At 41.6% G+C, this 57671-nt stretch carries 54 protein-coding genes (1 of these 54 running past the window's edge); 41 read left to right on the top strand and 13 right to left on the bottom strand.

What is annotated here, in order from left to right:
- The 3 genes in view from IIB39_06275 to IIB39_06265 are tightly spaced (each overlapping or abutting the next) and all read left to right on the top strand, a layout consistent with a single transcriptional unit that may run on beyond the window.
- Window positions 1-815, top strand: partial view of an NHL repeat-containing protein gene (locus IIB39_06275; protein ID MCH8928308.1) — the 3' portion only. Its footprint begins 112 nt before the window's first position; 815 of the gene's 927 nt are visible here — the last part of the coding sequence; the start codon falls outside the window, past its left edge; its stop codon occupies window positions 813-815.
- On the top strand, window positions 812-4282 hold the full coding sequence (locus IIB39_06270; protein ID MCH8928307.1) for a hypothetical protein: 3471 nt from the start codon (window positions 812-814) through the stop codon (window positions 4280-4282). Before IIB39_06275 ends, IIB39_06270 begins: the two co-directional genes overlap by 4 nt.
- Complete coding sequence (locus IIB39_06265; GenBank protein MCH8928306.1) at window positions 4273-5958, top strand: BamA/TamA family outer membrane protein; 1686 nt, start codon at window positions 4273-4275, stop codon at window positions 5956-5958. Before IIB39_06270 ends, IIB39_06265 begins: the two co-directional genes overlap by 10 nt.
- Here IIB39_06265 and IIB39_06260 read toward each other — a convergent pair.
- On the bottom strand, window positions 5955-7055 hold the full coding sequence (locus IIB39_06260; protein MCH8928305.1) for a DegT/DnrJ/EryC1/StrS family aminotransferase: 1101 nt from the start codon (window positions 7053-7055) through the stop codon (window positions 5955-5957). The genes IIB39_06265 and IIB39_06260 overlap by 4 nt on opposite strands.
- Window positions 7056-7222: 167 nt before the next feature.
- On the opposite strand from IIB39_06260, the gene IIB39_06255 reads away from it, so the two are divergent.
- A complete protein-coding gene (locus IIB39_06255) occupies window positions 7223-8173 on the top strand; it encodes a GDP-mannose 4,6-dehydratase (protein MCH8928304.1) in 951 nt (316 codons plus the stop codon).
- Between the two features lie 10 nt (window positions 8174-8183).
- Here the strand turns inward: IIB39_06255 and IIB39_06250 are convergent, their stop codons facing one another.
- The 7 genes from IIB39_06250 to IIB39_06220 all read right to left on the bottom strand — a co-directional run bounded on the left by IIB39_06250 (window position 8184) and on the right by IIB39_06220 (window position 15851).
- Window positions 8184-9179, bottom strand: coding sequence for an NAD-dependent isocitrate dehydrogenase (locus IIB39_06250; protein MCH8928303.1), 996 nt, complete (start codon window positions 9177-9179; stop codon window positions 8184-8186).
- Window positions 9176-10174: an isocitrate/isopropylmalate dehydrogenase family protein gene (locus tag IIB39_06245; GenBank protein ID MCH8928302.1), complete on the bottom strand. Its 999-nt coding sequence runs from the start codon at window positions 10172-10174 to the stop codon at window positions 9176-9178. Before IIB39_06245 ends, IIB39_06250 begins: the two co-directional genes overlap by 4 nt.
- Window positions 10171-10590, bottom strand: coding sequence for an acyl-CoA thioesterase (locus IIB39_06240; GenBank protein MCH8928301.1), 420 nt, complete (start codon window positions 10588-10590; stop codon window positions 10171-10173). Before IIB39_06240 ends, IIB39_06245 begins: the two co-directional genes overlap by 4 nt.
- A complete protein-coding gene (locus IIB39_06235) occupies window positions 10587-11333 on the bottom strand; it encodes a CPBP family intramembrane metalloprotease (GenBank protein MCH8928300.1) in 747 nt (248 codons plus the stop codon). Before IIB39_06235 ends, IIB39_06240 begins: the two co-directional genes overlap by 4 nt.
- Window positions 11334-11357: 24 nt before the next feature.
- Entirely contained in the window at window positions 11358-13157 is a 1800-nt protein-coding gene (gene lepA, locus IIB39_06230; protein MCH8928299.1) for an elongation factor 4, read from the bottom strand.
- A gap of 90 nt (window positions 13158-13247) precedes the next feature.
- Window positions 13248-14567, bottom strand: coding sequence for a ribosome biogenesis GTPase Der (gene der / locus IIB39_06225; protein MCH8928298.1), 1320 nt, complete (start codon window positions 14565-14567; stop codon window positions 13248-13250).
- A gap of 9 nt (window positions 14568-14576) precedes the next feature.
- A complete protein-coding gene (locus IIB39_06220; GenBank protein MCH8928297.1) occupies window positions 14577-15851 on the bottom strand; it encodes a DUF512 domain-containing protein in 1275 nt (424 codons plus the stop codon).
- Window positions 15852-16115: 264 nt separating this feature from the next.
- On the opposite strand from IIB39_06220, the gene IIB39_06215 reads away from it, so the two are divergent.
- The 4 genes from IIB39_06215 to IIB39_06200 are packed head-to-tail and all read left to right on the top strand — an operon-like array spanning window position 16116 to window position 20925.
- The gene (locus IIB39_06215) at window positions 16116-18044 is read left to right on the top strand and encodes an aconitate hydratase (GenBank protein ID MCH8928296.1); all 1929 of its coding nucleotides are present in this window, start codon (window positions 16116-16118) and stop codon (window positions 18042-18044) included.
- 12 nt (window positions 18045-18056) lie between these two features.
- The gene (locus IIB39_06210; protein MCH8928295.1) at window positions 18057-18578 is read left to right on the top strand and encodes a type 1 glutamine amidotransferase; all 522 of its coding nucleotides are present in this window, start codon (window positions 18057-18059) and stop codon (window positions 18576-18578) included.
- 6 nt (window positions 18579-18584) lie between these two features.
- Complete coding sequence (locus IIB39_06205; GenBank protein MCH8928294.1) at window positions 18585-19985, top strand: class II fumarate hydratase; 1401 nt, start codon at window positions 18585-18587, stop codon at window positions 19983-19985.
- Window positions 19986-20010: 25 nt separating this feature from the next.
- Window positions 20011-20925: a hypothetical protein gene (locus tag IIB39_06200; GenBank protein ID MCH8928293.1), complete on the top strand. Its 915-nt coding sequence runs from the start codon at window positions 20011-20013 to the stop codon at window positions 20923-20925.
- Window positions 20926-21137: 212 nt separating this feature from the next.
- Here IIB39_06200 and IIB39_06195 read toward each other — a convergent pair whose 3' ends face one another.
- Window positions 21138-21326 (bottom strand): type II toxin-antitoxin system HicA family toxin, encoded by a 189-nt coding sequence (locus IIB39_06195; GenBank protein ID MCH8928292.1) that lies wholly within the window; start codon window positions 21324-21326, stop codon window positions 21138-21140.
- A complete protein-coding gene (locus tag IIB39_06190; protein ID MCH8928291.1) occupies window positions 21323-21538 on the bottom strand; it encodes a type II toxin-antitoxin system HicB family antitoxin in 216 nt (71 codons plus the stop codon). Before IIB39_06190 ends, IIB39_06195 begins: the two co-directional genes overlap by 4 nt.
- Window positions 21539-21974: 436 nt before the next feature.
- On the opposite strand from IIB39_06190, the gene IIB39_06185 reads away from it, so the two are divergent.
- The 11 genes from IIB39_06185 (at window position 21975) to IIB39_06135 (ending at window position 32249) form a co-directional block, all read left to right on the top strand.
- Entirely contained in the window at window positions 21975-22382 is a 408-nt protein-coding gene (locus IIB39_06185; protein ID MCH8928290.1) for a DUF309 domain-containing protein, read from the top strand.
- Window positions 22383-22416: 34 nt separating this feature from the next.
- On the top strand, window positions 22417-23211 hold the full coding sequence (sufC, locus tag IIB39_06180) for a Fe-S cluster assembly ATPase SufC (protein MCH8928289.1): 795 nt from the start codon (window positions 22417-22419) through the stop codon (window positions 23209-23211).
- A complete protein-coding gene (gene sufB, locus IIB39_06175; protein ID MCH8928288.1) occupies window positions 23192-24595 on the top strand; it encodes a Fe-S cluster assembly protein SufB in 1404 nt (467 codons plus the stop codon). Before sufC ends, sufB begins: the two co-directional genes overlap by 20 nt.
- Before the next feature lie 37 nt (window positions 24596-24632).
- The gene (gene sufD / locus IIB39_06170; protein ID MCH8928287.1) at window positions 24633-25985 is read left to right on the top strand and encodes a Fe-S cluster assembly protein SufD; all 1353 of its coding nucleotides are present in this window, start codon (window positions 24633-24635) and stop codon (window positions 25983-25985) included.
- Window positions 25986-26300, top strand: coding sequence for a non-heme iron oxygenase ferredoxin subunit (locus IIB39_06165; GenBank protein ID MCH8928286.1), 315 nt, complete (start codon window positions 25986-25988; stop codon window positions 26298-26300).
- A 3-nt stretch (window positions 26301-26303) separates the two neighbouring features.
- Window positions 26304-27533 (top strand): cysteine desulfurase, encoded by a 1230-nt coding sequence (locus tag IIB39_06160; protein MCH8928285.1) that lies wholly within the window; start codon window positions 26304-26306, stop codon window positions 27531-27533.
- Entirely contained in the window at window positions 27530-27955 is a 426-nt protein-coding gene (locus IIB39_06155; protein MCH8928284.1) for an SUF system NifU family Fe-S cluster assembly protein, read from the top strand. The genes IIB39_06160 and IIB39_06155 overlap by 4 nt, the downstream gene beginning before the upstream one ends.
- Window positions 27956-28098: 143 nt before the next feature.
- Window positions 28099-28356: a ferredoxin family protein gene (locus IIB39_06150; GenBank protein ID MCH8928283.1), complete on the top strand. Its 258-nt coding sequence runs from the start codon at window positions 28099-28101 to the stop codon at window positions 28354-28356.
- A 112-nt stretch (window positions 28357-28468) separates the two neighbouring features.
- Window positions 28469-28810: a hypothetical protein gene (locus IIB39_06145; GenBank protein MCH8928282.1), complete on the top strand. Its 342-nt coding sequence runs from the start codon at window positions 28469-28471 to the stop codon at window positions 28808-28810.
- 17 nt (window positions 28811-28827) lie between these two features.
- Complete coding sequence (locus tag IIB39_06140) at window positions 28828-30180, top strand: class II fructose-bisphosphate aldolase (GenBank protein MCH8928281.1); 1353 nt, start codon at window positions 28828-28830, stop codon at window positions 30178-30180.
- 95 nt (window positions 30181-30275) lie between these two features.
- Window positions 30276-32249: a (Fe-S)-binding protein gene (locus IIB39_06135; protein ID MCH8928280.1), complete on the top strand. Its 1974-nt coding sequence runs from the start codon at window positions 30276-30278 to the stop codon at window positions 32247-32249.
- Window positions 32250-32466: 217 nt separating this feature from the next.
- On the opposite strand, the gene IIB39_06130 is transcribed toward IIB39_06135, so the two are convergent.
- Window positions 32467-32817 (bottom strand): carboxypeptidase-like regulatory domain-containing protein, encoded by a 351-nt coding sequence (locus IIB39_06130; GenBank protein MCH8928279.1) that lies wholly within the window; start codon window positions 32815-32817, stop codon window positions 32467-32469.
- Window positions 32818-33072: 255 nt separating this feature from the next.
- On the opposite strand from IIB39_06130, the gene ccsA reads away from it, so the two are divergent.
- Together ccsA and IIB39_06120 are read left to right on the top strand one after the other, a co-directional pair.
- The gene (gene ccsA, locus IIB39_06125) at window positions 33073-33894 is read left to right on the top strand and encodes a cytochrome c biogenesis protein CcsA (GenBank protein MCH8928278.1); all 822 of its coding nucleotides are present in this window, start codon (window positions 33073-33075) and stop codon (window positions 33892-33894) included.
- Window positions 33895-33910: 16 nt separating this feature from the next.
- Window positions 33911-35776, top strand: a complete 1866-nt coding sequence (locus IIB39_06120) for a sigma 54-interacting transcriptional regulator (GenBank protein MCH8928277.1) — start codon at window positions 33911-33913, stop codon at window positions 35774-35776.
- 342 nt (window positions 35777-36118) lie between these two features.
- On the opposite strand, the gene rsgA is transcribed toward IIB39_06120, so the two are convergent.
- Window positions 36119-37189, bottom strand: a complete 1071-nt coding sequence (gene rsgA / locus IIB39_06115) for a ribosome small subunit-dependent GTPase A (protein ID MCH8928276.1) — start codon at window positions 37187-37189, stop codon at window positions 36119-36121.
- 46 nt (window positions 37190-37235) lie between these two features.
- Entirely contained in the window at window positions 37236-37889 is a 654-nt protein-coding gene (locus tag IIB39_06110) for a thioredoxin family protein (protein MCH8928275.1), read from the bottom strand.
- 64 nt (window positions 37890-37953) lie between these two features.
- Here IIB39_06110 and IIB39_06105 point away from each other — a divergent pair, with 64 nt between their 5' ends.
- The 20 genes from IIB39_06105 to IIB39_06010 all read left to right on the top strand — a co-directional run.
- Window positions 37954-39012: an ABC transporter substrate-binding protein gene (locus IIB39_06105; protein ID MCH8928274.1), complete on the top strand. Its 1059-nt coding sequence runs from the start codon at window positions 37954-37956 to the stop codon at window positions 39010-39012.
- A 190-nt stretch (window positions 39013-39202) separates the two neighbouring features.
- Window positions 39203-41608, top strand: coding sequence for an endopeptidase La (lon, locus tag IIB39_06100; GenBank protein ID MCH8928273.1), 2406 nt, complete (start codon window positions 39203-39205; stop codon window positions 41606-41608).
- A 236-nt stretch (window positions 41609-41844) separates the two neighbouring features.
- A complete protein-coding gene (locus IIB39_06095) occupies window positions 41845-42597 on the top strand; it encodes a YebC/PmpR family DNA-binding transcriptional regulator (GenBank protein MCH8928272.1) in 753 nt (250 codons plus the stop codon).
- Window positions 42575-43087 carry a crossover junction endodeoxyribonuclease RuvC gene (ruvC, locus tag IIB39_06090; protein MCH8928271.1) on the top strand — a complete coding sequence of 171 codons (513 nt, stop codon included), beginning with the start codon at window positions 42575-42577 and terminating at the stop codon, window positions 43085-43087. Before IIB39_06095 ends, ruvC begins: the two co-directional genes overlap by 23 nt.
- Window positions 43084-43689, top strand: a complete 606-nt coding sequence (gene ruvA, locus IIB39_06085; protein MCH8928270.1) for a Holliday junction branch migration protein RuvA — start codon at window positions 43084-43086, stop codon at window positions 43687-43689. Before ruvC ends, ruvA begins: the two co-directional genes overlap by 4 nt.
- Window positions 43690-43699: 10 nt before the next feature.
- Complete coding sequence (locus tag IIB39_06080; GenBank protein ID MCH8928269.1) at window positions 43700-44854, top strand: pyridoxal phosphate-dependent aminotransferase; 1155 nt, start codon at window positions 43700-43702, stop codon at window positions 44852-44854.
- Window positions 44854-45942 carry a glycine cleavage system aminomethyltransferase GcvT gene (gene gcvT, locus IIB39_06075; protein MCH8928268.1) on the top strand — a complete coding sequence of 363 codons (1089 nt, stop codon included), beginning with the start codon at window positions 44854-44856 and terminating at the stop codon, window positions 45940-45942. The genes IIB39_06080 and gcvT overlap by 1 nt, the downstream gene beginning before the upstream one ends.
- A gap of 14 nt (window positions 45943-45956) precedes the next feature.
- On the top strand, window positions 45957-48320 hold the full coding sequence (locus tag IIB39_06070; GenBank protein MCH8928267.1) for a DNA translocase FtsK: 2364 nt from the start codon (window positions 45957-45959) through the stop codon (window positions 48318-48320).
- Window positions 48317-48967: an outer membrane lipoprotein carrier protein LolA gene (locus tag IIB39_06065; GenBank protein ID MCH8928266.1), complete on the top strand. Its 651-nt coding sequence runs from the start codon at window positions 48317-48319 to the stop codon at window positions 48965-48967. Before IIB39_06070 ends, IIB39_06065 begins: the two co-directional genes overlap by 4 nt.
- A gap of 16 nt (window positions 48968-48983) precedes the next feature.
- The gene (locus tag IIB39_06060; GenBank protein ID MCH8928265.1) at window positions 48984-49973 is read left to right on the top strand and encodes a flippase-like domain-containing protein; all 990 of its coding nucleotides are present in this window, start codon (window positions 48984-48986) and stop codon (window positions 49971-49973) included.
- Window positions 49974-50094: 121 nt separating this feature from the next.
- Window positions 50095-50466, top strand: a complete 372-nt coding sequence (gene folB, locus IIB39_06055) for a dihydroneopterin aldolase (GenBank protein MCH8928264.1) — start codon at window positions 50095-50097, stop codon at window positions 50464-50466.
- Between the two features lie 7 nt (window positions 50467-50473).
- Window positions 50474-50995 carry a 2-amino-4-hydroxy-6-hydroxymethyldihydropteridine diphosphokinase gene (gene folK / locus IIB39_06050; GenBank protein MCH8928263.1) on the top strand — a complete coding sequence of 174 codons (522 nt, stop codon included), beginning with the start codon at window positions 50474-50476 and terminating at the stop codon, window positions 50993-50995.
- Complete coding sequence (locus IIB39_06045; GenBank protein MCH8928262.1) at window positions 50992-51630, top strand: deoxynucleoside kinase; 639 nt, start codon at window positions 50992-50994, stop codon at window positions 51628-51630. Before folK ends, IIB39_06045 begins: the two co-directional genes overlap by 4 nt.
- A complete protein-coding gene (locus IIB39_06040) occupies window positions 51630-51812 on the top strand; it encodes a hypothetical protein (GenBank protein ID MCH8928261.1) in 183 nt (60 codons plus the stop codon). The genes IIB39_06045 and IIB39_06040 overlap by 1 nt, the downstream gene beginning before the upstream one ends.
- 25 nt (window positions 51813-51837) lie before the next feature.
- Window positions 51838-52935 carry a mechanosensitive ion channel family protein gene (locus IIB39_06035; GenBank protein ID MCH8928260.1) on the top strand — a complete coding sequence of 366 codons (1098 nt, stop codon included), beginning with the start codon at window positions 51838-51840 and terminating at the stop codon, window positions 52933-52935.
- 61 nt (window positions 52936-52996) lie between these two features.
- Window positions 52997-53422: an ATP-binding protein gene (locus IIB39_06030; protein MCH8928259.1), complete on the top strand. Its 426-nt coding sequence runs from the start codon at window positions 52997-52999 to the stop codon at window positions 53420-53422.
- A 15-nt stretch (window positions 53423-53437) separates the two neighbouring features.
- The gene (locus IIB39_06025; protein ID MCH8928258.1) at window positions 53438-54052 is read left to right on the top strand and encodes a hypothetical protein; all 615 of its coding nucleotides are present in this window, start codon (window positions 53438-53440) and stop codon (window positions 54050-54052) included.
- 10 nt (window positions 54053-54062) lie between these two features.
- Window positions 54063-54815: a 16S rRNA (uracil(1498)-N(3))-methyltransferase gene (locus IIB39_06020; protein ID MCH8928257.1), complete on the top strand. Its 753-nt coding sequence runs from the start codon at window positions 54063-54065 to the stop codon at window positions 54813-54815.
- On the top strand, window positions 54815-55171 hold the full coding sequence (locus IIB39_06015; GenBank protein ID MCH8928256.1) for a histidine triad nucleotide-binding protein: 357 nt from the start codon (window positions 54815-54817) through the stop codon (window positions 55169-55171). Before IIB39_06020 ends, IIB39_06015 begins: the two co-directional genes overlap by 1 nt.
- A gap of 9 nt (window positions 55172-55180) precedes the next feature.
- Window positions 55181-57671, top strand: a 2491-nt coding sequence (locus IIB39_06010; GenBank protein MCH8928255.1) for an AAA family ATPase, incomplete at its 3' end; no start/stop codon positions are given.

Genomic DNA, 57671 nt, shown 5'->3' with positions numbered 1-57671 from the left:
CCGGAGAACTGATAATTAAGGGGCTTGACTACGGAACAAAGCTATCCCGGATCGTTCATTCGTCTTCAGGCATTATATACGCTCTCGACAGTGAAGGTAACAGACTCCTTAAAATATCAAGCGATGGAGAACTGCAGAACTGGATTGGCGGATTTGGATGGAGCGATGAGCAATTCGACCTTCCTTCGGATATTTGGGTTACCGGGCTTGATATTTTTATAGCCGACCAGAATAATCACAGGATTCAGCGATACGATATCGAACTGAATTTTATCTCTTCACTTGAAGGCGTTTCGGAAGAAACAGGTATAATAGATTTTGAATATCCGACCGCTGTTGCTCAATCAAGCAGAGGTGACTTTTACGTTGCCGATCCGGTTAACGGGCAGCTGCTCAAATATTCAAGCGAAGGTGACTTTCTACTTAAATTCGGAGGATTGGGTTACAGCGAAGGCAGGTTGATTGAGCCTGTGAGCATCGGCATAACCGGCAATGAAACAGTCGTAGTCGCTGACAGGGAAAGAAACCTGATTATATTGTTCGACGAATTTGGCAATTACATCAATTCCGCGGGAGAAGGTTTGTTTTCGGATATTCTTGCCGTTGCAATTACTAAGGCAAATCAAATAGTCGTTCTTGACGGTGACAGTAAAATTATTTATCTGTTTTCAGAAAATATGAATGAATATTCTGTTATTGATATTTCAGAAGTGTCGGATAGGTTTGTCCAACCGGTCGATATCAGCGTGATAAATGAAAAAATCTTCATATTGGATTCGGATACTCAAACTCTATTACAATTCGAATTACGATGAGAAATCAGATCCGAATTATTAGTCTTTTGATATTCAGTTGGATTATTTCAACCGGATTTCAATCAACCATTCTCGCTCAATCAACTGATATAATTACCAATTATTCTCTTCTGAATAGAGTTTTCGACTTAACTATTTATCCGACTGTTAAAGTATTTCCTCTCCCGAATAAAAATATCGAACCTGAATCTGAATCAGTGATTTCAAAAAGCGATACGCTTCAAAGAGACCTGAATTATCAAATAGATTATGTTAAAGGGATAATCACATTCAGAGAGGTGTGGGCGGATACAACTCAGCTGACTATATCTTATACGATTCTGCAACCGTTTGAGACTATCAGTGAACGGTTATTTGACGGTCCCATTCTCCTTGATGAGGAAACTGATTCAACCCCGATAACGAAATCGAGGACTCTGTCAGGTGGAAAACGGTTTAGCCTTTTTGAAGAGGAAAAAATAAGATCACGAGGGTCATTGGTAAGAGGGCTGAAAATAGGGAGCAGCGAAGGTCTGTCACTGAACTCGGGGTTACGACTACAGCTCAATGGGGAAGTGGCGGAGGGTGTGATGCTCGTGGCATCTATGACGGATCAAAATACGCCCTTTCAACCTTCGGGAAATACACAATCGCTGAAGGAAATAGATAAAATATCTATCGGATTGAGCGGTAGTAATTTTAATATGATTCTTGGAGACATAGAGGTCGATTATCGAGAGACTAATTTCGCTAATTACCGAAGAAAATTGCAGGGAGGAAAAGGCAGCGCTAAAATCGGTTCGTCCGAAATCAGCTTTGCCGGGGCAGTCAGTCGCGGCAAGTTTCGCACGGCATCATTTATCGGAATAGAGGGCAATCAAGGGCCATATAGGCTCACAGGCGATGACGGGTCAATTAATGTGTTTGTTATAGCCGGTTCTGAAAAGGTATATATAGACGGTGAACGGATGGTGAGGGGTGAGACGAACGATTATGTTATTGATTACAGCAATTCAGAATTAAAATTTACTCCTTACAGGATAATCACTTCCGACTCGCGGATAACGGTGGATTATGAGTTCTCTGACCGCAGCTATAACAGGAGCGTGATAGCATCCTCCGTTTCGACCATATTGTCTGATGGAAAAGTTAAATTCGGTGGAAGATTCATCCGTGAATCAGATGATCGGAATCAGCCTATCGGAATTGATTTTAACTCAAATGAAATAAATGCGTTATCGTTGTCCGGAGACGGGAACGCCTTTGCTGACGGCGGAGTCCATGTCGGAGCGGGTATGGGAGCATATAATAAGGTATTCAATTCTGACAGTGGAGATTCGGTGTTTTCTTTTGTCGGAAAGGAAGCTGATGGTTCTTTCATCGGGGAATGGGCGGTACTTTTCACTCAAGTAGGAGAAGGAAAGGGGGATTACGATAATCGAATAGGTGATTCACTGTTTGTCACGGCTGACGGTAACTTATTTTTCGATTTCGTCGGAGCGGGAAATGGTTCATTCATCGCGAAGAAACTGTTAAAAACCCCGCTGTCTCAATCAATATTCAGTTTTGATATGTCACTGCATCCTACGAAAAACTTAAAGATCGAAACGGAAATCGGGTTGAGTGAGCAAGACAGAAATACATTTTCTTCAATTGGGGATGGAGATAACAGCGGTAGCGCATTTCTCGTGAAAAGTGAATACAGCTCAACTGAGAATAATAAAATCGGCATAATAGTTGATGGTTATTTCAGAAGAATTGAGAAAGATTTCAGTCGTATTGGCAGAATAGACGAAATTGAATTTGACAGAAAATGGAATATTCCGGGCGGGTTTAGTGGTACAGAGACGATTATGGAAACCGGAGCAAAATTATTAAGTAAAAACGGGGTAGAAGTATATGGCAAAGTCGGAAATCTTGAAATTAAAAACAGATGGAATTCGAATAGAATTGAATTAGGCTCAAAAGGAGATTTCTCCACATTTGGTAATTATTATCTTAATCAGGAAAGCCTTTCATCCAATAGTATTGGTGACTCCTCGAAAAGCGATTGGATAAGAAGAAAGGGCAGATTGGAAAAACGGATTAGCTCATTCTCTCCATATGCGGGATTTGAATTTGAAGACAAAAAAGATTCCGACAGTCTCATGACTGGTTTCAAATTCACCGAATCATTCGTAGGGATAAAAGCGGAAAAAATCGGTGCGCTGAATGCTTTCATCGAATATCGCGAGCGCAATGATGAATCGTTTTTAGATAATATTCTTCAGCCACGCTCCAATGCGATCTCAAAAACTCTCGGCTTTGAAATTCCGTCAAATAAAACATTCTCTTCATCGGTAAGATTTTCACGTCGGACGAGAAGTTTTAAAGGAGAATTCAAATCTATTCAGTCGGCTTCGAAATCTAATCTTATCGCCATACGAACCAATCTGCATCCGTTCAATGGGGCATTTAGACTAACTACGGATTATCGGGCTGCTAACGAATTAATATCCGGGCAGGAGAGAGTTTACTTGCGAGTGGAGGAAGGTAGGGGGAATTTCCGTTTCGATGAAGATGTGAATGAGTATGTACCTGACGAAACGGGAGATTTCGTATTAAGGACAAGACAAACGGACATCTATGAGCCTGTTACCGACCTGAGACTTAGCATTCGAATGATGATTTCCCCGAAAAGAATGAAGAGCAGGCGTGGAAGGAAAAGTAAAAGAGGGTTTTGGCAGCAGTTTTCTTCAAGAACGTTTATAAGGATCGACGAAAAATCCAGAGAAACAGATACTGCTTCACTGTTCCTCTTCAAAAATTCCTTTTTTAGAAATAGTGTCACTACCATCAGAGGAAATCTTACTTTTGAGGAAGATTTGACTCTCTTAGAAAAAAGAGATGGAAGTTCACTGCGGCTGAGATACCGGTATTTTGAAGAGATGAACAATCAATTTGTTTCGGGAGGCGAGGAGCAGCTAACAAGGGAGACTTCTTTCAGATGGAAGAAAACAATATCACCATCAACGCGCTATGAATTTGAAGGGAATCATCAATCAACTCTAAAAAATTTCACGTCTTTTGCGCGAAGAAGCAGAAAAATCAACTCCAACGAGCTGAGCCTGAATCTGTCGCACCTTCCGAGCTCCAAGATAGAATTTGGCTCCAAAATCAAATATGGATGGGATACGGACTCAAAACAATCTTCGGATTTAAAGGCGACGCTGAGGGAAATCGAGTTACGGAATAATTATTTTCTGAAGAAAAGAGGTATGGTCAGATTACTTTTTGGATGGGCGCATGTAAACGTATCCCCCAATGGTACACCGATAACGTTTGAAATGGCAAACGGCTTTAAGGAAGGCGACAATTTCAGATGGAGCATCGGTGTCGATTATCGCATTGGGAGCAACCTTAACGCAATGTTGACTTACGAAGGCAAGAACGAATCGTTTCGGGATACAAGACATATAGGCAGAGCAGAGGTGCGGGCATGGTTCTAATCAGAATTTTAATTTTATGTCTGCTTATTGTGGGAAACATATCCCTCAGCGTAGCAAATGAAATCCGGTTAGAGTATTCAGGCGTAAAAGCTGCGGATGCTAAAGAAATTGAAAAGTTATTGGAGTCTGCGACTTTAGAAAATGCTAAAGCCGCCGCTGATCGGATATTGAATTATTACGCAGAAATGGGTTATTACTCAGCGCGGATAGATACGTTAGAGCTATCCCAACAGGAAGATACGACATTTATTAAGTTAGTGATAAGCGAAGGCCCGCTTTACAGAGTCGGCGACTCAAGCGTACTGAATGATTCAGATATAGTTCTTAAGAATATCCCGAACAGAAAAGGAGAGCCGATTAATTTAGATTTAGTTCGCCTTGACGCTAAAGATATTATTTCCACGCTGGCGGACGAAGGCCGTCCGCACTCAATTGTGGAAGTAAATTCCGTCATCGTTAATTCAGGGAGTGACTCTAAGATAAATTTCGAATTCAATGTGATGACAGGTGAAGCGGTGACTCTGGATACGGCTATTTTCCGCGGGAATAAGACCACTCAGCCGCGATTCCTGATGAGAGAAATGAGATTCAGAAAAAACGAATTATACTCCAAAACGACTGTTAACCGTCAGCTTGCGCTGCTAAACAGACTCGGATACATTTCAGAAGCGGAACAAATCGGGATTGGAAGACAGAAGAACGGCAGTGACGCTTTAGTTGTGGAACTAAACGAATCCAATGCTAACAGACTGAACGGCATAATCGGGTTTATCCCCGAAGACCAAAGCGGACAGGGGGGATTTATTACAGGTTTATTGGAATTTAAATTCGGGAATATATTCGGCAGCGGGCGAGAGCTTAATGCGTATTGGGAAAAAATTGATAGGAACAGTGAAGAGATAAAATTGAGTTACGACGAACCTTACCCATTTGGCTATCCCATAAAACCCGGGATCTCTTTCGCCCAGTTAGTGCAGGATTCCTCCTACATTAAACGCGATTTGGAGCTGAGAATTAAAATTCCTTTAACATTCAATCTGGGTGTTTTTGCAAGCGCAGCTCGTGAGAAGGTAAATGCGCGTGAATTCGGGAGAAGAGAATTAGGATTAACTGATTATTCCGCGCTGAGCGTAACAGGCGGATTCCATTTTGATGACCGTGATTTTATTTTTAATCCGATGAGTGGAGTATATTATGAAACCAGTATCACCCGGACAAGCAGAAAGGAAGCAGGGATAGGAAGAATAACGGGCAGAAGATTCGGGATTCGCGCCGAGTATTACCAAAAGTTCAGTAAAAGAAGCCTGCTTGCAATCATTATAAACGGATATGATTCAAGGTATAACAACAGTTCTGTACCATTTGCTGAACTTTATCGTGTGGGTGGCGCAAGCACTCTCAGAGGTTATAGAGAAGACCAATTCAGAGGCGCTCAAGTGGCGTGGACCAATATTGAATATCGCGTTATCACCGGTAAGTTATCGAGAATGTTCATTTTCGGAGATGCAGGATTTATTTCGGGGACCCCGAATGGGAGAGATGAAAGTAAACTATCCTACGGCGCCGGGATTCGGCTTACGACTGCTATCGGTCAAATCGGTATAGATTATGGTATTGGCGCGGATGATACGTTTTCAAACGGTAAAGTGCATCTCAGTTTGAACGGCGTTTTTTAAATCCCTAATTTCTCGCAGTTCAGAATCACTTCATCGCAAATTAAATCAACATCATCATCAGACAGTTCAGGATATAACGGAAGTGACAGAACTTCACCACTGCATTTCTCCGAAACGGGAAAGTCCCCGTTTTTATAACCCAAATATTGGAACGACGGCTGAAGATGTAACGGAATAGGATAGTGTATTGCTGTGGCGATTTCCGAATCTGCCAGCGCTTTCGCCAGCTCATCTCTTTTTGATGTTCTAATTACATATTGATGCCAAGCGTGTTTTCTGCCGTTTGCTTCCGATGGTAATTTTAATCCTGTTACGGCAAGTTTTTCGTTAAAGTGGCTTGCTATATCCCTAATTCGCGCAGTCCACTCAGAGAGATATTTAAGCTTTACGCTCAAAATAGCTGCCTGAATTGAATCCAATCTGTAATTATAGCCTACTATTTTATGTTCATATTTCGTATCCTGCCCGTGATTCGAGATAAGCCTGAGCTTTTGATTCAATTCCATATTATTTGTAACGCAAGCGCCGGCATCACCCATCGCCCCGAGATTCTTGCCGGGGTAAAAGCTGAATGTGCCTATATCTCCCAGAGTTCCTGCCTGTTTATCAAAATAAGTAGCGCCATGAGCTTGAGCCGCATCCTCAATAACATATAGTCCGTGTTTCTCGGCAATTTCCATTATGGGATTCATATCCGCCATTTGTCCATAAAGATGAACAGGCATTATTGCCTTAGTTTTGTTTGTGATTTTTTCTTCGATCAAAGAAGGATCAATGTTGAAAGATTCTTCTTCGATATCAACCAAAACGGGTTTAGCGCCAGTCGGATAGATGGTTTCAATTGTAGCTGCAAATGTGAATGGAACGGTGATCACCTCATCATCTCTGCCTATATCCAAAGCAATTAAAGCGGAATGAAGCGCCGCCGTCCCCGAAGCCATTCCAATTGAATATTTCGCACCCGCAAATTCGGCGAATTGTTCTTCAAAATCTGAAACCTTTTGACCCATAATAAACTGGCTGTTGTCAATAACTTCTTTAATCACAGCATCTATTTCCGATCTGATTTTTTCATGCTGTTTTTTCAAATCCGCCATATTTATTTTCATTCAGCTGCCTATTAGTTAATTATGAAAATTATTACCCATAATCTAAAGATTCCTTATTGAAATTCATAGCTGTCATCAGTAGATTTTTGAACGTTTTGATTACCTTCGTACTTAAACGGAAGCAGTCAGGATAAACACTAAACAAAAGTAGATAATTGAAAATTCTAATTACAGGCGCTGCGGGTTTTATAGGTTCGCATCTTTCGGAAAATCTTCTCAACGAGGGTCATCAAATAGTCGGTTTCGATAATTTTGACCCGTTTTATGACAGAGCTGTCAAAGAACACAATTTAGAGAAGTCGCTTTCAAATGAATTATTCACTTTAATTGAAGGAGATTTAAACAATTCGGGGGATATGAAAAATCTTTTTTCCGGTCAAGAATATGATGTGGTTATCCACCTCGCAGCAAAAGCCGGAGTGAGACCTTCTATCGAAAATCCGTTGGATTATACAAAAGTGAACATAAACGGAACTCAAAATTTATTGGAAATGATGAAAAGTGAAGGTCTCAAGAGGTTGGTATTCGCTTCATCATCTTCCGTCTATGGAAATTCAAAGGACGTTCCATATAATGAGGAAATGAATGTGAACAATCCAATATCGCCGTATGCCGCAACGAAAGTGGCTGCGGAAGTCCTATGCTACACCTACTGGCAACTGTTCGGTATTTCCGTCACATGTCTGAGGTTTTTTACCGTCTATGGTCCGCGTCAGCGTCCGGAGATGGCTATAGCGAAGTTTATCAGAAAAGCCTACAATGGCGAATCAATAAGCGTTTTTGGCGACGGCAGATCGTCAAGGGATTTCACTTATATAGATGACATAATTCAAGGTGTTGTTTCAGCGGTTCATAAGGATTTAGGATATGAGATTATCAATCTTGGAGAGTCAACGACAATAGAATTGAATTCTCTCATTGCTCTTATCGAGAAATTAACCGGTAAAGAGGTGAAAAAAGATTATCTTGAAATGCAGCCGGGAGATGTTTTCACTACATATGCTGATATTAGTAAAGCAAAAAAGCTGCTGAATTACAATCCCACCACTAATATGGAAGAGGGAATATCAAAATATATCCAATGGTTGGAAAAACACTCTACCTAATATTCCACTTTCAGAGAAGTTTTATAATTGAGTCGGCGAATTCAGTCAGAGACGCTTCACCACCTAAATTTTCAGGCTTAATCCCCTCAGCGAGACTTAATGAAATTGCTTTGCGAATAGAATCAGCTGCAACATTTTCCTCAAGGTAACTGAGCATAGCAATAGCAGCCATCAACAATGGCAACGGGTTAGCCTTTTCTTTCGATTCTATTTCCATGCTGCCGCCTACCATCGCTTCATATATACGTAAGCCATCCCCGATATTAACGCCGTAAACAGCGCTGTTTCCGCCTACCATTCCTGTTATCAAATCAGATACAATATCGCCGTAAAGATTCCCCATTAGAAGTACGTCAAAGTTTTCCGGATTCATTACGAGATTCATACAACACGCATCAATAATGAGCGTGTTATGCTCAATATCAGGATAATCTTCAGCAATTTCATTTGCGGTGTCCATAAATAATCCATCCGACAACTTCATAATGTTTGCTTTATGGACAGTAGTTATCTTTTTTCTGTTGTTCTTCATGGCATATTCGAAAGTGAAACGAGCGATTTCCTCTGAAGCGTCTTTTGTAACGACTTTTATCATTTCAACAATATCAGGTGAAACATTATGTTCTATACCGGAATATTCTCCCTGAGTATTTTGTCTGACTACAACAATATCAATATCATCGTAGCGGCTTCCGATTCCCGGAAAATTCCTGAACGGTCTTAAATTGGCAAATAAATCAAGCGATTTCCGTAATGTAATTACCGGGAGTTCGGATGTGGAGTTCGGTATATGATTAATAATCCCTTTCAGGGCGACCTTATTTCGTTTTACAGAATCCAGAAGCTCCTGCGGAATGGCAGTGCCTTGGGTCGCTAAGGTTTTTTCTCCGGACTCCTGCCAGTCCCACTTGATTTTTGCCCCTGAAGAATCAACGATTCTCATAACTTCTTTTGCGATTTCCGGTCCTACAGAGTCGCCGGGTATCAGTGTGACGGTTCTACTCATAAATTCTCTATTATCGCTTCGGTAAACTCAATCGTTCCTGCATTCCCGCCTAAATCCTTGGTGATGGATTTACCTTCTTCAAGAACTTTATTTACGGCGAGCTTAATCCGTTCTGCCGCTGATTTTTCGCCTATGTATTCAAGCATTAAAACCGTTGATAAGATTGCCGCAAGAGGATTTGACATATCCTTTCCCGCAATATCGGGCGCGCTGCCGTGGACAGGCTCGAATACTGCGTACTGACTCCCGATATTTGCTCCGGGAACTACACCTAATCCACCTACCAATCCGCTGGCGAGGTCACTGATTATGTCGCCATATAGATTTCCCATCACCAGAACATCGAACTCTGTAGGGTCCATCACAAGCCGCTTTGCAAGTGTGTCTATAGGGATTTCCTCATAGCCGATAAATGGATAGTGTTCAGAAACCTTTCTTACTTCCTCAAGAAATAAACCATCGGATTTCGGCATTACTGAAGCTTTATGTACGGAAGTGACTTTTCTTCTTCCATGCTGTCGGCAGTAATCGAACGCATATCTTGCAATCCTGTTGCACGCTTTACGAGACATAATCTTCAGGCTGGTCACCACTCCCGGAACAACACTGTGTTCCAATCCCGAGTAAAGACCTTCCGTATTCTCCCGAACTACCACCAAATCCACATTGGAAAAGCGGGTTTTAATTCCGGGTAAATTAACTACCGGTCTGACACAGGCGTATAAATCCAACTTTTGCCTGAGCGATACGTTGGCGGAGCGAAATCCTTTTCCCACAGGAGTTGTAACAGGACCTTTGAGCGCTACTTTGGTGTTTTTAATGGCGTCAATAGTCACATCTGGAACGGGTTCTCCCTGTTTTTCTATTGCCTCCTGACCGGCTAATGCCTTATCCCATTTGATTTCCACACCTGCAGCATCAAGAATTTTAACCGCGGCTCCGATTACCTCCGGTCCGATTCCGTCTCCTTCCAAAAGAGTGATATGGTACTTCATTCATTTTCCTGAATATGAAGAGTCTTTAAATTTGTCAATAATTTTTCCGGTAACCGCATAGGTTTTTTTGATTCGAGGCTGACACATACGTGATGAGTATATCCCTCACTGACGATATTTCCATCCACCTCCATTGAATATGCGATCTTGAAAGAGGACTTTCCAATCTTGTCAGTTCCCATGTTGATGTTAAGCGTATCATCAAACTTGACAGGAGCGATGAATTTAAGTTTGCATTCAACCAACATTAAACCTATCCCCATTTCCATTACCTTTTTATATGGGAAGTCCACCGACCTTAAAAGTTCTACTCTTCCTTTTTCGCAATAATAGAAGTAGTTGGAATGATGCAGCACATCGTGAAGATCTACGTCTCGAAAGGCGATCCGGAAATCTACCTTGAAAGGATATTTCATCCGAGAATCCCCGCTACAATCAACAAATCATAAAAACTATGTGTATAGGCTGTTATTCCGTAACCTCTGGTAACATATAAAATTGAAAGTACCAAGCCGCCGATAAACCGGAAAACGAATGTTTGCAGCAAAAACGGCTCTCCGAATATTCCCACATAATGAAAACCGGAGAAAATCAGAGACGATATTATCACGGCCAATCCAAGAGATGTAATTCGTTTTAGCCCGACGACTTTACTGAATATCAGTGCAAATAGGCTGATCAGAACTACTCTAAAAAGAAATTCCTCATAAACACCTGCTCCCAGCGATAGCACCAACTGATGTTTCCAACTAAACGAAGTCGGGACTTGAAGAATGATTTTGGTAATATTTCCAACTATGAAACCAAAGAGGACGGCATAAATAAGGCTTTCTCCAAGCATTATGAAAAGAAAACGATAATTAAGATTAAATTCTTTATCCTTCATTTCACGATAAAAGAGAGCGATTAGGATTATTAGGACAAGGATACTGAGACCGTAAAAACCCGCCATTCCGAAAAGACTTAAAATCTGTTTTGTAACAACATCCGCGCCATTTCTAAGCCCTTCTATGTCAGATTTATTAAGCACGAAAGCGGCGAGTTCATAAGTCATTATGAGCGGCACAACGAAGAGAAAAGAATAAAATGTCGACTTAGAGGAATTATAATAATCCTTTAACGCTTCGATCTTTTCTATGTCGGTAAAATATTTTATCACGCGGTTGTCCGGGCTTTTGAGCTGTTAATCATCTAATTGTAGTACGGCAATAAATGCTTCCTGAGGTACTTCAACATTACCCACCCGCTTCATCCTCTTTTTCCCCTTTTTCTGTTTTTCGAGGAGTTTACGCTTACGGGTGATATCGCCGCCGTAGCACTTAGCAGTTACATTTTTCCGCAATGCGCTTACGGTTTCGCGGGCGATGATTTTCCCTCCGATTGCCGCCTGAATAGCAATCGCAAACATCTGTCTTGGAATTATTTTCTTAAGTTTCTCTGTGACGCGCCTACCCCAATCGTACGCTTTATCTTTGTGGACAATAATTGAAAAAGCGTCTATTCGGTCGCCATTGATGAGAATATCAAGTCTCGTGAGCTTTCCTTCCCGGTAACCGATAAATTCATAATCAAGGGAAGCATATCCTTTGCTGATGGATTTAAGTTTGTCATAAAAATCGAAGAGGACTTCCATAAATGGAAGTTCGTAAATTATTTCAGCACGATTCGCATCTAAATATTCTGTAGTTTTGTAAACGCCTCTTTTGTCCTGAGCCAGCTTCATAATACCGCCGATATATTCTGTGGGAGTGATAATGGCAGCCCTGATAAACGGTTCTTCCAACTTATCTATTTCCCCGAATGGAGGGAGCTTCACCGGGTTATCAATTTCAATGGATTGCCCGTTATGCAGTGTGGCGCGATATTTTACGTTTGGAACAGTGGCGATAATATCCATTTCAAATTCTCTTGAAAGACGTTCCTGAACTATTTCCATATGCAGCATTCCCAGATAGCCGCATCGAAACCCAAAACCCAATGCCTCTGAAGATTCCGGTTCAAAAGAAATAGATGCGTCATTAAGCTTAAGTTTTTCCAAAGATGTTCTAAGGCGACTGTAATCTTCGCTGTCAATAGGAAACATTCCGCTGAAAACCATCGGTTTGGATTCCTCATATCCGAGGAGTGGCTCAGCCGCCGGATTAATCATTGAGGTAATTGTATCACCGACTTTCGTGTCCTTTATCTCTTTCGCGCCTGATATGAGGTAACCCACATCTCCCGCTGAGAGCTCTTTTTTCTTCAATCGTTTCATACGAAGAATGCCTATTTCATTCGCTTCAAAGGAGTTTCCGGAGGAGAAAAATTTTATCTTCTCACCTTCTTTGATTTTCCCGTCAAAAACGCGTATATATGCCACTGCGCCTCGGTATTTGTCGAAAGTTGAATCGAATATCAATGCCCTAAACGGTATTGAAGTGTCAGACGCGGGTGGTGGTATTAACTCTATGATAGCTTCAAGAATCTCGCTCACGCCTTCACCGGTTTTAGCGCTGATTAGAAAAATTTCTTCTTCTTTACAACCGAGTAGCTCCATTAACTGCGTTCGCGCGGCTTCTAATTGTTTTGCTCCCAAATCAATCTTATTAATCACAGGTATTATCTTCAAGCCGCCGTCAACAGCAAGGTAAGCGTTACTGACAGTTTGAGCCTCAACTCCTTGAGCAGCGTCAACTAACAGGAGAGCTCCTTCGCAAGCAGCAAGGCTTCGACTCACCTCATAGGAAAAATCCACATGTCCGGGTGTGTCAATTAGGTTGTAGATGTATTTAGTGCCGTCTTTCGAGGTGTAATCCATAGTGATTGCGTGGGCTTTGATGGTTATACCGCGTTCTCTTTCAATGTCCATATCATCAAGAACCTGATTCATCATTTCCTTATCGTCCAATGTACCTGTCAGCTCAAGAAACCGGTCAGCTAAAGTCGATTTCCCATGGTCGATATGCGCAATGATGCAAAAATTTCTTATGTTAATGCTATTCAAATAGAATTCCTTTTAAAGCCTGTTAATATTAACGTCTGCTGACTCAGAAGTCAAAGGCAATGTGCGGTAATTAGCTGAGTATAATGTACGTTATTTTTCTTTGAAAAGCAGTTTGATAGGTACGCCGTTAAAACCGAATTCTTCACGCAGACGAGATTCCAGGAACCGCTTATAATTGTCTTTGATGCCTTTCGGTTCATTCGTAAACAGCACAAAAGTCGGCATTGTTGATTTCGATTGATTTATGAACGAAATCTTGACAAACCGGCTCCGATAACTTGGCGGTGCGGTTTCTTCAACAACAGATTTAAGCCAATCAACTAACAAAGCTGTCTTGATTCTTTTCTGTGATTCTTTGTGGACGGTTGAGACTGAATCCAAAACACTGAATATTTTTTGTTTTTTTAGAGCAGAAATAAATATAATGGGATAGTTCACGAGCTGGGGTAGAGTGTCATAAAATTCACGACGCCAATTTTTTTGAGTATGTGTATCCAACTTAATCAGATCCCATTTATTTACCGCGCAAATGAGACATTTATTGTTTTCCCAAGCCTCGTTAATAATATGCACGTCTTGTTTATCCATCCCTCGCGTGGCGTCAATCATTGCTACGATTACGTCAGCCCGTGCCATCGCTCTCCGGGCTCTGACGGTACTGTAAAATTCCACTCCGTCCGTGATCTTCGATCTTCTGCGTATTCCGGCTGTATCTATGAGCGTAAATTTCTTCTCATCATACAGCAATAAGCTGTCAGCGCTGTCTCTTGTTGTTCCGGGAATGTCAGTAACTATCTGTCTCTCTTCGTTCAGAAGACCGTTCACGAGAGAGGATTTTCCCACATTAGGAACCCCAACGACCGCGATATTAATTCCGCTTTCCTTGTCAGAAGATTCTTCTTTCTCTTTCGGGAAATGACTGATTATTACGTCTAACAGATCGCCTGTTTTTCTTCCCGACTCTGCCGAGACGGCGTATGGTTCGCCAAGCCCGAGTTTCATAAATTCATATAAAGTAGATTCTCGTTTATTATCGTCTGCTTTATTTGCCACCAGAATAACTTTTTTGGATTGCCTCCGCATCAGACGAGCCAGGTCATCGTCACCGGCAGTAATCCCGGTGGTAACGTCAACTACAAAGATGATTAATTCGGATTGTTCAAGGGCAGACTCTGCTTGCTCCCTCACAGAGACGAGCAGCTTGTCATCGGACCGGGAGTCGTATCCTCCCGTGTCTATGAGAATGAAATCCTGTCCGGACCATGAAGCCTCCGCATATTTTCTGTCTCTTGTCACTCCTTCCATAGGATCAACTATTGCGTCACGCCTACCTATAATTCTGTTGAAGAGAGTGGATTTCCCAACATTGGGTCTGCCTACTATTGAGACAATTGGCAGTGTGCCGGTCATAAATTTATCCTAAAAGAAAAGCGTTTGGAAATCATCGTTAAAAACTCTGACAGGCGAAGTGATAACACGCGAAATATCTTCCGGGCGAATGTTATCTAAAAGATAACCGTCCGTATTTAAAACCCGCGGAGGGAGGAAGACTTCGCCGATCGGCGGCTCTGACTGAAGTGATTTGATAATATCCTGCCCCGAAAGGAGTCCGGCTACTGTGACCGATTCACCGAGGAATTCGTTTTTAACTACATTTAATTTTACGTCTAAATTTCCGATAGCCTTCAGGGATGGAATCAGATGTTCGCCCAGCACAACCGCTGCGCCCACGCCCGTGACAATTGTAATTTCTCTGGGTTCATCAAGGTGCGTGGGAAACTCTTTTTTATCATTTTCAAGAGTGGTAAGAAAATCACGAACAAGACCGATTCCGTTTTCCATCTGTGGGAATTCGTCGTAGTATTCAGTGGGCGGAAGAGTTTCACCGCTCATTATAAACCATTCGTCTGCTAAATATACAAATCGTTTTCCGTCACTGCGTGGGTACTTTTCGTCCCATAAAGCGGCGTTTTTGATGAATTCACGCGCATATTCGGGGGTAATATCGTCTATTTCGGTAAGTCCCGCGCGAAACTTCGTAAGACCAACGGGAACGACAGCCATAGAACGGACGTTTTTTCTGAATTGCCAAATATCCGCGATAGTTTTTTCTAATATTTCGCCGTCATTCATTTTCGGGCAGAGGACTACCTGCGAGTGCATCGCAATGTTATTGTCGTTGAGATAAGCGATTTTTTCGAGGATATTGTCGTCAAAATCAATCCCCAACATAAATTTCCTTGCTTCCGAGTCTGTTACATGGACTGAAATATAAATAGGACTAAGCCGTTGTCGGACTATTCGTTCGAGTTCTTTCCAAGATGTATTCGTGAGTGTAACAAAGTTTCCATGAAGGAAAGAAAGCCTGTAATCGCCATCCCGGAAATAGAGCGAGAGTCTCATTCCGGCAGGCAATTGATCCACATAACAAAATACGCATTTATTGCAGCAGGATTTATACTGTTTGGGAACAAAAGATATTCCCAAATCTTCATCAGGCTCTTTATCTATCTCAAAAGCAATTTCCTCGCCGGAACGCTTCACTACCACGTCAACCGAATCATCGGTGGCGAGAAACCGATAATCAATTATATCATTGACTCCACAACCGTTAAGGCTGATAAGCTTATCGCCCGGTTCGATGCCTTGTTCGGATGCGATACTTCCGTTTTCAATATCTTTTATCTCTAACATAAAATTTTATCTTTCACTTTTTATACAGCCTGTGAATGTAATTAAATTGTACAGATAATAGCAATCGAAATTTCAAAAATAACTTATTCGTGTATCGGGTTAGGGCTTTCCTGTCCAGCCAAAGGCGGCTGCGTGATGACGAAGCAATCTGTTCTACTGTCGTATATTCTGTCTTGTAGCTTTTTGCTATATTTATTATATTTAAGAGCTTATATAAGCATGGATGGATGAAAAACAGAATGAAAAAAGGGAAAAGAGATTAAAATGGGCTTAACGTTAGCTGAAAAAATTATAAATGAGCATATAGTAGAGGGAGAGCCTGTGAAGGGTTCTCAGATCGGTCTGAAGATCGACCAGACCCTGACTCAGGACGCAACCGGGACAATGGCGTATCTGCAATTCGAAGCGATGGGGCTTGATAGGGTGAAAACGGAATTATCCGTCAGTTATGTGGATCACAATATGCTGCAAACGGATTTCAGAAACGCCGACGACCACGCGTACCTGAAATCCGTAGCGCAAAAATACGGCATATATTTCTCTAAACCGGGCAACGGTATTTGTCATCAGGTGCATCGGGAGCGGTTTGGAATACCGGGCAAAACCTTATTGGGAAGCGATTCGCATACTCCCACAGGTGGCGGTCTCGGAATGATATCCATAGGCGCCGGTGGTCTTGACGTTGCCGTAGCAATGGGAGGAGGTCCGTTTTTTCTCACCTATCCTCAGATATTAGGCATAAAATTAACCGGCGAACTAAAGCCTTATGTAAACGCCAAGAACGTTATTTTTAAGCTGTTAGAGATTTTAACGGTCAAAGGCGGAGTTGGAAAGGTGTTGGAATATTTCGGGCCCGGAGTGAAAGCACTCTCGGCGGGTGACCGGTTCGCAATTAGTAATATGGGTACGGAAGTCGGAGCCACAACTTCTATCTTCCCGTCTGATGAAAATACAAAATTGTTTTTGGACGCGCAGGGAAGAGGAGAATCATGGGTTGAGCTTTCTGCCGACGATGATGCCGAGTATGACGAAATAATCGAAATCGATCTCAGTTCTCTTGAGCCGTTGGTAGCCGAACCCGGAAGTCCCGACAATATCGTTGATATAAAATCGCTTGTAGGGAAAAAAGTAAGCCAGGTTCTTATCGGTACCTGCACGAACTCATCGTATGAGGATATGATGACAGTGGCGAAAATGCTTGAAGGGAAAAAGGTAAACAACGATGTGGATTTTGGCGTTGCCCCGGGTTCTAAACAGGTGTTTCAGATGATTGCGGAAAGCGGCGGGCTCGGGTCAATAATCTCCTCGGGAGCGAGGATTTTGGAATCTGCCTGCGGATTCTGTATCGGTATGGGACAAGCGCCTCCCACTGACGGCATTTCCCTCCGGACAGGCAACAGGAATTTCCCCGGCAGAAGCGGAACTCAGGGCGATAATATATATCTTGTGAGTCCTGAAATAGCCACGGCGTCGGCTTTAGCAGGCGAGTTTGTTGACCCTACTACTCTCAGTGAGACAATACGCATTGAAGCTCCTTCTGAATATAAAATAGATGATTCGGGAATAATTCCTCCATCAGAAAATCCTTCGGAAATTAAGATAATTCGCGGACCGAACATCAAAGCCGTTCCTGTGAAAGAGCCTTTAGCAGACAGCCTCAAGGGCGAGGTAATCATAAAAGTCGGTGACAATATCACCACAGACCATATTATGCCCGCAGGAGCGAAAGTATTGCCCTTTAGAAGCAATATACCGGCGATTTCCGAGTTTGTTTACGTTAATGTTGACGATACTTTCGCTAAACGCGCAAAAGAATCGCCCGGCGGTATGATAGTCGGCGGAACGAATTACGGTCAGGGTTCGTCAAGAGAACATGCGGCGCTTGCTCCTATGTTTCTGGGAATCAATGCAATCATAGTAAACAGTTTTGCGCGAATCCATCGGGCTAATTTGATAAATTTTGGCATTCTCCCGCTTTTATTGGACGCTGCCGATAACGATAAGATCGAGCAGGGTGACGAATTGGAGATCGGAGATATTTATTCCAACCTGGATTCGGGCAGCGACTTTACTATAAAAAATAATACCAAAGGGATTGAATTCACAGCCAGGTGCGATCTCTCCGAATTGGAACGGAAAATTCTCGTTGCGGGCGGAAAATTGCCTTATACAAAATCACTGAATCTCAATTGAAAGGATTATCAGATGCAACTTAGCGGGAAAAAAGTGCTTATACCTATCGGACCGGATTATCAGGATATGGAAGTATGGTATCCAAAACTGCGGTTCATCGAAGCGGGCGCGGATGTCGTATGTGCCGGTATTGGCGACAAAAGTTATAAAGGTAAAAACGGTTATCCCATTGATGTGGACCTCCAAATTGAGGAGTGTTCGGCAGATGAGTTCGACGCAATTATAATTCCGGGGGGGTGGGCGCCCGATAAAATTCGGATGAACAAGCACGCCGTGTCGGTTGTTACCGATATGTATAACAGCGGAAAGGTGGTGGCGGCTATCTGCCATGCAGGTTGGGTGCTTGTTTCCGCACGGATTCTTGACGGGAAGAAAGTCACCTCTTACGTGGCGATAAAAGATGATATGATAGCTGCGGGTGCGCAATGGTCGGATGCGGAAGTTGTCGTGGACGGAAATCTCATTACGTCAAGAAAACCGGATGACTTGCCCGCATTCTGTAGGGAAATTATTAATCAATTAAGCGGCGAATAGAAAAATATGAAAACTCGTATAGAAAAAGACTCAATGGGCGAAATGAAAGTGCCTGAAAACTCGTATTACGGAGCGCAAACGCAAAGAGCGGTGGAGAATTTTCCTATCAGCGGTATTCGGTTTTCAAGAAGATTCATACAGGCGTTGGGAATGATAAAACGAGCGGCTGCAAAGGTAAACGCCGAACTTAATCTTTTGGATTTGGACAGGAAAAAAGCCATCGTCAAAGCGGCTACCGAAGTAGTGGACGGAAAATTTGACGATCAATTTGTCATTGATATTTTTCAGACCGGTTCCGGCACTTCAACCAATATGAATGCCAATGAGGTGATTGGAAACAGAGCGAGCGAGCTTATGGGGGGAGTTATCGGCTCCCGTGAACCCGTTCATCCCAACGACCACGTAAATCTTTGTCAATCTTCCAACGATGTGATTCCCGCGGCGATTCATCTCGCTTCTTATCTTGCTATAAAGGAAGAGTTGCTGCCTGCATTAAAACAGTTAGAAACTTCATTTGCAGCTAAAGCGAAGAAATTCGATAAGATAGTGAAAATAGGCAGGACTCATCTTCAGGATGCCACGCCTGTCAGGCTTGGACAGGAATTCGGCGGTTACGCATCTCAGGTCGCTCACGCCATTGAACGTATAAAGACAGCATCCGATGACCTGTTAGAACTGGCTTTGGGAGGAACGGCGGTAGGAACGGGAATCAACGCTCATCCCGATTTTGGTAAAAGGATAGCGCGGAAACTCTCACTGGATACCGGAGCCAAATTCAGAGAAGCGGATAACCATTTTGAAGCGCAAGGTTCTAAAGACGCTGTAGTAGCTTTATCGGGCGCTATTAAATCAGCCGCTGTGGGAATATCCAAAACCGCCAACGACATCAGGCTTATGGGCGCTGGACCACGGACAGCAATCGGCGAGTTGAACCTTCCCGCAGTCGCTCCCGGCTCGTCAATTATGCCGGGAAAAGTAAATCCTGTTATGGTGGAGATGGTTATGCAGGTTACCGCTCAAATTATCGGCAACGATGCCGCCGTGACGAATGCGGGGCAGGGCGGTCTGCTTGAGCTTAACGTTATGATGCCTGTTATGGCGCATAATATTCTTGAGTCTATTTCACTTTTAGCCAACGCTTCGCAAACATTCGCTTCCAAATGTGTGGACGGCATAGAAGTGAACGAAAAAAGGGCGGCGGAGCTTGTGGAGCAGTCGCTGGCGAACGCCACACCTCTTGCTCCAATAATCGGCTATGACAAAGCGGCGGAAATCAGTAAAGAAGCATTCAAAACCGGAAAGACGATACGTCAGATAGTTTTGAGTAAAAAAATAATGTCAGCCAAAAAACTCGATAAAGTCTTAAATCTCAAAAAGCTAACCGAGCCCGGAATCAGTAAGAAATGATTATTCCAAGTTACTAATATTATATGTGAAAGCGTCATTTGAATTCAATAAATGCACGATTTGTCTTTCCGATGAGAACTTAACTTGGGAGCATGTTCTACCGTTATCCATCGGTGGTCTGTTAGAGATTAAATCACAATGTCAGATATGTAATAATGACCGCTTTGGTACTAGCATACTTCCTGCATTGAAGGAATATTACCCAATTCGTCTCGCAATTAATAGTTTGAGAATACAATTACCATCCTTATACAACTCCATAGAACACGGTTCGTTATACACGGCCAAAGATTCTTTCGGAAAAATAAGGGAACTTATCTTTCGAGCTGGCCGACTTACTACTCGTGTTAACAAGGAGAAAGATGGAAGTTTAATCTACGATTCGAAAGAAGTAGAAAATCATATTCGAAATATTTTAAATAAAAAAGGAATGTCGAAAGAAATGATTGAAAAATCATTAAGAGAACATTCCGAGGCTAAAACTGGTACGGATTTAATTTTGTCAAGTGGTATGAGAGTAAAAAAAGCATCTTATTCTGAAATTTGGCAGAAACCTGGTCCTTCAAGACTTGACCATCGAGTTATAGCTCTACTTGCTTATAATTTCCTTTGTTTGCTAAAAGGGAATACCATATTTGTTAATCACTTTGATGGCATTCGAGATTTTCTCCTTAACGGAAACATGACTGACCAAGTTAAAATTGAAGAATTCCCCTACACGAACTCCTACGCTCCTTATCACAGATTGTGGATTGAATCAGAGAATGACAGCACTATGGTCTTCATTTTATTATTTGGGTCCATAGTATTGAAGTTGAGTATAAAAAATGTTGTAATACCTGGTGGTAACTATATATTTATTATGGATTTATTAAAGCGTAAAATACATAGCGCAATGTCATTCGAAGAGGCAAATAACGGAGAAATATTTTCCACTTGATAGCTGAGTAAAAAAATTTAAATTTCTGATATTTGGTTTCGAGCAAAGTCCCGACTGCCACAAAATCTAATTATTAATAACAGATGAAATTTCCCTTGCCAATCATTAGCAGCTAAAGTATAGTTATTAGGACAAAGAATGTCGCAATTTAAGTGAGGGTTAGGGCTTGCCTGTCCCGCCAGCGGCGGCGGCCCTGACTAATACTGAAGAAACTAACCCAATTCTTTTATTAGCAAACCACGACAGATTTTTTTAACGAGTTTGTTCGATATTTCTGTATGCCGGGGAACTGCTTCTATTTTTCCTGAAACGGGATTGCACCAGAGTGAGTGGGAACGACCTTCCCTCTTTAAGAAACAGCCATTTTTCCTGAGATGTTTAAGAAGCGCATTTCTTTTCAATCTACGATAACCGTATCACGGATGGCATCATCGGGAATTCCCGCTTCGGTATCTTTTCTTCTGTCTTCCAAGATCAAATGGATAGATTCAGCTAAACTAATCCGGCACTCATCCTTGGTCTTTCCCTGACCGTTGGCACCCGGAATTTCTGGACAGTATGCAATAAACCAATCACCATCTTTTTCGATTATAGCTGTGAATTCATTATGCATTCTAAAACCTCCACTCACAAAGTATGGTTAGGAGTAACTTTTATACAAGAACTTTTTAAACTGACCGCAAGGGCGTGTCTAACTGACGTCAGGGAGGTGTTATCGTTCCACTGTCTCAAATTCATTCTTGTCAGGATAAGTCACACCCCCCGACTCCTGCGGAGCCACCCCCCTCGAAGGGGGAGTTACAGACCCGTTTTTTAGCTCCGCTAAATTTCACCCCTCCTTTCTAAGGAGGGGATTTGGGGTGGTTTCCAATTGCGCCGGCGCTCCGTTGGATAGCCATTGGCTCAAGTCCCGAATGTCACAAAATCTAATTATAAATAACGGATGAAATTTCCCTTGCCAATCAGTTAGAGCGGAAGTATATTAATTAGGACAAAGATTGTCGTATTTTGTTAAGGGCAGTAAATACAAATGCTTGTGAAAGGATAAATTGCTCGGTAAATTAACTCGGAATGAACGCCGGGAACTTGTAAAAGGACTTGAGGAACACAATAGCGGTAAATATTTTGCGTGTCACGAAACGCTTGAAGATATATGGATGGACAAAGGGGGAGATTTGAGACGCTTTCTACAGGGGTTAATTCATGTTGCAGTGGGCTTCTACCATTTAAGAGATTCGAATCATATTGGAGCATACAGGCAGCTCAGTAAAGCGCATACAAAGTTGTCGGATTATGCCGATTCAAGCGAAGGAATAGACGTCACTGATATTTTACTCTCGCTTGCAAACTGGATAGAAAAAATCAGCAAACTTCTGAATGATCCCCTCAACGATTTGGAACTCGGCACATTTCCGAAATTTGAATATGACCGGAAGAAAATTTTAGCTGCCGCATAACTCAGTTATGATTAAGAAAGGACAAATTTAAAAAATGACAGGAAAGAACGGTCTGCTTACTATAAAAGACCTAAAAGTAAAGATTGATGATAATCAGATTCTCAACGGCGTTGACCTGGAAATAGGACCGGGAGAAGTTCACGCTATTATGGGTCCGAACGGCACAGGAAAAAGCACTCTCGCCTATGCCTTAGCAGGAAAAGCGAGTCACGAAATTACGAGTGGTTCAGTTCATATGGAGGGCGAGAATTTACTTGATATGACACCTGATGAGCGGGCAAGAAAGGGTCTGTTCCTTGCTTTTCAATATCCATCGGTCGTGCCGGGAGTTACCGTGGACAACTTTCTCCGAGTCGCTTATAACGCCATAAAGAAAGAGGAGCTCAGCATCTGGGAATTCAGAAAAATGCTCAAGGAAAAAATGGAGTTTCTCGAGATAGACGAATCATTCTCCGGCAGGTATTTGAACGATGGGTTCTCCGGCGGAGAGAAGAAACGCAACGAGATACTTCAAATGGCAGTTTTACAACCGAAATTAGCTGTGCTTGACGAAACTGATTCGGGTCTTGACATAGACGCTCTTCAGATCGTGTCTAAAGGAGTGAACGAACTCCTGCCTGAAGATTCTTCCGTACTGTTGATTACGCATTACCAGCGGATTTTGCGATACATTAAACCCGATAAAGTTCATGTAATGATAGACGGTAGAATCGTTGAATCGGGCGGAGGAGAGCTTGCGGAGAAACTCGAGGAAAAGGGTTATGATTGGCTAAAGGAAAAATACGGACAACCGAGAAAGGGTAATAATAATGGCAGTCTCAACAACTGATATAGGAGTTGGAGAATATAAATACGGATTTTCCGATGATGTAAAACCGGAAATCAAGTTCGACAAGGGTTTAAGCCGTCAGACTGTAGAGGATATCTCAGCCATAAAGAACGAACCGGGCTGGATGACCGAAAATCGTCTCAAGGCATACGAGATATTCTTGGAGAAACCAATGCCGGAATGGGGGGCGGACCTTTCGGACATAGATTTCGATGACATCATCTATTTTGTTCGCGCATCGGATAGGAAGATGACCGACTGGGATGACGTTCCCGAAGAAATTAAGAATACTTTCGAAAAGCTCGGTATCCCGGAGTCAGAACGTAAATTCTTAGCCGGCGCTGAAGCGCAATATGATAGTGAATCAGTTTACGGCGCGCTGCAAGGTGAATGGGAAAAACAGGGAGTAATCTTTGTTGACACAGATACCGCTCTAAGAGAGCATGAAAAATTGCTCAAAAAGTATTTCGGGACTGTAGTTCCCGCATCTGACAATAAACTTGCCGCTCTCAACACAGCAGTATGGAGCGGTGGAAGTTTTCTTTACATTCCAAAGGGTGTTCGTGTCGGATTACCGCTGCAGGCATACTTCCGGATTAACACCCAGAATATGGGACAGTTTGAGAGAACGATGATAATTGCCGACGAAGGCTCAAATGTTCAGTATATAGAGGGCTGTACCGCTCCCACATATACGACTAATTCACTGCATTCGGCTGTTGTGGAAATTATTTGCAAGAAGGACTCACGAGTCCGCTACACGACATTGCAAAATTGGTCGGGCAACGTATATAACCTCGTTACCAAGCGTGCTGTAGCGCAGGAAAACGCCACTATGGAGTGGATTGACGCCAACTTAGGCAGCAAAGTAACTATGAAATATCCTTCTGTATATCTAACAGGTAAAGGAGCAAAAGCCGACATAATTTCTATAGCATTTGCGGGCGATAATCAGCATCAGGATGTCGGTTCAAAGGTCGTTCATTTAGCTCCGTACACAACCTCAAAGATCGTATCGAAATCTATCAGTAAGGGAATCGGAAGATCCACTTATCGCGGTCTCGTGAAAATTCACGAGGGTATGAAAGGGTGTAAAAGTAATGTAAACTGCGACGCGCTCCTTTTGGATGAAGCATCCGGAACCGATACATATCCTTACATAGAAATTGAAGACCCTTCGGCTGCCATTGAGCATGAAGCCACTGTTTCAAAACTTTCCGACGAGCAGCTGTTTTATCTGATGCAGAGGGGAATACCGGAGGATGAGGCGAGAAATATGATAATTAACGGATTTATAGAACCGTTCACAAAAACATTGCCGCTTGAATACGCCGTCGAAATGAACAGGCTTATCGAACTGCAAATGGACGGCTCCGTAGGTTAACGAATTCAATATATTTAAGTAGTAAAGGAAAACGTAAATGTCAGATCTATTAAGTTACGCGCGTGAAGATGTAGATCACGTTTCAAGCGAAATCGGAAGTCCGGAGTGGATAGTCGAGAAGCGGACAAAAGCATGGAAAGCTTTTGAAAATCTTCCAATGCCCACTATACGGGATGAAATGTGGAAATATACGGACTTTTCTTCGATAAATTTCAAAGGAACAAAACCTCTGTCTGAACCAAATTTCGGTTTGGTTGAGAAATTCGAAGATTTCCCGAAAGAAGCAATATCGTTGCTTTCAGATGAAGCCGTTCATCTTGAAAAAAATGGAGGAATGTGTAAACCGGGATTGCTGATACAGCATGATTCCCTGACCACATTCAGGGATATGGACGCCGAGCTGTCCGAAAAGGGAGTAATATTTTGCGGTATGGGAGAAGCAGTCACAAAATACCCTGACCTTCTTCAAGAACATTTTATGGAGAAATTAGTTCCCATTGGTGATGGCAAGTTTTCTTCTTTGAACGCTGCTCTATGGAGCGGCGGAGTGTTCCTGTACGTGCCGGAAAATGTAGAAATAAAAATGCCGTTCAAGACGTATAATTTGATGACGGACGGCGGAAGGGCAATATTTCAGCGCTCTTTGATAATACTTGAAAGAGGAGCCTCGGCTACGTATATCGAACAGGGCAGATCGGAAGACTACGCTACGGATTCGTTCAATTCATCTGTTGCCGAAGTAGTGGTAAAAGAGGGAGCTTCTCTCAACTATATAACTCTTCAAAAATGGGGTAATAATGTCGTGGACGTTTCTACCCGAAGGGCGATAGTCAAGAGGGATGCTACTATGAATTGGGTTGTCGGTACCCTGGGAGGAAAAGTGACAAAATCCTTTTATGACACTCTTCTTTCCGAGCAGGGAGCATCTACCACAACGAAAGGTTTTTTTGTAAGCAGCGGAACACAGCACCATGATTTTTGGGGACTGCTTAGCCACGAAGCGCCGCATACTACAGGGAATTTACTTTATAAGGGAGTACTTACAGATAGTTCTCGTTCTGTATTCCGAGGTCTGATAAAAATAGCTGAAGAAGCTCAACACACGGATTCTTATCTGACGAATAATAATATCTTGTTGAGCGATAATGCAAGAGCGGATTCGGTTCCAACGCTCGAAATAAACGCCAATGATGTGAAAGCAAGCCATGGAGCTACAACAGGGCATCTTGATGAAGATGAATTATTCTATCTTATGAGCCGGGGGATGACAAGAGGTGAGGCGGAGAAACTTATCATACACGGCTATTTTGAGCCGGTGTTGAATTCTGTTGATTCTGAAATTCTCAGGGAACATCTTAAGGCTGCTATTGATAGTAAATTGGGAGTATAAATGGGTCGTGAGAAAGTCGGGGGGACAAGTGATATACCGAATGGAACCACACTCTCCTGCTCTCTGAACGGGAAAAAGATAGCGATTTGCAATGTGGACGGCGAATTTTACGCGATTGAAGATGTTTGCACTCATGACGGCGCTCCACTTGATCAGGGAACTCTTCAGGGAAAAATAATCACCTGTCCGCGCCATGGAGCGAATTTTGATGTCACGACAGGGGAGGCGCTTAGTATGCCGGCAGTGGTTCCCGTGAAAACATTTCCGTTAGAAATAGAAAGCGATGTGATCTACGTTATTACCGATGAGGACTAAGAAGTGAGTAGTTTTGACGTAGAAGCCATCCGCAATGATTTTCCTATTCTCTCCCGGAAAATCCATAATAATAAGACGTTGGTCTATTTAGACAACGCAGCCACCACGCAAAAACCTTCCTCTGTTGTTGAACTGATGAATGAGTATATGTATAAACATAATGGTAATGTGCATCGCGGAATACATCAGCTGAGTGAAAAGTCCACAGAAGCGTTTGAGAATGCACGAATAAAAATAGCTGAATTTTTCAATGCTCCTCAATCTGAAGAAATAATATTTACGAGTGGAACTACGGAATCAATAAATCTTGTCGCCCATTCGTGGGGCAGAAAATTTTTGACTAAGGGAGATGTAGTAGTATTATCGGAAATGGAGCATCATAGTAACCTGGTGCCGTGGCAATTACTCTCAAAAGATATCGGCGTCGAACTAAAGTTCATTGCTTTAAATGAAGACAGTTCTCTAAATCTCGACAGTCTTCGAGAATTATTGAAATCAGAAAACGTAAAGATCGTGGCAGTGTCCTACGCTTCAAATGTCCTTGGAAATGTGAATCCGGTAAAAGAAATCGTTGAAATTGCTCATTCGGCGGGAATTCCCGTTCTCCTTGACGGAGCACAGGCGGCGCCACATTTCAAGGTAGATCTAACAGAATTGGATTGTGATTTTTTTGCCTGCTCGGCTCATAAAATGTTGGGTCCCACCGGTGTTGGAATTCTATTCGGGAAAATGGAGCTGTTGACTGAAATGAATCCGTTTCTTGGCGGGGGAGAGATGATATTGGAAGTTGGGTTGACCGAATCTACCTACAAGGAACCCCCTTTAAAATTTGAGGCGGGAACTCCCAACTACATCGAAGCGATTGGATTCGGCGCGGCTGTGGATTATCTCACTGATTTAGGAATGGACGCAATTCATGAGCATGAAGTTAAATTGGCGAAATACGCTCTTGCGGAACTTGAGAAAATAGGTGGAGTTGAGATCTACGGCCCTTCTGAGGGACGTTCGGGGATTATTTCTTTCAATGTGGAGGGCGCTCATTCGCATGATGTAGCGCAAATATTGGACGGCGAGGGAATCGCAGTCAGGGCGGGACATCACTGCGCGCAGCCTCTGATGAAATGGCTGAAAGTTAGTTCGACCAGCCGGGCGAGTTTCTATTTTTACAACACTGAATCAGAAGTTGATGCATTGGTTTCGGCGATACAAAAGGTTAAAGATATTTTCAAATGAGTTTAGATGATTTATATAGAGAAGTAATTCTCGATCATTATAAAAATCCGAAAAATCGGGGAGAACTTGAATCACCCGACCTGGAATTTGACGGTCACAATCCATTATGTGGAGATACGGTTACCTTGCATCTTCAGTTTGATGGCGAGAAAATTACGGATGTGAAGTTTCAAGGGGATGGCTGTTCAATCAGTCAAGCCTCAATATCCATGATGACTCAACAAATTAAAGGTTTAAACCCTGATGAAATTATAAAATTGGCTGAAAATTTTCGTTCAATGATGAAAGGGGAAGAAATATCAGATTTTGACATGGGCGAATTGGAAGTGTTACAGGGAGTCAAACAGTTCCCTGCGCGTATAAAATGTGCTCTCCTTGGATGGGACACTCTCAAGCAGGCATTGGGTCAGATAAAAAGCTAAATTCTTCTCAGAATATTAAGAATAAATTTTATATTCGATTGTGAAAATTCTTGCATTGTGTTTATATGAGTCATAAATTCAGCCGATTTTGAAAATGTTTAGTTAGAAACGATAGTGTTCTTGAAAGGGAATGGAGAAATATTATGACATATATTATTGCTGAACCGTGTATCGATGAAAAGGACGCAGCGTGCGTTGATTCGTGTCCTGTCGATTGCATTCATCCAACAAAGGATGAATCGGAATTTGAAAGCGCAACTCAGCTGTACATCGATCCTGATGAATGTATTGATTGCGGAGCTTGCGTAGATCCTTGTCCCGTTGACGCAATATTTGATGAAGCAGATCTGCCGGCTGAATGGGAAAACTTCATTCAGACTAACGCAGACTATTTCGCCTAATATAAGAAACAGCTACCAACAGGGTGTCTCTTCCCCATACGAATTTTCTCGGGGGTATATCTGTAGAGAAATGTATTCCTCGAAATTAATAATTAACTTAGGCGATTTCTGATTGGAATCTATACAAGTTTTCGGCAAATCGACATGCAAGACCACCCAAAAAGTAGTTGACTGGTTAAATTCACATAAATTTGATATAGAATACGTAGATATAATTTCATCTCCGCCTTCGAAAAATTTTCTCGATTCTAACGTTGACTCTAATAACATAAAACCGTTTCTTAATTCCCGAAGTAAGATTTATAGGGAAAACAATATGAGTTCTAAATTACCGGGCAAAAATGAGGCTATCAAGATGATGCTGAAAGATCCGAATTTGATTAAAAGACCTGTGATTGTTACATCGTCGGGTAATATGTTCGGATTTGATGAGGATTTCTTAAAGAGCCTGTAAAAGCGGATAAATATCAAATGATTTATAAAAACGTAATGGAAATAAAAGAATCCATAAAAGATATTGTGGATTTAGGAGATGATCTTACTCCGAAAGTGTTAGATGAAAGCAAATTGAAATCCGGTATATTGAGCAATCTTATCGAAACGGCGGTATTTCACGAGGAAGCTTCCTCTAAAGATGTATGCCAGGTGTTGATTCGGTCAATTGCCAAAGATTTAGGCGCATATCCCGCTTCAATTCAGGATTTGTACGAAGCAATGGGACGTGGAGAAGTAAGCGGTTTTACCGTACCTGCCATAAATGTTCGTGGGATGAGCTTTGATGTGGCTTCATCAATATTCAAAGCTGCAATGAATTTGAATGTCGGACCGTTTCTATTCGAGATAGCGCGCTCGGAAATTGGATATACCGATCAACGTCCGTCAGAATTTTCGGCTTCCATTTGCGCGGCGGCTGTCGCCACCGGATATAAGGGACCGGTATTGATTCAAGGCGACCATTTCCAGGTCAAGGCGAGTGCGTACAATGAAGACCGTGAAGCGGAACTCAACGAAGTGAAAAAAATCATATTGGAAGCGATTGACGCGAATTTCTACAATATAGACATAGACACATCCACTCTCGTTGATTTAAGCCGTGACGGAATTGGAGAACAGCAGAGAGATAATTATGAAAATTGTGCTCTGCTTACAGAATTTATTAGAGAGCGTGAACCCTATAATGTTGTGGTTTCAGTTGGTGGAGAGATAGGGGAGGTGGGTAAAAAGAACAGCACGCCCGAGGAATTGGAAGCGTTTATGAATGGCTATAACGAATGCCTTACGGCGGGTCTTACAGGCATAAGCAAGATAAGCGTTCAGACCGGAACGTCGCACGGGGGAGTAGTTCTTCCTGATGGGAGCATCGCGGAAGTCAGTCTTGACCTTGACACGCTGGGAGTGCTATCGCAAACAGCCCGGGACAAATATGGGATGTGCGGGGCTGTTCAACATGGCGCTTCAACACTGCCCGATGACGTATTCAATAAATTTCCTGAGATAGGATGCGGCGAGATTCATCTGGCTACCGGATTCCAAAATCTGATTTACGATCATCCTGATTTTCCTGCCGACCTGCGTCAAGCAATCTATGCTCACTTAGCGGAAGCGAACGCAGATGAGCGGAAGGAAGATTGGACAGATGACCAATTTTATTATAGTACTCGGAAGAAAGGATTCGGACCATTTAAGAAAGAATTTTGGGGAATTGATTCCGGAGTGAAGGAAAGTATCCTGTCAGATTTACAGGATAAGTATGAATTTCTTTTTAAGAAACTTGGTGTTGAAAACACTCGCGAAAAAACGGATAAGTATTTCAAGCAGGTTTAGTAACACTTTCGTCAGTTAAGATAAAAAATAATTAGTGGTTTATTAAACGGTAAACCGTTCTAATTTAATAATAGCGGAGTCCATAGGAGGATGCTGTGAATCCTACCGATAACGTCCTGACCACATTTATATTCGTAGCTGTTCTCTTTGCATCAGTTAGCGCATTTTCGGTGTTTATGATAAGGAAGATTCAAATCCTCGTATCTGCCGGAAAGCAAAACAGATTCAGCGATGTTTTAAAAAGATTATCAGGCGTAATCAAGTTTTTCATCGGACAGGGCAGAATTTTGAATCCCAAATATATCGGTGCGGGAATTATGCACGCTGTGATTTTCTGGGGATTTATTTCAGTGGGAATTAATTCGGTTCACTTCATCGGCAGAGGATTTATTGATAACTGGAGTCTTCCGTTGTTCGGACCAAACGATTTTCTCGGGCATTTGTATCTGCCCTTCATTGATGTTTTTGAGGTTGGTGTATTGCTGATGGTAGTATGGGCAGCTGTAAGGCGGGTAATTATTAAACCGAAACGGATAACATTATCAGCGGATGCGGCGTTGATACTCTTCTTAATCGGCACGCTTATGCTTACAGATTTATTACTAAGGGGGACAGAGGGAACGATTGTTCAGACTTCTCCGTTGGGCGACAAATTATCTCTGTTTTTTGCCGGTATGGCTGCGGACAGCGTTAAAAACATCTTTCTGATTTCCTGGTGGCTTCATCTGGTCTCGTTAACGTTTTTCGTAGCCTATCTACCTGTTTCAAAGCATTTTCACGTGATTACATCGCTTTTTAATGTCTATTTCCGAACGCTTAATTACGGCGCTCTGCCTATGCTTGATATCGAAAACGCTGAAAACTATGGCGTATCAAAAATAGAACAATTCAGTTGGAAAGACCTGCTCGATATCTATACCTGTACCGAATGCGGGAGATGCCAGGATGCTTGCCCCGCATTCGCAACTGATAAACCCCTTTCTCCTAAGGTTGTGAATGAACAGATGAGAGAACATCTGAATGATAAGGCATCATACATAGGCAGTTCAGTTGAGGAAGAGTGGGACGGGCCAAGTCTTATTGGCGGCATCATAGCCGAAGAGACGATCTGGGCATGCACGATGTGCAAAGCGTGCGAGGAGTCGTGCCCGTTATTTATTGACTTCATTGACAGATTTGTCGGAATGAGACGACATTTGGTTCTCGAAAAGAGCAGCTTCCCCAGCGAACTTAATAACACTTTTAAAAATCTTGAGACTCACGGAAATCCATGGGGACTCGGCGCGTCAATGAGAGAAGAATGGGCAAGCGGTTTAGAAGTTCCACTGATGAGCGAAACAGAGGAAAAATTTGACGTTCTTTACTGGGTCGGATGCGCCGGCGCATTGGACGATGCGAATAAACCCGTTTCCCGGTCAATGGTTAAAATATTGAAAGAAGCAGGGATTAAATTCGCTATTCTCGGGAAAGAGGAAACTTGCACAGGCGACGCCGCTCGGCGATTAGGAAACGAGTATCTCTTCCAGCTGCTTGCTGCACAGAATATTGAGACATTCGAGAAATATGGTGTGAAAAAAATTATCACTCAGTGCCCGCACTGTTTCAATACATTTAAAAATGAATACCCTCAACTCGATGGTAATTATGAAGTTATCCATCACACGCAATTTATCGCGGAACTATTAAAAGAAGGAAAAATTAAGCCTAAAGAGGGAAAAGAGTTAGAACTCACATATCATGATTCTTGCTATATGGGAAGGCATAACGGGGTCTATGACAGTCCACGCGATATACTTAATTCCATTCCGGGAGTTAATCTCACAGAAATGCCCCGCTCGCGGGAAAACGGATTCTGCTGCGGAGCGGGCGGTGGGCGGATGTGGCTTGAGGAAACAATGCCGAAAGTAAATCAGAACCGTGTAGAAGAAGCGGCTTCTATTAATGCTGATACAGTGGCGACGGGATGCCCGTTCTGCAAGACGATGATTAGAGACGGCATCAACGAAACAAATAGATCGGAAGAGATGAAGACTCAAGATATAGCACAGTTAATAGCGGATTCCCTTTAGTATATTTTAGCGTAAAATATAATGGACCGCCGGAAATAAGGGAAAACCCGACGGTCCACTCTTCGCTGGAAGATTTTAAATCAGCTATTAAAGCATTTCAAATCTGAATGATACATAACCCGAATTTTCACCGGGGAGATCCGGATCGAGGTAGTAGCTGTCAATCTGTAATTTATAAACATCACCCTCAGCAGTTCGGATCAGATAAATCTCTCCATTACCTATTACAAGATGATCCGGCGCTCCGGTGTAATACAAAATCTGATCTCCAAGCGCCAATATTCGGAACAACATTTACGTCCAGTTTATATCCTTTATCATACCCGATTATTGATGCGTTAAGTCCGTAGCTGCCTGATGATAGATTGTCTATACGAAAGGTTCCGTCTTCTTTTGAAACTGCGCCCATTTTCGTTCCTACAAGAATAATATTTACAGATTGAAGAGGTTTTTGCGTCTCAACATCTAAGATTATTCCTTGAATAGCCCCGGAAGTGCCGGCCAGCAATGCACTGAAAGTCGTTATAAGTATGAAAACGAACATGAGTCCGATTAAAAAATGTTTCATTATATACTGCGTTCCCTTATTCTTACGTAATAAGGGACAAATAGCGTGCCAATAAGTTGGAACAGGAGTGTAAAATGTTAATAAACATATAGATAGCTTGGATTTAAATGATAGAGCAAGCCCGTAGTTCATTCAATATAATTTTCATTATGAAATTTCACGTTTCACAATGAAACAGCAAACAAATAAACATTATATTTCTTACTTGACATCGAATCTATTTGAAAATATCTTATACTCGGAGGGATTTTCATAATGGACCTGGTTCAGTCACTAAAAATAGCACTGCCGTTTTCATACGCGCTTACTTTTTACTTCTATATGAAGGATTTCAAAGGGATCCTCAAAGAGCAATCCTCTTTGCCCACATTTTCATTAATAGCCACAACGCTATTACATATTGTTTTTTTGGCAATGATATATTTCAGTACGGGCAATCTGCCTATAGGCAATCTTTTTGGAGCTCTGACAACTTTTGTTTTAATTGTATCGGTGGTTTATCTGTTTATTGAGTATGGAGTGAGGGATAGATCATTTGGAATATTCGTGTTACCTCTAAATCTATTCTTACAAATAATATCTTCTATTTTCATAGAAATAAGCGCTACTCAATCACCACTTCTTGAAGATCTGGTTTATGAAATACATGTAATAGCCGTGATCGTTTCGTTTGCAGCTTTATCGCTCAGCGCTATCGCTGCGATAATGCATTTGCTATTATCGGCTAAGATAAAAAAGCAGGAATTGGATATTGTATATCACAAACTTCCAACTCTACAATTCTTGCATCAGGTAATGGTTATTTCAATCTACTTTGGTTTCGTTTTACTCGCCGGCGGCGTTTCGCTTGGGTTTTTCAACGCATCTCAAGTTCCGGAAGCAGGCATTTCATACTTAGACCCTAAAATACTTTCTGTCTTTGTTACGCTGCTTATTTACGGTTATTTCATACTGAGGAATATGCAAAAGAGATTAAGTATAAAATTGTCTGTTTATCTGTCGTTGGCCGGATTCCTCACAATTTTGTTCACATTTTTTGTAGTTAATATTCTAATGACAAACTTCCATTTATTTTAGACCGATTGGCTCAACGATGAAAATTTTAACAATCATTTGTAATACTGTTAGCCCCAAAGAAGCTCATTCCCCGGAAATTCAAAAAGTTATTTCAGCTGCGGACGAAATGATAAAGATTCAGCTGGATAGCTCACTATATCTGATAGCTGTATCTGCTGATGGTGATGAAAAACTTAAGAAAATCAGAGCTAAAGACTTTCAGGAATTGAATTGCAGATTTATCGGTCATGAAGAATCCATCCAACAAATATTCAGACTGAGCTGCGGTTTAGATTTAAAACCCCTCGGATCTGACAGGTGGTTCAAAAAATTTGAGAATGAAATTTTATCTGGTGGTGATGAAGCTAAAGCAGGACCGATATTATCAAGACTTTTCAGAGATGTGAAGTCAACCCTGAAACGAATCATAGCCTCTACCACTATAAGATCGGGAGTCGTTGACCGAATATCAGCGTCGGTAGATTTAGCAGAAAAAATATTTGGAGAATTACACGATAAAAAGGCTTTAGTCTATGGGACAGCTGATTTCAGAAATGAAGTAGTGGATACGCTAACCGATAGAGGAATTCAATCAGTTAGCAGTGTAAAGGAATTTGGTTGGCTGAGCGATGCTTTCAAAGAAACGGATATTTTCTTGATTGGAAAAAGCAGGGTGGCTATTGACGATATCAATAAAGACGATCTCATTGAATTCTTAAAATCAAAGTCTTCGCCATTTCTTATTTTAGATTTCGGGGAGAACCCAAAGTCATTTTCAGGACTGAGCAAATTTGGCGATCTGTATTACACACAAGCAAGTTCATTAGATCCGGTTATATCGAGAAATTTATCTGTTAGAAAAGATGCCGTTAGAGATGTGGAAAAAATAATTGAATTAGCGATTGACCGGTTTAAGATATGGACTGAATCGGATAAATGGGACGTCTCCAAAAGTATCGTAGCCCGTTCGCATTTGATGCAGGAAGTATTCAGTCTCATAGATCGTGTGGCTTCCTCAAACGCCACACTGCTTATCAGCGGAGAAACGGGCACCGGAAAAGAGCTTGTAGCAAAGGCCGTACACCGTTCGGGTCCGAGAGCGAACAAACCTTTTGTGGCCGTCAACTGTGGAGCGATACCGGAAAATTTATTGGAAAGTACACTTTTCGGATATGTCAAAGGCGCATTTACGGGAGCAGAGTCTGATAGATCAGGGATGTTTCAAGGCGCTGATGGAGGAGTATTATTCCTTGATGAAATCGCAGAGCTCCAGCTCTCATTACAGGTAAAGCTATTGCGAGTTCTTCAGGACCGAGAAATACAACCGGTAGGAAGCTATAAATCCGCATTAGTGGACGTTCGGGTTATCGCAGCCACCAATAAACATCTTTTTGAAAGGGTGGAACGAGGATTATTTCGGGAGGATTTATATTATCGCCTGAATGTTGTGGAAATCGCCGTTCCACCATTGAGAGAAAGACCTGAAGACATCCTTGCATTAGCGGAGCATTTTCTAAAAGAACAATCACGGCAAAACGGTGGGAGAATACTGACTCTTCATGAAAATACAGCTATATTGCTTAAGAATTACGGATGGCCGGGAAATGTTCGCGAGCTGCAAAATGTGATAGAGAGAGTTGCTATTCTCAGCACGTCGGCAGTTATTCTTCCGTCAGAACTTCCGAATTCTATTCTTAATCCTGCCAAAACAGATGTATCTGATAATAATGCCAATCAGCCTACATTGGAAGATGTAGAGCAGGACTACATAAAGGAAGTATTGCTGAAACACAATTTTAATTACTCCAAAGCGGCGGATACTCTTGGAATCGGGAGAACGACTCTCTGGCGAAAAATGAAGAAGTACGGAATGGATAACGAGGACAGAAGCAATAATAATTAAAATTCGGTCAGATCATCATATGGGAAATCCATTTTCTCTGCTGCCATTTATCCTGAAATAATTCGAACAGTCTGGCAGAAAAGTATACTCCCAATGAAAATCAGTATCATTATCGCTAATGAAGAATTTCCACTTTCTTTAAGGAATTCGAATGAGAATAAAATCCTTATCGGTTCACTGAAATCAATAATTTTAGACAAATATTGATTCGCTATTTCCCTGTTTTTTAATCAGCGGATAGAATCAATTTAAAAATGAAAAGCGTCTTTAAGAGACGCTTTTTTATTGCCCTGATTGTAGTATGCGATTTACCGCAGCAGCGTACGCAATCTTCCCAACTGCCTATTTTCTATGTTTTTTCTGACCATGGGGCTGTTTATACATTTTATACAGCTTCCGTTCCTCGGCTCTCTTGGCGCTTATATCGGAACGGTTTGACAATTGCTTCAACTCCTTTTTTATCTTATGATAACTGTCCAGGCGCCGCTGGGTCAATTTTCCTTCTATTATCGCCTCTTTTACCGCGCACGATGGCTCTTTACTGTGCTGGCAATTGGCATAGCGGCATTCTGCGGACAGTTCTTCAATGTCCGTGAAAGAAAGCGACAGCTCATTTTCATCCAACCAGAGCTGTATCTCTCGCATCCCCGGATTGTCTATAATCATTCCGCCATTGGAGAGTAAGAAGAGATCTCGAGACGAGGTCGTATGTCTTCCTTTGTCATCGCCTGCTCTGACTTCTTCGACTTTCTGCTTTTTTTCGCCCAAAAGCTCATTTATGAGCGTGGACTTGCCTACTCCGGATGAACCAAACATAATAGCGGTCTTCCCCTTTCCTATGTTCTCAAAAATGGAATCCACTCCGATATGTTCCAATGCGCTCATCGTCAACAGCGTGATACCTGACAGAGATTGATTCACCTTCTCTAAATAATTTTCAACATCCTCGACTAAATCCGCCTTATTTAGAATGATAATCGGCTCCGTGTTATTACTCTTCGCAATTGTGACGTACCGCTCTAATCTATTGATACTGAAATCGCTGTCGAATGAAGATACGATGAACATAATGTCTATATTAGCCGCAATGATCTGCCTGTCTGATTTCTTTCCGGTAACTTTCCGGCTGATGCTGTTAAAACGTGGCAGGATCGAACTGATTGTGCCTTTATCCTCCCCCGGCACAGGATCGTACACAACCCAATCCCCCACAACAGGCAGGACACCTGACAAATCTGAGTTTCGTAACATCCTTCCCGGCACTTTCAGATATATCTCTCCACCTTCAGCAATTACCCTATATTGGCTCTTCTGCCCGTTAATCACTCTTCCAACAGAAACCGACTTAATATCCAGCCGTTCATATTGTTCCTCAAAAAATTCGTTCCAGCCAATATCATTAAGCGTTATCATTTATTTTTTATACATTTATGATTTTTTGAACATTCTCAAGGAGGGATTAGGTCAAATTGCTTTCCAAAGCGGCTAATGCCTGAGCAAGAAATGCCGGCTCGGGAACAGACCCTGTTATGCCGGGCTTCTCATTGACTATGGTCATAGGAACGCCTCTTACACCGTATTTCATACTAAGCTGAGGGAATTCGGTCGCCTCAATCATATCCGCCGTAACAAGGTCGCTCTCCATTGCGAACTGATGCGCAAGCCGCACCGCGGCCGGGCAATGGGGTCATGTAGGGGTTACATAAACCTGCAAGTGCATTGGGTCTTTGAGAGCTTTTAACGAATCCTTTGTATCCTGAGAAAGCCCTGAATCACCTGAAGAAATCATATGAATGTCTTCCAAAAGACTGGAAAACTCGTATCCTGATGGGATTCCGTAATATCTGATACCGTAGTCATTATCCCCCATAATAACAGTGGCGGGGATTTTATCGATATTGAATTGCTTGACCTCTTTTTCGTCTGTTATAAAATTAAAAACTTCCAAGGATATTTTATCAGATAGGTCGGTTACCTCCTCAAGCAGACTCCGGGTTTCCGAGCAGTACATACACTCGATAGTCTGTGTAAAATTAATAATCTTTACGTTGTTTTTAAGGTCTTCAAATTTACTTCTGATAACATCCTTATCCGATTCGTTTAAAAAACCCATGATTTCTATTCCTTTGAATAATTGTTTCCATCACTATATTAATCTTGTGAAGAAGGATTTGCAAATGATTTCAAGACAAACGCAAAAACAGGGAACTATTAAGTTCATTTTTCCTCTTATAATATTTCTCCTGTTTCTTTCAGGCTGCGGTGAAAAGCGGAAAGAAAACATGCCTGTGGAGATCAGATTGGGATTTATGCCTGATTTCACATATGCTCAGGCATTTGTAGGAATTGATAACAAACAGTATCAATTAAATTTAAGAGGATCAGAATTTAAACCGAGGGGTTACTTATCAAATTCCGCGCTGATAAATGACTTAAAGAGAGGCGAGCTTGATATCGTATTTGTAGATCCGCTCACTGCTATAATAGCTCACAGTCGTTCGGACAGAAATCTGATTCGTATTATCGGGGGAGTAACCAGCGGCGGAAACATTTTTGTGGCTAAGCGAGAAATACCCCCTCATCTGATAAAAGATTTTAGAGGAAAGATTATTGCTATTCCGGAAAATAATGCCGGTCAGCACCTGGCGCTGAGAGATTATTTTCTCTCAAACGGATTAGACCTTTCGAATCCAAGCCACAGAATCAGCGTCACTCCGCTTGACCGCTCAGAAATTATCACATCGTTTTCAAGTAATCTCATAACCGGCGCATGGATTGCCGAACCGTGGGCTTCAAAATTAATTGTGGAAGAGGGAGGGTACCCGTTTATAAATGAGAGCTCTCTCTGGACGAAATCAATATATTCCACAGCTGTCATTGTCGTAAGAAATGATTTTTTGAATCAATACCCGGAAGTGATATTCAAATTTATGGAGAGTCACATAAAAATAACTATTTGGATCAGGAGTCATAAGAATGAGACATTGGATATCCTCAGAAAAGGGATATTAGCTCTCATAAATGAAAATATTTCAGAAGTGGTTGGAGAAAAAGCCTATATCAATATAGTGCCTACCTATGACCCCGTAAGACCTTCTCTCGTGAAAATGGCTGCTAAGGCTGAAAGGTTCGGCTTGATAAGAGATAAAAATATCGATGATATTTTTGATTTCACAGCAGCTGATTCTCTGTTAAAATATATGTACTTGCCCCCACTAAAATTAATAATCAACTGACAGACGGTTTCAGTGATTGTGACAGCATATACGCCATATTGGCAGTAAATATTTTTTAAAAGTAAATTGATTATTACGTCTGGATTTCTTATATTTGAATAGCAGCTTGAATCTGAGGAATTAGGCGATGAATTGGCATAATAGTTGCAAATTTTAACTATTAAAAGGCATTAACGAAATGAGAGATAAAATGGACAGCTTTGAAAACGAACATATTCCGGAAGTGCTTCCGATATTGCCACTAAGAAATACGGTACTCTTTCCTCAGCAGGTGATTCCAATTTCGATTGGAAGGGAAAAATCTGTGAGCTTGATTTCCAAGGTAAGCGAATCGGATAAGCTGATTGGAGTGGTAGCTCAAAAAGACGGCTCCATCGAACATCCCGAATCTTCCGATCTATATTCGTGGGGAACGCTCGCAGCTGTTTTAAAAGTTTTCGATATGCCTGACGGCAGTAAGAGTGCAATCATTCAAGGTCTCCAGCGTATAAAATTGATAACCTATTTAGAGGAAGAGCCATATATAAAAGCGGCTGTCCAGCAAATAGGAGATGATGAAGGTGAAACAGACCTGGAAATCGAAGCAATGGTAGTTAATGTTAAGTCTGTATTTCAGGACATTGTGGAGATCGCTCCTTATCTCTCTATGGAACATACTTCGCTTTTGTCCAATATGGATGAACCGGGCAAGCTGGTTGACAGAGCAATATCCGTTTTAAATATTCGCACAGAGGAAAAGCAAGGCATACTGGAGGAAGTAAACCTTCGCAGACGATTGGAAGAAGCAATTATTATCCTGAACAAAGAACTTCAAAGGTTGCAATTGGGGGAAAAGATTCAAACAGAAGTTCAGGGAGAAATCAACAAAACTCAGAGGGATTACTTTCTCAGGGAGCAATTGAAGGCTATCAAGCGGGAATTAGGCGAGGATGACGATAGCACTATGGAGTTAAAAGAGCTCCGTGACCGGATGGAAGAGGCTAATCTCAGCGAGGAAGCTGTCAAAGTGGCAGAAAAAGAGCTCGACCGGTTGAGTAGAATACCTCCCTCATCGCCGGAATATACTGTTTCACGCACCTATTTGGATTGGTTATTAGATCTTCCGTGGGATATACAGACTGAAGAGAATTTAGATATTCAAGGCGCTAAAGAAGTTCTTGACGGTGACCACTTCGGATTAGAAAAAGTAAAGAAAAGAATATTAGAATATCTGTCGGTAAAACAGCTCAAATCTGATATGAAAGGACCAATACTTTGTTTTGTCGGACCTCCCGGGACCGGAAAAACTTCAGTGGGTAAGTCGATTGCTGAAGCGATGGGCAGAAAATTTGTCCGTATCTCACTCGGTGGAGTTCACGACGAAGCGGAAATAAGAGGCCACAGAAGGACATACATAGGAGCATTACCGGGACGAATTATTCAGGGATTGAAAAAAGCCGGTTCAAATAATCCTATATTTATGCTTGACGAAATTGATAAGGTAGGGAAAGACTTTCGAGGAGATCCGTCATCAGCTCTGCTTGAGGTTCTTGACCCCGAGCAAAACGATTCGTTCTCGGATCATTATTTAGAAGTGGAATTTGATCTATCAAAAGTTATGTTCATCGCCACCGCAAACCTTTCTGATCCGATTCCTGCTGCGCTAAAAGACAGGATGGAGATAATAAATTTCTCCGGTTACATCGAAGAGGAAAAAGCTCAGATAGCAAACAAATTCCTCATACCGAAACAGCTGAAAGAACATGGTATCACCGGCAAGAATCTTGTTTTCGAAGATTCCGGTTTAAGGGAAATTATACACTCTTACACGCGTGAATCGGGAGTCAGAAACCTTGAGCGTGAAATAGCGAATATATGCAGAGGTGTTGTGCGGGAAATAGTTGAAGGCAACAAGAGGAAAAAGAAAACGATAATCAAACACGATAGTGTTGCTGAATATCTTGGACCCGCCAAGTATTTCTCCGATATAGCTGAAAGGATAAAACGACCCGGCATTGCCACGGGACTTGCGTTTACTCCCACAGGAGGCGATATCCTATTTATAGAAGCAACAGCGATGCCCGGAAAGGGAAAGCTGAATCTCACCGGTCAATTAGGCGATGTAATGAAAGAATCAGCTGAGGCTGCGCTCTCATTTATTCGTTCCGAAGGTGAAAAATTCGGTATTAACCCAAAATTTATCGAAACTACTGATATTCACATTCATGTTCCTGCGGGAGCAATTCCTAAAGATGGTCCCTCCGCAGGCGTTACAATGTTGTCTGCGCTTGTATCTGTTCTCACGAAAAGACGGCTAAAACTTGATACGGCGATGACAGGGGAAATTACCTTAAGAGGAGCGGTGCTTCCTGTTGGAGGTATTAGAGAAAAAGTTATCGCTGCCCATCGCGCAGGAATTAAACAGGTTATTCTCCCTGAAAAGAATAGAAAGGATGTTGAGGAAATTCCAAAAGCTACTCTGAGGGGACTGAAATTCCATTACGTATCTGATATGCTTGAGGTAATAGATATCGCATTGGTCAAAGCGCCCGGCAGACACTCGCAACATACATCGAAAGTTTCAGGCGCTACTACTATCCAATCAGGCCGTGCTTAGCTAATCTACAACTTACGTTTAAGTATAAAATCCGAATCTCGCTCAAGAATTTTCGGACGTACTGCTCTCTAATCATAGTAATCAAAACCGGATAAATTATTCGGTTAATTCCATTCCAAAAAAGACGAACTGCAATTACGTTTTCATTGCATCAGAACGAGACATAATTTACATTATAAAGATCGGATAAAACCGATGTTCATAATAATTGACATAAGATTTCAAAGGTAATTTAGATGTCCGGACATTCGAAATGGAGCACTATAAAGAGAAAGAAAGGTGTGGCAGATGCGAAACGCGGACAAATATTTACTAAAGTAATCAAAGAGTTGACGGTAGCGGCAAAAGAGGGAGGTGGAGACGAGTCCGCCAATCCGAGGCTGAGAAGCGCCATCTCTACCGCAAAATCAGTTAACATGCCGGCTTCCAATATCGAAAAGGCTATAAAGAAAGGAACCGGGGAACTTCCGGGAATCGTTTATGAGGAAGCTTCATATGAAGGATACGGTCCGGGAGGAGCGGCGCTATTAATACACGCTCTGACTGATAATAAAAACAGAACTGTTTCAGAGATACGGCATCTATTAACTAAACATGACGGTTCTCTCGCAGGACCCGGCAGCGTGGCATGGCAATTCGAGGCGAAAGGGTTGCTGACTATAAGGAAAGAAATAGTGAGTGAGGACGATTTATTCAGCATAGTTGTGGATGCAGGCGCTGATGATATGACAGTTGAGGGGGATGTGTACGAAGTTATAACTTCACCAGAAAATTTCGAGAACGTTAAGTCGGCTCTAAACGATTCCAATATCAGATTCGAATCAGCGGAACTTACGCAAATTCCAAATACTACAAAAGATATTGATGGTTCAGATGCCAGAAAGCTCCTTCAGCTTATGGAACAATTAGAGAATCACGAAGACGTTCAAAATGTATTTTCGAATTTTGATATAGACGAAAAAATCCTTGAGGAAATGGCAACTGTCTGAAGATAAAGGAAGTATGACTATCCTCGGAATTGATCCGGGGCTCGCGACTGCCGGATATGGGGTAATCAGACAGGAGGGGAGTCATCTCCATTACGTGGATTCAGGCGAAATCAGCACAAATTCTAAAACAGATTTCAGCGTTCGACTTCTTAAGTTGAGCGAGTGGCTTCGGGATGCTCTTGATAAATCCAATCCTGACGTAGGCGTGATCGAAGAGACTTTTTACGGCGCAAATGCTAAGACGGCGCTTCAGATGGGACACGCTCGCGGCGCGCTCCTGTTGACGTTAGCACAATCTAACGTAAAGAGTGTTGAGTATTCGGCGCGTAAAATTAAGCAATCGGTTGTGGGAAACGGCGCCGCCTCAAAAGAGCAGGTGGAATTTATGGTGAAAAATTTGCTTAATTTGGACGATCTTTCAGGTCAACATGCTTCTGATGCTTTAGCTGCGGCGATTTGTCACGCTAATCATGGACCGGTGATCAGATGATAAGTTACATAAAGGGTACTCTTATTGACAAACAACCGACAGTTGCCACAATTGAAGTCGGCGGCTTCGGATTAAAGGTCAATATCCCTTTAAGCACATACGAAAAGCTGCCTGACAAAGGCTCTTCGCTGCTGTTACATACTCATTTTCATGTTCGTGAGGATGAGATGTCGCTTTACGGGTTCATCAACACGGACGAGCTGGAGATGTTTCGATATTTGATTGGAGTATCGGGAATCGGACCTAAAGTCGCTTTAGGGATTTTATCCGGAACGGGAATAGTTCAGCTTAAAAATTCGGTCAGAGAGGGTGATGTAGAACGGCTTACCACAATTAAAGGTATCGGAAAGAAAACCGCTCAGAGGTTGATAGTTGAGTTGAGGGATAAGCTCGGAGCGATTGCTGACGGGGATGAATGGCTGAAAGGCACGGATGCTGACACTGAATTGGAAGAAAACGTATTATCTGCCGTCAGGGCGCTTGAAACTCTCGGCTATGCCCGGAAACAGGCTTTTGAAGCAGTCAAAAAATCTGTTAAAAATTTGGGCGATAAGGCAGAGCCGGAAGAGTTGATTCGGGAATCGCTTAGTAGATTAAACTAAGGAATATGAAATGTATTTAGCTGAAAGAACAAAAAGATTGGGGACGGAAACAGCGTTTGAAGTTCTTGCAAGAGCAAAGGCGCTTGAGGCAAAAGGTAAATCAATTATTCATCTTGAGATCGGTGAACCGGATTTTGACACTCCGCGCCATATAATCGAAGCGGCTCATAAAGCGTTGGATGAGGGTTGGACGCACTACGGTCCTGCTTCCGGCGACATAGAGCTCAAAAAAGCTATTATAGGGGAAATAAAATCCACCCGAGGATTGGACATAGGATCCGAGAACATAGTTATAACTCCCGGAGCCAAGCCGATAATGTTTTTCTCCATACTTGCCTGCATCGAAAAAGGGGATGAGGTAATCTATCCGAATCCGGGATTTCCGATTTACGAATCAATGATTAATTTTATCGGAGGGAAGGCGGTTCCGATTATGCTCAGAGAGGAAATGGATTTCAGCTTTGACGTAAACGAACTAAGAGATTTAATCAATGATAATACCCGGATGATTATTATCAATTCGCCTCAAAACCCAACCGGCGGTGTGCTGGCGGAAGAAGACCTTGCGGAAATTGCGGATATGGTCGCCGACAGAGATATTATAATTATGACTGATGAGGTTTACAGTCGAATGGTTTATGACGGTAAACATTCTTCCATTCTGGCCTATGACGGTATGAAAGAAAAAACGATTCTTATAGAGGGGTTTTCCAAGACCTATGCTATGACCGGTTGGCGGCTCGGCTACGGAGTTATGCCTCAAAATGTAGCGGATATGGTCTCAAAATTTATGGTTAACAGTAATTCCTGCACGTCTTCCTTTACTCAAAGAGCAGGAATCGAAGCGTTAAACGGTTCTCAGGAAGACTCGGAAAATATGATAGCCGAATTCAAGAAGAGAAAAGATGTCATTGTTGATGGACTTAACGCCATACCCGGAATCAGCTGCAGGACACCAAAGGGCGCTTTTTATGTGTTCCCGAATATCTCCGCCACCGGTTTGAGTTCAGAAGAAGCGGAGGACAAGTTTCTCAATGAAGCGGGAGTCGCTGTCCTGAAAGGTACATCATTCGGCTCGAATGGAGAGGGTTATGTTCGGTTTTCGTATGCGAATTCCACAGAAAACATTTTAGAGGCGCTGAATCGGATTGAGGGAGTGCTTTAATATTGTCTCAAAATAAAAGAACGTCGCTATATGACATTCACGTGCATGCGGGAGCTAAGATGGTTCCATTTGCCGGTTATGAGATGCCTGTTCAATATTCCGGAATTGTCAAAGAACATATGGCAGTCAGAAATAGCGTGGGTATATTCGATGTGTCCCATATGGGTGAATTCGAGGTCACGGGCGAAGGAGCCTTGGAGTTTTTACAACTTATGACCTTGAATGACGTATCAAAATTAGAGCTCGGTCAGGCACAATATTCCGGGCTTTGTTATGAGGACGGGGGAATGATAGATGACCTGATAGTATATCGCTTCCCTGATAAATATATGCTCGTAGTGAACGCTTCCAATATTGAAAAAGATTTTGATTGGCTTGATTCCCATAAACCGACAGATGTGAAATTAAAAAATATATCAGAGGAAACGGCTCTTATCGCCGTACAGGGAAAGAACGCGAAAGAGGTTATCGAAAAGTTGACGGAAACGAATTTAGATGAAATTCAATATTACAGATTTGAATCGGGAAGCGTTTCGGGGAAAAACGCCATAATCTCAAAAACAGGATACACCGGTGAAAAAGGATTCGAGCTATATCTGAATTCGGCTGATGCTCCTGATGTTTGGAACGATCTTATATCGGCAGGAGAGGAATTCGAAATATTACCGGTCGGGCTCGGAGCAAGAGACACACTCCGATTAGAGATGTGCTACTGCTTATACGGGAATGATATTGATAAAACAACAAATCCGCTTGAAGCTGGATTAGGTTGGATTACCAAGCTTAAGAAAGGTAAATTTATCGGTTCGGACAGCTTGAAGGCACAAAAAGAAGAAGGGTTAAAAAGAAGGTTAGTGGCATTTAAAATGGAGAAAAAAGCTATACCGAGACACGGCTATGACATTCTGAAAGATGATAATCTGATTGGAGAGGTTACAAGCGGTACATTTTCTCCGGTTCTTCAGGCGGGTATCGGACTTGGATATGTAACTGCCGGTAATCATGAGGTGGGTACGAATTTGATAATAGACATCAGGGGGAGAAATCAATCGGCGCAGATTATTAAACCTCCTTTTTATACACCGTGAGAGCGTGATTAACATTGACTGTTAAAAAGAAACAAGAAAGACGAAAAGAGGTCATCGGGCTTCTATTTATGGCGCTTGCCGTGCTGGTCGCAGCTTCAATGCTCAGCTACGATATGTCTGAGGAGCCGAACAACATCACCGAATTAAGGACATCGAATTATTTGGGAATCGGTGGAGTATTCGTCTCCCATTACCTCATTAAAATGTTTCTCGGACTCGGTTCGTCAGTCATACCACTCTTATTGTTGTTATGGGGATGGTGGATATTCAGCGGCAAAAAAACGGCAGCGCTGACCAAGTTTACGCTATTTTTATCAATTATGGCCTTACTGTTTTCAACTTTTTCGGCATTGATAATCGGAAAATCGTGGGCTGTTCCGGGTGCGGTTGGAGGTGTTTTAGCGGGATTTCTTACAACATTTCTGGGAATATTCGGAGCGTGGATATTCATAGGATTGGCGCTGATTCTTCTGACTACGGGATATTTCGGTTGGAGTATTTACGGATTGACAGAAAGTATAAAAATGCCGTTTAGAATGTTGGTTGAGTCTGTCAAGCGATTAAAGAAAGATCGGAAGAGGAAAGTCAAAAGAGAAATAAAAGAAGATATTTATATTCCTGAAGAGAGTATCGAAGAAGAAGAGTGGAATCCCCCTGAGGTAATGATAGAAAAGGAATTAACCGAATCCCAACCTCAATCGAACGGTGGAAGCACAGAAAAAGAAGTTTTTCTATCTGAAGAAGAATCTACCGTTTCAGCAATTACGAATGAAACGGAAACCCTTGTGGAAGAATCAGCGGAAAAGAATGAAAGCGCTGAATATACAGTCACAGACCAAATAGTAGAGAATGAAATTGACTACGATGCCGAGCGTGAGGAGTATGCTAAACGGGAATATAATTTTCCCTCTGTTGACTTGCTTGAATCTCCACCGAAGATAAATGAAGATCAAATCTCGCGTGAAGAAATAATGGACAAAGCAAAGTTATTGGAAGAGACCCTTGAAAGCTTTAAAGTGAGCGCCAAGGTTATCGAAGTTCACCCAGGTCCTGTTATCACTCGGTTCGAGCTTGAACCCGCTCCCGGAGTAAAGGTCAATAAGATTGTCAGTTTATCGGATGATATAGCTCTGGCTCTCCGGGCGAAGAGAGTTCGGATTATCGCGCCTATTCCCGGAAAAGCGGCGGTGGGCGTAGAAATACCGAATAAAAAAACCGCGACGGTTTATATGAAGTCTATCATCAACTCGGAAAAATTCGCATCGTCGGATTCACCGCTCACAATAGCGCTTGGGAAAACTTCTTCCGGCGAAATTATTTGTGTTGATTTGGCAACAATGCCTCATTTACTGATTGCCGGTTCAACAGGTTCAGGGAAAAGCGTATGCATTAATTCCATTATCACAAGTATGCTGTACAAAGCAAGACCCGACGAGCTGAAATTTATTATGATAGATCCGAAGAAAATAGAATTATCAATCTATAAGAAGCTGAAAGGATATCACCTTATGCCAATGAGGGATGTGAAAGAGGATATCATTACGTCGCCGCATCTGGCTGTTCTGGCTTTGAAAAGCGCTGAAGTAGAGATGGAGAGGAGATATGATCTCTTAGCAGATTTAGGGGTGCGAGGAATCGTGGACTATAATAACAGAGCTGAGGCATCAGGCGATTTCCCCAAAATTCCTTATATCGTGATTGTAATTGACGAGCTTGCCGATTTGATGATTACTGCCGCCAAAGATATTGAAGAGCCGATCTCACGATTGGCGCAAATGGCGAGAGCTGTGGGTATTCACCTGATAGTTGCCACTCAACGACCATCGGTTGATGTACTGACAGGTGTGATTAAGGCCAATTTCCCTGCCCGTATGGCGTTTCAGGTAGCTACTAAAACGGATTCACGCACGATAATTGATATGAACGGAGCCGATAAACTTCTTGGCAAAGGCGATATGCTTTATCTTCCGTCAACAGAACCTGAAGCAATACGAGTACATAACTCTTTCATCTCGCTTCCTGAGATAGAAAATTTGCTCAACCATATTAATGAGCAGCCGAAGTACGAAGAAAAACCGCTACCTTCAATGAAAGAAGCGCCGTTAAGATCGGATGGAGAGGGTTATCTTGAATTTTTTGGGAACGATTCTCTTTTACCCGAAGCGATGCGCTTAGTCGTTACTCATCAACAAGGCTCGGTTTCTTTGCTGCAAAGACGATTAAGAGTAGGATATTCACGCGCTGCCCGATTAATAGATGAACTTGAAAATGCGGGAGTCGTCGGTAAGTTCGAGGGGAGTAAAGCGCGAGAAGTATTATGGGACGAAGCAGACCTGAAAAAGAATCTTGAGAACGAAACTGACGAGGACAATAATTGACACTGATTGTAAACATTAAACGAATTTTCCTTCTACTCGGTATCAGTATTGGGTTTTTAATTCCACAGGAAGTTCAAGCCCAAAGCGCTAATGAGGTATTCGATAAGATGAGAAATGCTCTAAAAAAAGAAAAAAGTATTTCCATAGCCTATGAGCAGTCTTATAAATGGAAATCGTCTAACAGAGGCAGTAAATCAGCCGGAAAATTGGATATGCAAGACCTCATAAAATTTCGCCTTTATACCGAAGAACAAACTATTGTGAGCGATGGAGAATCAGTATGGAGTTATACTCCATTCACGAAACAGGTGATAATAAATAGAATTGACAAATCAGGGGGTACAATATTACCGGGAGATTTTCTGTCTGATTACCCTAAAGATTATAGAGCAAAACTGTTGAAAGAGGATAAGTTCGAGGGTGAATATCTTTTGGAACTTAAACCGAAAGAGAGTGGAAGTTTTGTGACCGCCATTCGTATCTGGGTGGATGGTGAGGACTATCTTATCAGAAGCATAGAATATATAGATATAAATCAGAATGTCACTTTATGGGAGATTACCGAAATAAATCTTAATCCGAATTTTGATGATTCCCATTTTAAATTTGATTCTCCTTCCGGCGTGGAAACGGTGGACCTGAGATAGGTCACCGGATAATTCTATGAATAAAAAGCAGATCGCCGGTATCTTTATCAGCATTGTATTTATTTACTTCGCTTTTCGTGATATAAATTTAGAAGAATTTTCAATAGCTATTGCAAAAGCGGATTATGTCTGGATTCTGCCGGCAACTGCAGCGATGGTACTGAGTTTTTGGCTTCGAGGTTATCGGTGGAAATACATTCTTAGTCCTATTCAGGAAGTGAGCGTCCGTTCAGCGTTTTCTGCCACAATGATAGGTTATATGGCTAATAATGTCCTGCCGTTCAGAATCGGAGATATAGTGAGGCTTGTAGTAATCTCAAAATACTCCGGCATTAAAAAAGCAGCGGCGTTCGGATCGGTATTCATTGAGCGTATTTTTGATTTGGTTATGTCCCTTGCCATATTCGGAATGGCATTAATCTCGTTTCCCACCCTTCCGGAATGGGCCACAGCGACCGGATACGGAGCTTTGGTCCTATTTGGTGTCTTGATGATATTTACTTTTTATGGAAGAAATCATCCGAATTTACTTGTCAAGTTAAACAATTTGGTGACGAAAAGATTTTCTGAAAAGGTGAGAAAGAGAGGGGAAGAGATAGTCCGTTCATTTTCCGAAGGGCTGAAGGCAGTTAATAATATCAAACAGCTGCTTTGGTTACTGCTATTGTCTTTTTTATTATGGAGTGTAAACGTGTCCTGGGTCTGGTTTGCGTTAGAGATTTTTGACTTTGACCTGCCATTTAGCGCATCTTTACTTGTACTGATATTTATACTATTCGCTGTATCTATTCCTTCGGCGCCCGGAAATATCGGCACTTTTCATGGTTTTGTCATCGCTTCTCTGGTATTTATGGGAATCGATTCAAATGCTGCGAGAGCCGGCGCGGTTGTAATGCATGCTACTAATTATATTCCTGTAACAATTATGGGTTTATACTTTATGTGGCGGGGTAATATCAAACTGAAATCAGCCGTAAAAAGTTCTTATACAAATGAAATAGAGTGAAGCAGAATTTAAATCAATATAATTATGTTTTAATTAGTCTTAGACAGTCTTCCATTATGTTTTATCTTGAAAGTGCAGAGGGATAAAGTTAATTTGATACCGTTTAACACAAGACGATTTAATGGATAGAATTACATTGAAAAATATGGTCTTTTTCGGCTATCACGGCACATTGAAAGAGGAGCGGGAAATTGGCGGAAGATTTGAAGTCGATATTGATTTGATCGGGGATTTTAGCGCTGCTTCCGTGACCGATGATCTTTCAGATGCGGTGGATTACCAGAAAGCATATGTTCTTATAAAGCAAAAAATTGAAGGTTCTAAATACCATCTCATAGAAAAAATTGCGGGAGATGTTGCCAAAGAAATTTTATCTGCTTTCACTGTCAATAAAGTTTACGTAAGGATCAGGAAGAGGAATGTTCCAATCGGGGGAGTGATAGATTATGTGGAAGTGGAACTCTCCAGAGAAAACAGCAATGGAGTAGAATAGCAATATAATGGCGGAAATATCTTATATAGGGTTAGGTTCAAATTTAGGCGATAGATTGGAGAATCTGAGCAAGGCGGTTGAATTAGTGGATAGAGACGAATCTACAAACGTGGGTAACGTTTCAAAAATATATCTGTCCGAGCCCAAGTATTTCATTGAACAACCGGAATTTCTTAATGCCGTAATGGAAATTGATACTTCTCTTTCGCCCGGGGAGCTCCTGAATCTTCTTCTTAAAATCGAAGCCGATATCGGGAGGATTAGAAATAAAAAGAATGGACCCCGATTGATTGATTTGGACATTTTGTTTTACGGTAAAGAGATAATTAAATCCGGCAATCTCGAAATTCCGCACCCCTTACTGTACGAGCGTCTTTTCGTACTTAAGCCGTTAGAAGATATCAACCCGGAGTTTGTGTGCCCCGTTACAGGAAAATCCGTTTCCGAGCTCGTAAACTCCGCCGATGACAAAGATAATATCGAAATATATGACGAAGATATTATACGATTGGAAAATACGCACGTATGAGAAATATTTATTATATTGCGGTCGAAGGAGTTATCGGAGTTGGAAAAACAAGCCTTTGCTCTCTTATCGGCGAACAGTTTTCAGCGAAGGTCGTATTTGAGAAATTTGAGGACAATCCTTTTTTGGAAGATTTTTATAAAGACAAAGAGCGATTCGCATTTCAGACACAGCTGTATTTTCTGTTGAGTAGATACAGACAGCATCAGGAAATGATGCAGGTAGAGTTATTTCATAAGTTGCTCGTGTCCGATTATATGTTTGTGAAAGATAAAATATTTGCAAATATCAATTTATCCGATAAAGAGCTTACTCTTTATAATTCTGTAGTCACATTACTTGAAAGGGATATCCCGAACCCCGACCTTGTGATATATCTGCAGTCTTCAACAGGCAGATTGATGACGAATATTAAGGAGAGAGGCAGATATTACGAAGATCTGATTACTACGGAATATATTCAGGAATTAAACGATGCTTATAATGATTTTTTTTTACGATATGATCGAAGCCCGCTCCTGATAGTTAACGCTACAGATATAGATTTTGTAAATGATAAAGAAGATCAGGAAAATCTTATGGAAAAAATCCGGCAACCTTTTTCCGGGACAAGATATTATAATCCTAAAGGAATGTGATGTTTAAGATATTGATAATCGCAGCAATTGTCTGGATAGTTTATAATATTTTCAAAGCATCGCGATTCATAAAATCCACTATGTCAGCTGATAATCCGGGGAAAAAGGTGAAACGCAAAAAACTGAATTACAATAAAAACGATGTTGAAGATGCCGAGTTTGATGATATTGATGAGAATTGAACAATTAGATAGATAAGGAAAAAGATTGATTGAACTGTTTTATAACGTATTGAACGAAGAGAATATAGTCCGATACATAACTGTCCTTCTGAAAATATCACTTATAGCAGTCGTTGCGTTTGTTGTTTCAGGGGTTTTTATAAGAGCGCTTCATACCCGATTAAATCATCTCAAAACAAGGCAATCCGATGGAAACGGAAATGATAAAGGAGCTACTATCATTCCCATATTACAAAATCTTATAAAAGTCGGTATCTGGACCATAGCCGGAATTTTGATATTAGGTGAATTCGGTATAAATACATCAGCATTGATAGCAGTCATAGGAATGTTCGGTATTGCTATTGGATTGGCTGCTCAATCGATAATTAAAGATTTGATAGCCGGAGTTTTGCTGATAATAGAAGATCTAATTTCTGTTGGTGATTCTATAAGTGTGGGTGGTATTAATGGCACTGTTGAAAAGGTCGGAATCAGGTACATCCAGGTAAGGCAATTTTCCGGTGAATTGAGGAACATCCCAAGCAGTGAACTTTCTAACTTCGGTAATAAGAGCAAGGGTTATATGAGAGTCAATGTCAATGTCGGACTCGCTTATGAACAGGATATTGAGAAAGCTTTAAGTGTGATGGAAGAGGCGGCTTCCCTGTGGGCAAGAGATAATTACGAAATTATAATTGAGCATCCGTCCATTCAGGCTATTACCGAATTCGGAGCAAGCGAAGTAACAGCGAGAATAATCGCTAAAGTACAACCCGGAAAGCAAGGCGGCGCTGAAAGAGATTTAAGGATGATTCTCAAGCAACGGTTTGACGCTCGAAATGTGGATATACCGTTTGCCCGCAATGTTCTATATATGCATTCTATGGATTCTCAGGACTTGGAAATTAATACAGAAAATCTTGATATTCGTCCTGAGCCGGGCTCAAAAGAGGAAATAAAAGACCCTAAATTACGGGGAATGGTATTCGAACGAGAAACAAAAAAGATGGCTGGAGCAATAGAGAGTATAAAAAATTTAATGGAGAAAAAAAATACAGATTCAGACAGCGATAAATCAGCGGAGAATGAGCAGAATAAATCAGAAAAAAGCGATGAAACAGAAAATCGAAAAAACGAATAAAACCCTTGGTAATCATACGATTATACTATATATTGTGCCTTCAAGATGACGAGAGGTTGATGTGGTAGATGTACTATCAGAAAACCTCACGATACGCAGCAGCGTTAACGAGCTGAAAAAGGTAGCTGAATTTACAGAAAATATTGGAGAGCAATTGGGATTATCGGAGGACGTAATAGAAGATATCTCGATAGCGGTCACCGAAGCCGTGAATAATGCTATAAAACACGGAAATAAAAATAATGAATCAAAAGCGATAGAAATTTCGTATAAGAATGAGAAGGAAAAGATTATCGTATATGTAAAAGATAACGGAGGGGGTTTTGAGATCGATAAAATAAGCGATCCTCGAGCAAACGAAAACATTCTTAAAGATAGCGGCAGAGGTATCCTGATAATGAAATCTTTGATGGACAAGGTGGTAGTGACGTCTGATAATCAGGGAACAGAAGTTCAGCTGGTGAAGTACATAAATAGAGGTAATTAATTTTTGGGACGGACGATGAAAACACACGTGAGTTTAATAATATTATTTATATTAACCCAATCCGCTGCCGCATTTCCGGGTGAGTTTCCAAACGAGCGTGGAATTGGGCTTACCCTAACTGATAAGGGAGCAGGCGCCAGGTACGCTTATAACTGGAATCTGAACCGAAAAAGTTTCATTGCAATGGACATCGAATTAATACTCGTTAATGGCCCCAATGAAGTTCCAATAGTGGACCCTTTTACAGGAATAACATTTAAATTATTCAATGAAAACCTTCTGTTGTTCCCTGTAATGATAGGTTATAAGAGAATGCTCTTCGTGGACCAGATTGTCGATAACTTGAGACCATATGTTCAAATATCAGCAGGACCCGTTATGGGATTTGATATGAAAGACGAATCAGATGTAAATAATAATGTAGGTTTTATTGAACAATTTTCAAAAGGCAAAGCGTATTATACTATCGGAGCAAAGTTTAATCTCGGAGCGAATATCCAAACAAGTAAGGGGAATTTTATTAACGCAAGTATCGGTTATAGCATCATAGATTTTGGAAAAGTACTTGATAATAGAGTTCCATTTGGAGGAATTGCCTTAAGAGTGGAAATCGGTAAATGGATTAAATAAGAATCTGAATATGTCGCCGGCAATTAATCATGATTATTTTTTTGTAGATAAATCAGACATAGCTGGTGATAATCTTCAGATAACCGGAGATGAGGCTCATCATCTGCGTAAAGTGTTTAGAAAAGAAGTAGGCGCTGAAATTTGGGCTGTTGATGGAAACGGAAATGCATATGAAGCTGTTATCCGTAACATCACTGAAGAGACAGTTAGCTGCGATATAATAAATGTAGTACATGAATTGAACGAGCCGAAAATTAAGTTAACGGTGGGATTGGGATTGTTAAAGGCATCGCATTTGGAGGAAACGCTGAACAGTTGTACACAGCTGGGCATATCTTCTCTTATTCCTTTGGAGACATCCCGTGCGATAAAAAAATCTGTCAATTTGAGTAGACTCAATAGTATTGCCGTCTCGGCGATGAAACAGTCAGGAAGATGTAGATTACCACTGCTGAGAGATTCAATCCAATTCGAGAAATTTATCTCAGAATCTGACAGCTACGATTTAAAGATTCTCGCATCAATGGATAAAAATGTTTCTTCGCTGAGTGCTTTTATGGGCAGCATTAATGGTTCCGTCATAAACAGGGCGGTGCTTATAGTTGGTCCTGAAGGTGATTTTTCAGGCGAAGAAATTGATACCGCTATCAATGCGGGATTTAATCCTGTATCACTTGGCAGTAGGCGTTTGAGATCGGAAACCGCATCCACGGCGGCTGTCTCGATAATTATGAATCATTTTGAAGGAGTAGATAATAACTGATGGCATCAGCTGATAACGATTGCCTTTTTTGTAAAATAATATCAGGAGACCTACCAACGGATTTTGTATATGAAGATGAGAACATTGTGGCATTCAGGGATATTAATCCCCAAGCGCCGACTCATATACTCCTTATTCCAAAGGATCATATAGCATTTGCCGCCGATATCAATGAAACGCATTCAGACTTACTCTTCTCAATGTTTAACACGGCGAATAAATTAGCCTCAGAAGAGGGTATTTCCTCAGAAGGTTACCGACTTGTAATTAATAATGGAAGGGGAGCAGGACAAACGGTGTTTCATTTACACTTACACCTGCTTGGTGGTCGCCCGATGCTCTGGCCTCCGGGGTAATAATTAAAAATGTATTTATCAAAATTAGACATATTCGGATTTAAGTCATTCGCCACCAAGACGGTAATTCCCATTGAAAGGGGAATAACCAGCATAGTGGGTCCCAACGGATGCGGTAAAACGAATATTGTCGACGCTATCCGGTGGGTATTGGGTGAGCAGCGTTCAAGTATGCTCCGCACAGAGAAGATGCAGGACGTTATATTCAACGGTTCAAAAGGGAGAAAACCGCTTGGATACGCCGAAGTATCATTAACACTTCATAATAACAGAGGCGTTCTTCCTATCGAATATACGGACGTTATGATAACTCGAAGGCTGTTTCGCGATGGTGAATCCGAATATCTTATAAATAAGAATCTTGTTCGGTTAAAAGATATAAATGATCTATTTGTGGATACCGGAATGGGTCCTGATGCGTACTCGGTGATTGAGCTCAAAATGGTTGATAGCTTACTCTCTGAGGAACCAATCGAGCGTAGAAAGATGTTCGAGGAAGCCGCAGGAATAACAAAGTATAAAAATCAGCGAAGGGTGACTCTTAGAAAGCTGGATGCGACTAAAACAGATCTTCTCAGAGTATTTGATATTATTAGCGAAGTGGAGAAAAACGTTCGTTCTCTAAAATATCAGCTCAATAAATTTAAAAAATATCAACAGGAAAAAGATATACTTATTGAAAGTGAAATCCGATTAGCGCGTTATCAGTATCACGACATTCTGCGGGAAATGGCTCCGCTGGCAAAGAAGCTGCAAACACAAAAACTTCAGCGGGATGATGCAGCCAGTCAGATAGAAATGGATGAAGCGCTCCACAGGCAAATAGAGAAGAAGCTTGAGGCGTTGGACAGTGAAATAGAATCATGCGAAATAAAAGTGGAAAAACATGCGCAGCTTCTTATTGACTCAAAAGAAAGACAGGGATACGCAAAACAAAGAATTGTGTCCGAGCAAACTGCCATCGAAAATGCTGAACATCGGATTGAATCAGCAAATGTCCGATTAAAGGCTCTTGGCGATCAGGAGAAAATGTTTTCTGAACAGCTGGAACTATCTCAGGGATTACTAAAGAGGCAGTCGGAACAGCATGGTAAAATCCAATTGAAATTGGATTCGGCTATCGAACAGCTAAAATCCAAACAAAACTATCAGAGAGAACTTGAACATGAGCGGGCGGTTCACATAGAAAAAATAGGTAAACTTAACGGTGAGAAACAAAAATATATAGCCCGGGCAGAAGCGATAGAAAACAGTGGAGAAGCAAGGCTCAACGAGAAAGGAGAGTTGGAAGAGACTCTTAAATCATCCACAAAGGAGTTACATGACGCAAATAGACGCCGTAAAAGGATAATAACCGATAGAACACTTTTCGAAGAAAAAATGTCCGCCTCTACTGAGGAGATTGATAAATTAAAATCCAAAGTTTCGAGATTGGAAGAAGAAAAATCAAATCTGACATCCCGTGAAAATAATCTCAAATCGAGAGTAAGCATACTCAGCGAACTAATAGAGGGAAGAGGAGGGCACTCCAGCGGTGTAAAAAATTTACTTGAAAATGGCGCTGGTCTTTCCGGCATACAGGGAACTGTAGCGGACTTGATTGAAGTAAAACCTGATTATAGGAAAGCGATTGATCAATCATTAGGCAGCGAAAGCGATTGGGTTGTTGTAGATACGCTTCCGAATGCCAAATCTGCCGCTCAATGGGTGGCGGAATCCAAGAAGGGTTCCGTAACGTTTCTGGCGCTTGATTCTCTAAAAAATATTAAATCAAACGGCAGTACGCACAACGGATTTTTACCTGCTTCTGAATTTGTGAGCTCCCGGTATGACGGATTAGTCCCGAGCCTTTTCAGCGATCTATTGATAACCAAGAACGGTAATGATTATCAAGTCCCCGAAGGATACCGAGTTGTAGATATTAAAGGATATATGTACGACGGCGCCGCGATGATTAAATCCGGTGGATACGAGTCGGATGATTCGGGCAAAGTAGGAAGAAAAGAGCTTCGAATCGAACTCTCGAATAAAATCGAAGCCGTAGAAAAATCTCTATTAGAGAATAATAAAGAGTACGCATCAGCAAAAGACTCTCTTGAGACTACAAGGAAATTGATTGATGAATTAACGACTCAGATAAGAGAAATATTAACTGAAGACGCCACTCTTGCGGGAAGTATAAACGGATTAGAGTCAGAAATAGTCAGAGTAAATAATAGACTGACTCAAATGGAGTCGGAGGGTTCAGATAAGGAAATCCTCGAAAAACTAAGCAAATCCGAAGATGAAATACAAATTAAAATAGATTCTCTTGAACTACACCAGGCAGGCTTTCTGAAAAAATATGAGGAAATGATAGAAGAAGTCGAAACGGCTTCAAAGGAAAAAGATGATATATCTGCCGAGCATCAGGAAGCAATGATTGCAGTGGTTGCAGAGGAGAGAAATCAGGATGCATTAAAATTTCGGCTATCAGGAATTGAGGAAACCCGTGTTGACG

It is taken from the genome of Candidatus Neomarinimicrobiota bacterium (assembly GCA_022573815.1).
Lineage (GTDB): Bacteria > Fidelibacterota > SORT01 > SORT01 > SORT01 > JACZTG01.
Note: the sequence above shows the minus strand (reverse complement) of the source record. Positions and strands in the feature narration are given on the sequence as shown.

Bases quoted from the DNA above. Each gene is read 5' to 3' on its own strand.
- IIB39_06140 (MCH8928281.1), top strand. From the start codon at position 28,828: ATGATTTATAAAAACGTAATGGAAATAAAAGAATCCATAAAAGATATT.
- IIB39_06270 (MCH8928307.1), top strand. From the start codon at position 812: ATGAGAAATCAGATCCGAATTATTAGTCTTTTGATATTCAGTTGGATT.
- IIB39_06130 (MCH8928279.1), bottom strand. From the start codon at position 32,817: ATGAAACATTTTTTAATCGGACTCATGTTCGTTTTCATACTTATAACG.
- IIB39_06155 (MCH8928284.1), top strand. From the start codon at position 27,530: ATGAGTTTAGATGATTTATATAGAGAAGTAATTCTCGATCATTATAAA.
- IIB39_06045 (MCH8928262.1), top strand. From the start codon at position 50,992: ATGAGAAATATTTATTATATTGCGGTCGAAGGAGTTATCGGAGTTGGA.
- IIB39_06025 (MCH8928258.1), top strand. From the start codon at position 53,438: ATGAAAACACACGTGAGTTTAATAATATTATTTATATTAACCCAATCC.
- folK (MCH8928263.1), top strand. From the start codon at position 50,474: ATGGCGGAAATATCTTATATAGGGTTAGGTTCAAATTTAGGCGATAGA.
- ruvA (MCH8928270.1), top strand. From the start codon at position 43,084: ATGATAAGTTACATAAAGGGTACTCTTATTGACAAACAACCGACAGTT.
- IIB39_06205 (MCH8928294.1), top strand. From the start codon at position 18,585: ATGAAAACTCGTATAGAAAAAGACTCAATGGGCGAAATGAAAGTGCCT.
- IIB39_06265 (MCH8928306.1), top strand. From the start codon at position 4,273: ATGGTTCTAATCAGAATTTTAATTTTATGTCTGCTTATTGTGGGAAAC.
- IIB39_06150 (MCH8928283.1), top strand. From the start codon at position 28,099: ATGACATATATTATTGCTGAACCGTGTATCGATGAAAAGGACGCAGCG.
- IIB39_06215 (MCH8928296.1), top strand. From the start codon at position 16,116: ATGGGCTTAACGTTAGCTGAAAAAATTATAAATGAGCATATAGTAGAG.
- IIB39_06240 (MCH8928301.1), bottom strand. From the start codon at position 10,590: ATGAAATATCCTTTCAAGGTAGATTTCCGGATCGCCTTTCGAGACGTA.
- folB (MCH8928264.1), top strand. From the start codon at position 50,095: ATGGATAGAATTACATTGAAAAATATGGTCTTTTTCGGCTATCACGGC.
- IIB39_06260 (MCH8928305.1), bottom strand. From the start codon at position 7,055: ATGGCGGATTTGAAAAAACAGCATGAAAAAATCAGATCGGAAATAGAT.
- IIB39_06080 (MCH8928269.1), top strand. From the start codon at position 43,700: ATGTATTTAGCTGAAAGAACAAAAAGATTGGGGACGGAAACAGCGTTT.
- IIB39_06060 (MCH8928265.1), top strand. From the start codon at position 48,984: ATGAATAAAAAGCAGATCGCCGGTATCTTTATCAGCATTGTATTTATT.
- IIB39_06245 (MCH8928302.1), bottom strand. From the start codon at position 10,174: ATGAAGTACCATATCACTCTTTTGGAAGGAGACGGAATCGGACCGGAG.
- IIB39_06210 (MCH8928295.1), top strand. From the start codon at position 18,057: ATGCAACTTAGCGGGAAAAAAGTGCTTATACCTATCGGACCGGATTAT.
- IIB39_06040 (MCH8928261.1), top strand. From the start codon at position 51,630: ATGTTTAAGATATTGATAATCGCAGCAATTGTCTGGATAGTTTATAAT.
- der (MCH8928298.1), bottom strand. From the start codon at position 14,567: ATGACCGGCACACTGCCAATTGTCTCAATAGTAGGCAGACCCAATGTT.
- IIB39_06105 (MCH8928274.1), top strand. From the start codon at position 37,954: ATGATTTCAAGACAAACGCAAAAACAGGGAACTATTAAGTTCATTTTT.
- IIB39_06190 (MCH8928291.1), bottom strand. From the start codon at position 21,538: ATGCATAATGAATTCACAGCTATAATCGAAAAAGATGGTGATTGGTTT.
- sufD (MCH8928287.1), top strand. From the start codon at position 24,633: ATGTCAGATCTATTAAGTTACGCGCGTGAAGATGTAGATCACGTTTCA.
- IIB39_06165 (MCH8928286.1), top strand. From the start codon at position 25,986: ATGGGTCGTGAGAAAGTCGGGGGGACAAGTGATATACCGAATGGAACC.
- ccsA (MCH8928278.1), top strand. From the start codon at position 33,073: ATGGACCTGGTTCAGTCACTAAAAATAGCACTGCCGTTTTCATACGCG.
- sufB (MCH8928288.1), top strand. From the start codon at position 23,192: ATGGCAGTCTCAACAACTGATATAGGAGTTGGAGAATATAAATACGGA.
- IIB39_06250 (MCH8928303.1), bottom strand. From the start codon at position 9,179: ATGAGTAGAACCGTCACACTGATACCCGGCGACTCTGTAGGACCGGAA.
- rsgA (MCH8928276.1), bottom strand. From the start codon at position 37,189: ATGATAACGCTTAATGATATTGGCTGGAACGAATTTTTTGAGGAACAA.
- lon (MCH8928273.1), top strand. From the start codon at position 39,203: ATGGACAGCTTTGAAAACGAACATATTCCGGAAGTGCTTCCGATATTG.
- IIB39_06220 (MCH8928297.1), bottom strand. From the start codon at position 15,851: ATGTTAGAGATAAAAGATATTGAAAACGGAAGTATCGCATCCGAACAA.
- IIB39_06095 (MCH8928272.1), top strand. From the start codon at position 41,845: ATGTCCGGACATTCGAAATGGAGCACTATAAAGAGAAAGAAAGGTGTG.
- IIB39_06120 (MCH8928277.1), top strand. From the start codon at position 33,911: ATGAAAATTTTAACAATCATTTGTAATACTGTTAGCCCCAAAGAAGCT.
- IIB39_06020 (MCH8928257.1), top strand. From the start codon at position 54,063: ATGTCGCCGGCAATTAATCATGATTATTTTTTTGTAGATAAATCAGAC.
- sufC (MCH8928289.1), top strand. From the start codon at position 22,417: ATGACAGGAAAGAACGGTCTGCTTACTATAAAAGACCTAAAAGTAAAG.
- IIB39_06015 (MCH8928256.1), top strand. From the start codon at position 54,815: ATGGCATCAGCTGATAACGATTGCCTTTTTTGTAAAATAATATCAGGA.